General features: G+C 63.7%; 41 protein-coding genes and 1 tRNA gene. 24 read left to right on the top strand and 18 right to left on the bottom strand.

The features are described 5' to 3' along the window. Positions 1-63: 63 nt before the first annotated feature. On the bottom strand, positions 64-2,427 hold the full coding sequence (locus RA21_RS17955; protein ID WP_193748091.1) for a methyl-accepting chemotaxis protein: 2,364 nt from the start codon (positions 2,425-2,427) through the stop codon (positions 64-66). A gap of 576 nt (positions 2,428-3,003) precedes the next feature. Between RA21_RS17955 and RA21_RS17960 the strand changes: the two genes are divergently transcribed. Continuing rightward, entirely contained in the window at positions 3,004-3,717 is a 714-nt protein-coding gene (locus RA21_RS17960; protein WP_082008999.1) for a trypsin-like serine peptidase, read from the top strand. Between the two features lie 62 nt (positions 3,718-3,779). On the opposite strand, the gene RA21_RS17965 is transcribed toward RA21_RS17960, so the two are convergent. The 4 genes from RA21_RS17965 to RA21_RS17980 form a co-directional block, all read right to left on the bottom strand. Continuing rightward, positions 3,780-4,958 carry an HlyD family type I secretion periplasmic adaptor subunit gene (locus tag RA21_RS17965; protein WP_039151513.1) on the bottom strand — a complete coding sequence of 393 codons (1,179 nt, stop codon included), beginning with the start codon at positions 4,956-4,958 and terminating at the stop codon, positions 3,780-3,782. Then, complete coding sequence (locus RA21_RS17970) at positions 4,955-7,252, bottom strand: type I secretion system permease/ATPase (RefSeq protein WP_152610588.1); 2,298 nt, start codon at positions 7,250-7,252, stop codon at positions 4,955-4,957. The genes RA21_RS17965 and RA21_RS17970 overlap by 4 nt, the downstream gene beginning before the upstream one ends. Before the next feature lie 29 nt (positions 7,253-7,281). Further along, on the bottom strand, positions 7,282-8,571 hold the full coding sequence (locus RA21_RS17975; RefSeq protein WP_039151519.1) for a TolC family protein: 1,290 nt from the start codon (positions 8,569-8,571) through the stop codon (positions 7,282-7,284). A 76-nt stretch (positions 8,572-8,647) separates the two neighbouring features. Further along, the gene (locus RA21_RS17980; RefSeq protein ID WP_039151523.1) at positions 8,648-11,203 is read right to left on the bottom strand and encodes an Ig-like domain-containing protein; all 2,556 of its coding nucleotides are present in this window, start codon (positions 11,201-11,203) and stop codon (positions 8,648-8,650) included. 730 nt (positions 11,204-11,933) lie between these two features. Here RA21_RS17980 and RA21_RS17985 point away from each other — a divergent pair. The 3 genes from RA21_RS17985 to RA21_RS17995 are packed head-to-tail and all read left to right on the top strand — an operon-like array spanning position 11,934 to position 16,725. Continuing rightward, positions 11,934-13,868 (top strand): PrkA family serine protein kinase, encoded by a 1,935-nt coding sequence (locus RA21_RS17985; protein WP_019294937.1) that lies wholly within the window; start codon positions 11,934-11,936, stop codon positions 13,866-13,868. Between the two features lie 18 nt (positions 13,869-13,886). Beyond that, on the top strand, positions 13,887-15,224 hold the full coding sequence (locus RA21_RS17990) for a YeaH/YhbH family protein (RefSeq protein ID WP_039151526.1): 1,338 nt from the start codon (positions 13,887-13,889) through the stop codon (positions 15,222-15,224). Continuing rightward, on the top strand, positions 15,211-16,725 hold the full coding sequence (locus RA21_RS17995; protein ID WP_039151528.1) for a SpoVR family protein: 1,515 nt from the start codon (positions 15,211-15,213) through the stop codon (positions 16,723-16,725). The genes RA21_RS17990 and RA21_RS17995 overlap by 14 nt, the downstream gene beginning before the upstream one ends. A gap of 75 nt (positions 16,726-16,800) precedes the next feature. On the opposite strand, the gene RA21_RS18000 is transcribed toward RA21_RS17995, so the two are convergent. Beyond that, positions 16,801-17,913 (bottom strand): S-(hydroxymethyl)glutathione dehydrogenase/class III alcohol dehydrogenase, encoded by a 1,113-nt coding sequence (locus RA21_RS18000; protein WP_029204687.1) that lies wholly within the window; start codon positions 17,911-17,913, stop codon positions 16,801-16,803. Positions 17,914-18,269: 356 nt separating this feature from the next. On the opposite strand from RA21_RS18000, the gene RA21_RS18005 reads away from it, so the two are divergent. Then, on the top strand, positions 18,270-20,777 hold the full coding sequence (locus RA21_RS18005) for a heavy metal translocating P-type ATPase (RefSeq protein WP_039151531.1): 2,508 nt from the start codon (positions 18,270-18,272) through the stop codon (positions 20,775-20,777). Further along, the gene (cueR, locus tag RA21_RS18010; protein WP_019294942.1) at positions 20,774-21,163 is read left to right on the top strand and encodes a Cu(I)-responsive transcriptional regulator; all 390 of its coding nucleotides are present in this window, start codon (positions 20,774-20,776) and stop codon (positions 21,161-21,163) included. Before RA21_RS18005 ends, cueR begins: the two co-directional genes overlap by 4 nt. 99 nt (positions 21,164-21,262) lie before the next feature. Here cueR and RA21_RS18015 read toward each other — a convergent pair whose 3' ends face one another. The 4 genes from RA21_RS18015 to pcaC are packed head-to-tail and all read right to left on the bottom strand — an operon-like array spanning position 21,263 to position 23,854. Continuing rightward, the gene (locus RA21_RS18015; RefSeq protein WP_019294943.1) at positions 21,263-22,093 is read right to left on the bottom strand and encodes a 3-keto-5-aminohexanoate cleavage protein; all 831 of its coding nucleotides are present in this window, start codon (positions 22,091-22,093) and stop codon (positions 21,263-21,265) included. A gap of 11 nt (positions 22,094-22,104) precedes the next feature. Next, a complete protein-coding gene (gene pcaG, locus RA21_RS18020; protein ID WP_039151533.1) occupies positions 22,105-22,725 on the bottom strand; it encodes a protocatechuate 3,4-dioxygenase subunit alpha in 621 nt (206 codons plus the stop codon). After that, a complete protein-coding gene (gene pcaH / locus RA21_RS18025; protein ID WP_019294945.1) occupies positions 22,725-23,462 on the bottom strand; it encodes a protocatechuate 3,4-dioxygenase subunit beta in 738 nt (245 codons plus the stop codon). The genes pcaG and pcaH overlap by 1 nt, the downstream gene beginning before the upstream one ends. After that, the gene (pcaC, locus tag RA21_RS18030) at positions 23,459-23,854 is read right to left on the bottom strand and encodes a 4-carboxymuconolactone decarboxylase (protein ID WP_241483524.1); all 396 of its coding nucleotides are present in this window, start codon (positions 23,852-23,854) and stop codon (positions 23,459-23,461) included. The genes pcaH and pcaC overlap by 4 nt, the downstream gene beginning before the upstream one ends. An 86-nt stretch (positions 23,855-23,940) precedes the next feature. Between pcaC and pcaQ the strand changes: the two genes are divergently transcribed. The 3 genes from pcaQ to RA21_RS18045 all read left to right on the top strand — a co-directional run bounded on the left by pcaQ (position 23,941) and on the right by RA21_RS18045 (position 29,699). Then, positions 23,941-24,867, top strand: a complete 927-nt coding sequence (gene pcaQ, locus RA21_RS18035; RefSeq protein WP_039151536.1) for a pca operon transcription factor PcaQ — start codon at positions 23,941-23,943, stop codon at positions 24,865-24,867. 304 nt (positions 24,868-25,171) lie between these two features. Next, complete coding sequence (locus RA21_RS18040; protein WP_019294948.1) at positions 25,172-26,830, top strand: transcriptional regulator; 1,659 nt, start codon at positions 25,172-25,174, stop codon at positions 26,828-26,830. 214 nt (positions 26,831-27,044) lie between these two features. Then, positions 27,045-29,699, top strand: coding sequence for a methyl-accepting chemotaxis protein (locus RA21_RS18045; protein WP_039151539.1), 2,655 nt, complete (start codon positions 27,045-27,047; stop codon positions 29,697-29,699). Between the two features lie 140 nt (positions 29,700-29,839). Here the strand turns inward: RA21_RS18045 and RA21_RS18050 are convergent. After that, positions 29,840-29,915, bottom strand: a tRNA-Ala gene (locus RA21_RS18050). Between the two features lie 185 nt (positions 29,916-30,100). After that, positions 30,101-30,427, bottom strand: coding sequence for a TIGR02300 family protein (locus RA21_RS18055; protein ID WP_039151541.1), 327 nt, complete (start codon positions 30,425-30,427; stop codon positions 30,101-30,103). Positions 30,428-30,527: 100 nt separating this feature from the next. On the opposite strand from RA21_RS18055, the gene RA21_RS18060 reads away from it, so the two are divergent. The 4 genes from RA21_RS18060 (at position 30,528) to RA21_RS18075 (ending at position 36,158) form a co-directional block, all read left to right on the top strand. Further along, positions 30,528-31,214, top strand: a complete 687-nt coding sequence (locus tag RA21_RS18060) for a M48 family metallopeptidase (protein WP_039151542.1) — start codon at positions 30,528-30,530, stop codon at positions 31,212-31,214. 84 nt (positions 31,215-31,298) lie between these two features. After that, the gene (locus RA21_RS18065) at positions 31,299-33,155 is read left to right on the top strand and encodes an adenylate/guanylate cyclase domain-containing protein (protein WP_039151544.1); all 1,857 of its coding nucleotides are present in this window, start codon (positions 31,299-31,301) and stop codon (positions 33,153-33,155) included. A 53-nt stretch (positions 33,156-33,208) separates the two neighbouring features. Continuing rightward, the gene (locus RA21_RS18070) at positions 33,209-33,865 is read left to right on the top strand and encodes a GntR family transcriptional regulator (RefSeq protein ID WP_019294953.1); all 657 of its coding nucleotides are present in this window, start codon (positions 33,209-33,211) and stop codon (positions 33,863-33,865) included. 55 nt (positions 33,866-33,920) lie between these two features. Next, a complete protein-coding gene (locus tag RA21_RS18075) occupies positions 33,921-36,158 on the top strand; it encodes a tetratricopeptide repeat protein (RefSeq protein WP_039151546.1) in 2,238 nt (745 codons plus the stop codon). A 31-nt stretch (positions 36,159-36,189) separates the two neighbouring features. Here the strand turns inward: RA21_RS18075 and RA21_RS18080 are convergent, their stop codons facing one another. After that, complete coding sequence (locus RA21_RS18080; RefSeq protein ID WP_039151548.1) at positions 36,190-36,951, bottom strand: YdhR family protein; 762 nt, start codon at positions 36,949-36,951, stop codon at positions 36,190-36,192. Between the two features lie 89 nt (positions 36,952-37,040). On the opposite strand from RA21_RS18080, the gene RA21_RS18085 reads away from it, so the two are divergent. Continuing rightward, positions 37,041-37,454, top strand: a complete 414-nt coding sequence (locus RA21_RS18085) for a winged helix-turn-helix transcriptional regulator (RefSeq protein WP_019294956.1) — start codon at positions 37,041-37,043, stop codon at positions 37,452-37,454. 87 nt (positions 37,455-37,541) lie between these two features. Further along, positions 37,542-38,747 carry a tetracycline resistance MFS efflux pump gene (locus RA21_RS18090; protein WP_039151550.1) on the top strand — a complete coding sequence of 402 codons (1,206 nt, stop codon included), beginning with the start codon at positions 37,542-37,544 and terminating at the stop codon, positions 38,745-38,747. Positions 38,748-38,854: 107 nt separating this feature from the next. Here the strand turns inward: RA21_RS18090 and RA21_RS18095 are convergent, their stop codons facing one another. Next, a complete protein-coding gene (locus RA21_RS18095) occupies positions 38,855-39,817 on the bottom strand; it encodes an acetyl-CoA carboxylase carboxyltransferase subunit alpha (protein WP_019294958.1) in 963 nt (320 codons plus the stop codon). Between the two features lie 126 nt (positions 39,818-39,943). On the opposite strand from RA21_RS18095, the gene RA21_RS18100 reads away from it, so the two are divergent. Beyond that, complete coding sequence (locus RA21_RS18100) at positions 39,944-40,777, top strand: AraC family transcriptional regulator (protein WP_039151552.1); 834 nt, start codon at positions 39,944-39,946, stop codon at positions 40,775-40,777. 88 nt (positions 40,778-40,865) lie between these two features. Here the strand turns inward: RA21_RS18100 and RA21_RS18105 are convergent, their stop codons facing one another. Then, complete coding sequence (locus RA21_RS18105) at positions 40,866-41,462, bottom strand: LysE family translocator (protein WP_029204689.1); 597 nt, start codon at positions 41,460-41,462, stop codon at positions 40,866-40,868. 73 nt (positions 41,463-41,535) lie between these two features. Here RA21_RS18105 and RA21_RS18110 point away from each other — a divergent pair, with 73 nt between their 5' ends. Beyond that, positions 41,536-41,988: an Lrp/AsnC family transcriptional regulator gene (locus RA21_RS18110; protein ID WP_039151554.1), complete on the top strand. Its 453-nt coding sequence runs from the start codon at positions 41,536-41,538 to the stop codon at positions 41,986-41,988. 437 nt (positions 41,989-42,425) lie between these two features. Here the strand turns inward: RA21_RS18110 and RA21_RS18115 are convergent, their stop codons facing one another. After that, complete coding sequence (locus RA21_RS18115) at positions 42,426-43,040, bottom strand: hypothetical protein (protein WP_039151573.1); 615 nt, start codon at positions 43,038-43,040, stop codon at positions 42,426-42,428. A 67-nt stretch (positions 43,041-43,107) separates the two neighbouring features. Further along, on the bottom strand, positions 43,108-44,067 hold the full coding sequence (locus RA21_RS18120; protein ID WP_039151556.1) for an L-malyl-CoA/beta-methylmalyl-CoA lyase: 960 nt from the start codon (positions 44,065-44,067) through the stop codon (positions 43,108-43,110). Positions 44,068-44,241: 174 nt separating this feature from the next. Here RA21_RS18120 and RA21_RS18125 point away from each other — a divergent pair, with 174 nt between their 5' ends. The 6 genes from RA21_RS18125 (at position 44,242) to RA21_RS18150 (ending at position 50,182) form a co-directional block, all read left to right on the top strand. Then, a complete protein-coding gene (locus tag RA21_RS18125) occupies positions 44,242-45,513 on the top strand; it encodes an MFS transporter (RefSeq protein WP_039151575.1) in 1,272 nt (423 codons plus the stop codon). A 110-nt stretch (positions 45,514-45,623) separates the two neighbouring features. Continuing rightward, positions 45,624-46,625, top strand: coding sequence for an N-acetyltransferase DgcN (gene dgcN, locus RA21_RS18130; protein ID WP_039151558.1), 1,002 nt, complete (start codon positions 45,624-45,626; stop codon positions 46,623-46,625). 153 nt (positions 46,626-46,778) lie between these two features. After that, positions 46,779-47,744, top strand: a complete 966-nt coding sequence (gene dgcA, locus RA21_RS18135) for an N-acetyl-D-Glu racemase DgcA (RefSeq protein ID WP_039151560.1) — start codon at positions 46,779-46,781, stop codon at positions 47,742-47,744. A 10-nt stretch (positions 47,745-47,754) separates the two neighbouring features. Continuing rightward, complete coding sequence (locus tag RA21_RS18140) at positions 47,755-48,615, top strand: D-amino-acid transaminase (protein WP_039151562.1); 861 nt, start codon at positions 47,755-47,757, stop codon at positions 48,613-48,615. Positions 48,616-48,938: 323 nt separating this feature from the next. Next, complete coding sequence (locus RA21_RS18145; protein WP_019294968.1) at positions 48,939-49,175, top strand: hypothetical protein; 237 nt, start codon at positions 48,939-48,941, stop codon at positions 49,173-49,175. A 170-nt stretch (positions 49,176-49,345) separates the two neighbouring features. Continuing rightward, positions 49,346-50,182, top strand: coding sequence for an alpha/beta hydrolase family esterase (locus RA21_RS18150; RefSeq protein ID WP_019294969.1), 837 nt, complete (start codon positions 49,346-49,348; stop codon positions 50,180-50,182). A gap of 34 nt (positions 50,183-50,216) precedes the next feature. Here RA21_RS18150 and RA21_RS18155 read toward each other — a convergent pair whose 3' ends face one another. After that, the gene (locus tag RA21_RS18155; protein WP_039151564.1) at positions 50,217-51,044 is read right to left on the bottom strand and encodes a dienelactone hydrolase family protein; all 828 of its coding nucleotides are present in this window, start codon (positions 51,042-51,044) and stop codon (positions 50,217-50,219) included. Positions 51,045-51,117: 73 nt separating this feature from the next. On the opposite strand from RA21_RS18155, the gene RA21_RS18160 reads away from it, so the two are divergent. After that, the gene (locus tag RA21_RS18160; RefSeq protein WP_241483525.1) at positions 51,118-51,606 is read left to right on the top strand and encodes a winged helix-turn-helix transcriptional regulator; all 489 of its coding nucleotides are present in this window, start codon (positions 51,118-51,120) and stop codon (positions 51,604-51,606) included. Positions 51,607-51,658 lie beyond the last annotated feature (52 nt).

The following is a 51,658-nucleotide window of genomic DNA, read 5'->3' on the forward strand; positions in this document are numbered from 1 at the left end:
CAGGCACAGGTTGCCATAGTCTGAAGGCGCCGCGGTTTTTTTAGCGGCGCCTCCGGTGAGTTTTCAGAAGTCCTGCCAGAGATCGCGGGCAGCGCTGCCGTTGGAAGCTGCCGCTGCGGGTGCCGGGCTGGCCTCGATGTCCCAGTCGTCCTCGCCATGCGCCGAGGGCGCAGGCTTGGCGGCCGGGACGGCGGCCGGGGCCGCTGCAGGCGCCGGGCGGGCGGGGGCCGCGCCGCCGGAGACCCGGAAATGCGCCACCAGCTCGGCCAGTTTGCCGGCATCGGTGTTCAGCATGTGGCCGGCTGCTGTGGCCTCCTCCACCATCGCCGCGTTCTGCTGCGTCACCTGGTCCAGCTGGGTGACACCGGTGTTGATCTCGTTGAGGCCGGTGGACTGCTCCGCCGCGCCTTCGGCAATGCCGGAGACCAGCTGCGAGATATGGGTGACCTGCTCTACGATGCTCTGCAGCGCCTCGCCGGCCTTGCCGACCAGATCGACGCCGCGCTCCACCTGCTTGGAGCTGTCGGAGATCAGCGTCTTGATCTCCATCGCCGCATCCGAGGAGCGCTGCGCCAGAGCGCGCACTTCGCTGGCGACCACTGCAAAGCCCTTGCCGGCCTCGCCCGCCCGCGCCGCCTCGACGCCGGCATTGAGCGCCAGCAGGTTGGTCTGGAAGGCGATGTCGTCGATCACGCTGATGATCTGGCTGATGTGGTTCGAGGACTGCTCGATCTCGGTCATCGCCGACACCGCGCTTTGCACCACTTCGCGGTTATTTTCCGCTTCGGTGCGGGCCTCCGCCATGGTCGCCTCGACGCTGCGGGCGCCGTCGGCGGCGGATTTGACGGACGCGGTCAGCTCATCCAGCGCCGCGGCGGTTTCCTCCAGGGTGGCCGCCTGGCTCTCGGTGCGGTGCGACAGGTCGTCGGAGGCCTGGCTGATCTCGGCGGCGCCGTTGCGGATGCTGCCGGAGGCCTCGATCACCTGCTGCACGGTGGCGCTGAGGTTGCTGACGGTGCTGTTGAAATTCTGCCGCAGCTGCTCGTATTCCTCCGGGAAGGCGCTGCTGATCGGCTGCGAGAAATCGCCGTCTGCCAGCTGCACCAGGCCGCTGCTCAGCTTCTCAACCACCTGCTGCTGCTGGCGCTGCATCTCGGCGCGCTCCTCCTCGGCGGCGCGGGCCAGCTTCAGGTCGTCCTGCATGGACACCAGCGTCTTGCCGATCTTGCCGATCTCGTCGCCGCGGCTGGCCGCCGCAACTTCGGTGTCGAGATCACCGGAGGACACCGCTTCCATATCGCTGCAGATCCGGTCGATCGGCCGGGTGATCGACCGGGCAAACAGCCAGCCGAAGAAGGACACCAGGGTTGCGCAGGCCAGGGAGATCAGGAGCATGATCCGCTGCTGGGCGGTTGCCGGAGCCAGGACCTCTGTCCGGTCAAGCTCTGCGACCAAAGCCCATTGCAAATTGCGGAAACTGACAGGTGCAGAAGCTGCGGTGACCTCACGCCCGTTGTCCCTGATGACGGACGGGTAGAAGGAGGCATCAGTGTTCGCCGGCGCCTCACCTGACGAGGCCGAAGTAAATGCAAAGGCCTCTTGGATGTGCGGCAGTGCCGGCAAGTCTTCGAGCAGCTCATGGCCACCTTTGAGACGCGAGGGCGTGCGGGCCTTGAGGTCCGCCCCGGCCAGGTACACGTCAAGCGTCTTCAGATCTCCTTCGAAGCTGGAAGTGATCGCAGCGATTTCGTCGATAGCAACCTGCAGTGCAAAGACGCCGATGTAACGGCCGCCGCTGTCCAGGATACGGGTCGCCGCAAAGGCCGCAGGAGCGTCTGCACTAGGTGCGTAAGGGGCGATGTCAGAAAAATAGACCTGTTCTCTTTCTCCCTCAGCGGCCAGACGGAAGGCTTGCGCCAAGCCGCTTTCGGTGTAGGGGCCGGAAGTCAGGTTGGTGGCATAGTCAGCTTCTTTCGCAACAGAGAAGATCACGTCACCCTCAGGATTGACCAGAAAGATGTCATAGTAGCCAAGCCGTTCCATCATTCCTGCGAATGCAGGGTGGTTGCGCTCAAAATGAATATCATACGGCGATGAGGCCGAGGCAAACATCGACAGGTTGCTGACTTCCTCCTGGCCGCTGCCGCCACGGCTGCTCCAGGTTATGCCCATGTCCTTCATCGCCTTTGCGGTGGAGGGTACGGCTGAGACTGTCAGAATTGCCGCTTCAATGGATGCCAGGTAGGATTGCAGCCCGGCTTCTCGGTCGCGGACCAAGGATTTCAGGACAATCTCTGCATCGTGGACGACGCTGCGCCGGAAGTAGCTGCTGGAGAAGGCAATCAGGACTACTGTTACCGTTAGTGCGGTTCCGACGATCAGCAGGGGAAGCTTTTGGGAAAGTTTAAAATTCTGCAACATCTTCAACATAAAACCTCCGGCAGGTATCCCTCGGCTTGCCGCCGGGGATAAGGGACTGAGACTGGGGCTGATACAACGACAGATTGATTTTCGATCCGTTAATGCTCCAAAAAAAAGGCGGAAAAAATTTTCAAAATGATTGCATCCTGCAGGCGGCGCTGGCCTGCCTTGGCGTCTATTGACCGAACCGGCGTTAAGGAATTGGCCTGATAGTGTGCGTTTGACCGGTTAACGGCTGATGGCGGGCACCCGGCCGGGCGGATTGGATTCGTTAACCTTTTGCGGCTCGGATGGTGTCGAATCGCGCCGGGCCGGGGGCCCCTCACCCGGCTTACGTCCGGAATTGACCGCTGAGTTCTCTTTTGTTGTTCGCGGGTTGGAAAAAATATTTACGCTTTGTTTACTTTTCCTAGCCAAGCCGCAGGCTTTTTTGCCATGGTTAAGCATCAATAACCGGGGGGGTTAGGGAATTGTTAACGCTGCCGCATTCTGTCCACCTTTTGGTCTCAGCCCGGCAACTTTGGGTCTCATTCCAGCCGCACGCCTGAATGACGATGCCCATGTGGGAAGCTGGAGTGGGTTATGAGACTGACTATTGCTGCAATTGCGGCATGCCTGTCCCTGGGCATGCCAATAGGCACGGCTGCGGATGAACTGCAGCCACGCGACGAAACGATACAGGGACTGGAGGCCGTCGGACGGCTGAATATCGCCAACCGCAACATGTGCACCGGAGCGCTTGTTGCGCCAAATCTGGTGCTGACCGCAGCGCATTGCCTGTTCGATCCCAGAACCGGTGCCAGGGTCGATCCGCAAAGCATCTGGTTTGAGGCCGGACTGTCAGGGCGCCGGGCCGTTGCCTTGCGGCAGGTGGTGAAGGCGGTTGTGCACCCGCAGTACCGGTACCGGCCGTCCGGAGCGCATCAGATCGGCAGTGATCTGGCGGTTCTGCGCTTGGACCGGCCAATCAGCAGTCGTCAGGCTGCGCCGCTCGCCATGGCAGGTGATGCCCAGCTAGGTGATACGCTGGATGTTCTGTCCTATACCCGGGCGCATGCGACTCGGCCCCGGCTGAAACGCTCGTGCAGTGTTCTCGCCCGCAAAAGCCGCACGCTGGTGATGTCCTGTCTGGTTGATTTCGGGGCGTCCGGGTCGCCGGTTCTGGAATTGCGGCCGGGCCGGGCACCGCGGCTGGTTTCGGTGATTTCGGCCAAAGCCGCCATGGGCAGCAGGAGGGTGTCGATCGGCACCGCCTTGGACGCCACGCTCAGCGATCTGATCCGCCGCGCCGGCTGACAGGTGCTTCCCGCACGTCAAAAGGCAGGGGCTGCTTCGATCTGGGGCTGCCCCTTTCTGTATTAGGGTTCGCGCAATGCTTCGCGGGATTTGTAAAGCGGTTTCAGCAGGTATTGCAGCACGGTTTTGGCGCCAGTCTGCAGTTCCGCGATGGCGCGCATGCCCGGGCGGATCTCTATGGATTGCTGACGTTCGCTAAAGCCGGATTTGTCGACCCGAACCGTTACCCTGTAATAGGGCTCGGCGCGCGGATTGCGCTCATCCTCGAAGGTGTCGGCGGACACGAAGTCCACCTTGCCGCGGAGCGCGCCGTAAATGGTATAGTCATAGGCCGACAGTTTGATGGTAGCGTCCTGGCCGGGCTGCACGCTGGCGATGTCTTCGGGCTTGACCCGTGCCTCCACAAACAGTTCCTCACCCAGCGGGATGATCTCCAGGATCTCCTCACCCGGACGGATCACGCCGCCGATAGTGGTCACCGCCAGGCTATTGACGATGCCTGCCATGGGGGAGGTGATGATGGTGCGGTTCAACTGATCGACAGCGAGCCGCTGCTCCTGCCGCAAAGTAGTAATCTCGCGCAGGGTCTGGGCATATTCCTCGGCCTGCTCCAGTTCCGCCTGGGTTCCGATTTCGTTATATTTCGCGCGGGCGTCGGTGGCCGCCTTGCGGGCCTTGTTTACCTCGATCAGCGCCACGATCTTCTGCTTGAAGAGCTTCTCCATATTGGCAAGCTCCGCATTCAGCTGATCCATGACCTGCCGGGCGCTGTCGCGGCGGCTTGCAAAGTCCGTTTGCCGCGCGGTAAGCAAGCCGCGCTCGGAAGCCAGGATGCCGGGGGAGCGCTGTGCCAGCATGTCCGGCACGGCGAATTCAAAGGCGCCCTTCATTTGCGCTTCCAACCGGTGGCGCCGGATCTCCAGCGCATCGATCTGGTTTTGCAACTCATCCGCAGCAGTGCGGAACTTGGTGTCCTGCAGCTTGGCCAGCACCTGGCCAGCCGTCACGATGTCGCCCTGGCGGACATGCAGCTCTGCCAGGATGCCGCCCTCCAGGTTCTGCACGATCTGGGCGCGGGAGGAGGAAACCACCTGACCCTCGCCGCGCACGATCTCGTCGATAGAGGCAAAGGCGGCCCAGATCAGGAAGGTGAGCACGGCGGCCAGCGCCAGATAGATGATACGGCTGGCGCTGCGCGGCGTCTGCGCATCACCGTAGGGATCGTGAAGCGCCATGCTCATTTGCCCTCTCCTGCGGCCAGATGCGCCAGAACCTGATCTCGCGGGCCGTCCACCACCATTCGGCCTGACTGCAGGATCAGGGTACGGTTGGTCAGCGACAGGATCGGCATCCGGTGCGTGGCGATCACCGCGGTCCGTCCCTCCAGCCAGCTTTCCAGGCGGCTGACCAGGGTGCGTTCCAGCGTCTGGTCCAGCGCCGCGGTGGGTTCATCCAGCAACACGACAGAGGGGTTCTGCAGCCACAGCCGCGCCCAGCCAATCGACTGGCGCTGGCCGATCGACAGGCCATGGCCGCCGTCGCTGATCTCCAGATCCAGCCCCTTGTGGTGGTTGCGCACATGGGCGCCGAGGCCTGCGAACTCCAGCGCTTCCATCAGCCGGTCGTCGTCGCGCTCCAACTGGTTGAGGTTCAGGTTGTCGCGCAGGGAGCCTGCAAACAGCCGCACGTCCTGGCTGAGGTAGCCGATGTTGGCCCGCAAGTCGCGCGGGTCGATCTGGGCCATGTCGGTGCCGTCCAGCAGGATGCGGCCCCGGTCAGGTGCATATAGGCCCGACAATAGTTTGAGCAGGGTGGACTTGCCTGAGCCGTTGACCCCCAGCACCGCAACACGCTGGCCCGGTGTGACCGCCACAGCCTGCACGTCCAGCGTCGGGGCGGCGTCATCCTCATAGCGGAACATGATCTCGCGCAGCTCAAACCGGCCTTCAATTTTCTGGCGGCGCAGATAGGTGCGTTCTTGTTCTTTCTCCTGCGGCGCCTGGGCGATTGCATCCAGCCCTTCCAGCGCTGCCTTGACGTTGCTCCAGCGTGCCAGGGTTGCGGCGAACTGCGTAAGCGGCGCAAGCGTGCGGCTGGTCAGGATGCCGGTCGCGATAATGGTGCCGACGGTGAACTCACCGGCAAAGACCAGCAGCGTGCCCAGCACCACAGCAGTGATATAGGTTGCCTGCTGCACCCCTTGCGACCAGTAGGTGAGGGCGCTGGACAGCTTGCGCTGCTCGGTGGCGGAGTGCGACGACAGCGTGTTCAGTTCATCCCACAGCCGCAGCACCCGTTCCTCGCCGCGCTGGGTCTTCACGGTGTCGAGTTCCGTCACCACCTCATGCAGCAGGCGGCCCGCCTTGGCATTCGCACCTTGGGTCTGCCGGGTATAGGCGATCATCTTCTTCTGCATGAAATAGGCAGGCAGCAGCATCAGGACGCCGCCCGCGATGATCACCCAGACCACCGGCCCGGCGATGGAGGCCACCAGCAGCAGGAACACCGCGATAAAGGGGATGTCCGCCAGAGTTGAGATGGTGGAGGACGTGAAGAACTCCCGCACCGAACCAAAGTCCCGCATCGCAGCAAACAGGCCGGAGGGCGGCAGCGGCTTCTTGTCGGACCGCATTCCGATCAGGCGGCGCATCAGGTTGTGCTGCACCGACAGCTCGATCTGGCGGCCGGCCGCATCGGTCAGCCGCGCGCGTGCCAGTTTCAGCATTGCTTCCAGCGCGATTGCCAGAAAGGCGCCCACCGCCAGCACCCATAGGGTTGCGTGCGACTGGTGCGGCACCACACGGTCGTAAACCTGCAAGCTGAACAGCGCGACCGACACCGCCAGTATATTGGCCACCAGCGACCCCAGCATGATCTCGCCCACCTGCCGGCGGTACTTGGGGAACTCGCTCCAGAACCAATGGCCCGGGTCGATCTGCGGCGTGTGCTTGGCTGCCATCTGCTTGAGCGAGGGGCGGGCCGACAGCACGGTGCCGGTGAAATAGGGGCTGAACTCCGCCAGCGGCACTTCGGTGCGGTTATCCGGGCAGGCAGTGTCATAGATGGTCAGCGCATCTTCGGCCTGTCCCAGCACCAGCACGCATTGGCCGCCGGACATGATCGCCAGAGCGGGCCACAGGGCGGGGGCAAGGCTCTGTTTTTCCAGCACCTTGGGCTGCAGCCCGGCGGATTGCACTGCCTTTGCAAGCGTGTGCAGCGACAGATCGCCCGGCGTTTCCTGCCAAAGGAAGGCGGCGACGTCGCTGACCGGCACCTCGCTGCCCTTCAGGGCGGCAAGGGTGGCAATCAGGCTGGCCCGGTGCTGGATGCGCGCGGCTGCCCCTTCCAGCAGCGAGCCGACCTCAGGTTGGGCGTCCTGCGGCTTGGGCCGGTTGTCGGTCTTGGGTTTCACCTGCGCATTGGGGCCAGCGGCTGGGGCAGAGATGTTGGCGGGCTGCAGCCCGTCCTGCGCCGCGGTCCTGGGAGCGGCAGCAGGGACCGACCGCAGAACCGGCTTCTGGCCAGGGGCGGGCATGCGGCGGGGCGGCTTTTGCGTGGTATCGGTCAAATCTTGTCCCCATCAGCCAAAAGCCCCAGGTCGCGCGCCAGCGCCAGCTGGATCAGCACCACCTCGTATTTTGCGTCGATATAGGCTTGCTCACGGCGTACCAGTTCCTCGTAGACCTGGATCACTTCCATCACCGGGCGCTGGCCCGCCTCAAACTGCTTCTGGAACAGCTCGTAGGTCTCACGGCTGCGGCGCACTAGCACCGCGGTCTCGCCTTCTTGCCGCTGGTAAGAGGCGATTTGCTGCACCTGGCGGCTGTAGGCGCGCCGGGCGGTTTCCTCGGCCTCGCCCACCTGGCGCATTGCGGCCTCCTTGGAGGCTTCCAGCGCCTGGATTGCGGCTGGAGTACCCAGTCCCAGCGGCTGGCCGACCCCCAGGGTGATGCCGGCGCCAGAGCCGTCCGTGGTGACGTTACCGGCTGCGGAAATCTGCGGCAGCAGCCCGGCGCGTCCGGATTTGGCCTGTGCAATGGTGCGTTCTGCTTCGGCGCCGGCTTTTAGCACAGACAGGAACTGTCCCTGTTCCGGCGGTGTGCCTATGGCTAGGTGCGACGGCTTCTGATCGAAACTCTGGCCTGTCATCGCCTGCAACTCGGCGCGAGCGGTGGTTGCAGCATCGCGGGCGGTGGCAGTGGCGGTGCGGATGCCGCTGATCTTGCTGTCTACCACGTTGAGATCTGCGCGGTCCGAGACCCCGCCATCGACCCGTCCCTGAACAATTCGGCGGAACTCCTCCATTCGGCGCAGGGCGCGGTCGCCATAGGCCGCCTTTTCGTCGCCGCGCAGGGCGGCGGCATAAAGCCCGACAGCGGTCTCTACCCGGCCGTTCATGTCCTCTGACAGGCTGACGGCGGCGACCTCAACATCGGCGGCGGCAAATTCGCGTTCCGCCTTGCGGCGGCCATTGTCGAACAGCACCTGCTCGATCAGCAGCCCGGCCACCAAGTCGCCCAGATCGGTCAGGCTGACCGAGGGTCCCAGGGTTGGAAACCAATTTTTTGAGGCGGCTTCGGCCCGCAGTTTGGCACTGATCAATTCTGCCTCGGCGGCGCGGGAAGAGGCGGCGATGGCAGCTGACGCGACCTGACCGTAGGCGCTGTCTTCCGCCAGCAGCGAACGCCGGTTCATCAGGGCGCTGATGACCGCGGAGGAAGTCTCCCCCGTTTGAGTGAAATTGCTGTGCGGGGCTCCGTCCGCTGCCTCGTTCGTGCCGCCAAACGGGGCCGTTGCGCAGCCAGACAGGCTGCACATCACTGCGATGGCGCAAAGAAAGCGTCCCGGTTGCATCCTGCCCTTTTGCCCTTTTGTTCAAGGCTTTTGATGATTTGGGTCTGGCAGCAGGTGCCGCTGCCAGACCAGAAAATCAGATCACGGTGTTGACGTCTTCATCAACAAGGATCGTGGTGCCGTCGTCGCCCAAAGTATAGACATCGTAAGTCTCGCCATCGATGGTCTGAGACCCGTCTGCGGTTGCACCGGTGATGGTCAGCGTGTCATCGGAGCCGCCGTGCACCGTCAATGTGTCGCCGTTGCCGGACAGCGCGTTAATGTCCGCTTCGGTCAGGGTCAGGTCGACGTTGTCTGCATGGACAAGGTTCAGTTCGTCAATGTTGAACTGCGACAGGCCCGAGTGATCCAGAACGGTGGCGTCGGCACTGTCTTCAAAAACAACCATGGTGCCAGAGCTGTTGCCGGCTTCGTCCACGCGGTTGACCACCAGGTTTGACCCGTCCGGCACGGTTTCGTCGAAGCTGAACAGGGTGCTGCCGCCAATGTCTGTCTCGGTGCCGGAAACATCCTCCACCGCGCCGCCGCTTGTCAGCTCATGCGTGGTGTCGCCGTCTTCATAGTCGTCGCTGAAGAAGCCTGTGACGCCGGAGCCGGTGCTGACAACGCTGCCCACATTCGGTGCATCGTATTCGGTATCGACTTCAAAGGTCTCTGTCAGGGTTGCGGTGTTGCCTGCGGGGTCGGTCGCAGTGATTTCTGCGCGGCTGGTGTAGGTGCCCTCCGGCAGATCGTCCGCGTCAAACTCCACGCTCCAGTTGCCATCGGCATCGACGGATGCGGCCCGGGTTACACCTTCGATGGTGACGTCGACCGTGGAGCCAGCCTCCACCGTGCCAGTCAGAGTCAGCCCCGCGGCGCGTTCGGCGATGTTGACGATGTCATCATCGGCGATGCTGTCGGCCTCGAAGGGCACAACTTCGGTGTCGATGGTAAGGGTGTCTGTGATTTCCGCCGTGTTGCCGGCAGCGTCCGTGGCTGTGACGGTGACATCGGCTTCATAGCTGCCGTCAGGGATGTCGGAGGCTGCAAAATCCACGCTCCAGTTGCCGTCGCCATCCACTGTTGCAGTTTCGGTAGCATCACCCAACTGCACCACCACGGTTGAGCCCGGCTCCACCGTGCCAGTTAAAGTGATCCCGTCGATGTGCTCGTCCTCATTGACGACGCCATCCCCCTCAACAGTTGCTGTCTCAACGGTGAGCGGTTCGACCAGGGTGTCCACATGCAGGTCAGCTGTTGCAGTTGCGCTATTGCCCGCTGCGTCGGTCGAAGTGACGCTGATCATTGTGTCATATTCACCGGCAGGCAGGGAGCCCGCCTCGAACTCTGCAGCCCAGTTGCCATCGGAATCCACTGTCGCAGTCCGGGTCACGCCTTCGACGGTCACGCTGACCGAAGCGCCGGACTCGCCGGTCCCGGTCAGGGTGAGCCCTGCTGCGGCTTCGGCGTTATTGACGAGGTCGTCACCGCCCGCCTGGCCGCTGTCAATTGCCACGTCAGTGGTGGTGTCCACACGGATCGTGCCGGTGGTCGTCTCGGTGTTGCCATAGGCATCGGTCGCGGTGGCCGTTACCTCCGCGTCGTATTCGCCGGACAGGATTTCGGACGCGGCGAAATCGGCGCTCCAAGTGCCCTCATCGGTGGCCGTCACCGTGCGTGTCACCCCCTGAAAGGTCACGTTCACGGTTGCCCCGGCTTCGGCGGTGCCGGTCAGGGTCACCCCGTCCGCGGCCTCCGCGCCATTGATCATGTCATCACCACCGGCCTGGCCGTCATCAAGAGCGACGGAGGTTTCGGTGTCGATGCGGATTGTGGAGGTGGCGGTTGCCGTAGCTCCGGAGGTGTTTGTCGATGTGGCCGTTACCTCCGCGTCGTACTCGCCGCCGGTGATTTCGGAGGAAGCGAAATCAGCGCTCCAGGTGCCTTCATCGGTAGCGGTCACTGTGCGGGTCACCCCCTGAAAGGTGACTTCCACAGTGGATCCAGCCTCCGCGGTGCCAGTCAGCGTAACGCCGTCTGCAGCTTCAGCTGCGCTGATCGTGTCGTCCCCTCCGGCAAGGCCGCTGTCGACAGTCACAAACGTGTCACCGTTATTGCCGCCAACGCCACCGCCGCCACCGCCGCCTCCATCACCGCCGCCGCCGCCGCTTGCGATCGCTGCGACGCCAACAGCGCCCGCAGCGGCTCCAGCCGCGCCTAGGCCGCCGAACAGCGGTGCCGCCAGCGGTGCCACAACAGGTTCAATCCGGTCGACGTCCAGGAACACCATCTCATCATAGGCGCTCCACTTGCCGGCCAGGTCAAGCGGCTCGTAGGTGGCAAACAGCATCCCGCTGGACTTGTCCTCCAGCACCACTTCGATGAATTGGCCTTCTTGGCTGAGGAACAGGTTCTTGCCGCCGGTTGCACCGAAGGAATAATAGTTCTCCAGCACCAGCTCCTGGCCGTTCGCCAGGGTCACATGCAGGTTGCTGCCCTGCCGGGAGTAGCTTTCGACGTCAGCAGGGCTGAGGTTCAGCGAAATGTCCTTGGCCTGGCTGGCATCAATGCGCGCCGGGGTGCCTTCAGAGAAATTTCCATGCTGCGTGGTGCCCGCCATATCGCGGGTGATAAATGCGACCGTGCTCATAAACTTACCGCCCATCTGAATGCGCCGCGGCCCGGAAATTGGCCATCGGCTTATGGTTAAGTTGCCTGTATTTTTGCCCAGCGGCCGTCTTTTGCGGCCATTTTGAGGCCACAATGTGACAATTTTTTCTGTCCTGTCCAGTATATGCAGGGCGTGTGTGAGGTTATTTTGCCGCCAACCGTGTCCTGGCTGCCGCAGATTTTCTAAGTTTTTTAACGCGACTGTGATGCTGCACCGGGCGCAAATGCCCCCTGCGCACGCACTGAAACCGGCTGGCAAAGCCCGCTGGGTGCGGTGTTCCCGGAGGCGCTGCGCCGAAAGGGAAAAGTTGCCGTGAAGCTCGGGTTTGACGGTCAGATTGCTGCAGAAGCCTTTGAAATGCCGCGACGCAGAAGGTCCGTGCAGCAGCGGTGATCGCCGTGATGTGAAGAAAATTTCCCGCAAAAGTTTCTGGCAATTAATTAAAAGTACACCACTTTCAGATAGTAAGAAGTTCGTAATTGGTGTAAGCTCGGAAGTAACTAACACGACGCCGCCAGCCTGGACTCCGGGCGCAGGCCGCCGCCAAGAGCGGCCAGCCGGACGTATGACGCCAGAAGCGGCGCCGAGCAGAAATCAGAACTCAACACTGACGCGGACACCTATGCCCACGTGCTGGGCACTCTCTGTCCGTGCGCGATCTTAAACGCCAGGAGGAACGGCGCGAGTTAACCAGGAGGCTTGATCCAAGATGAAAGACATTGCCGAACTTTTTGCAGAGCAGTACGGCGAAACGCGCGAGCAGGAAATGCCGCTGCAGGAGTATTTGAACGCCTGCCGTGACGATCCGAGCCTGTACGCAAACGTCGCCGAGAGGATGCTGAAGGCAATTGGCGAAGAGGAGCTTGTGGATACGTCCAAGGACGCACGGCTCGGGCCGATCTTTCAGAACCGCACGATCAAGCGCTACAGCGCCTTTCACGACTTCTACGGCATGGAAGATACGATCGAGCGCATCGTCGGCTACTTCCGCCACGCCGCGCAAGGGTTGGAGGAGCGCAAGCAGATCCTTTACCTGCTGGGCCCGGTCGGTGGCGGTAAATCCTCGCTGGCGGAGCGCTTGAAACGCCTGGTCGAAGATCAGCCAATTTATGTTCTCAAGGCCGGTGACCAGATTTCGCCGATCTTCGAAAGCCCGCTGGGCCTCTTTGACCCGGTCCGCATGGGCAAGGTGCTGGAAGAGGAATACGGCATTGCCCAGCACCGGCTGCCGGGGCTGATGTCGCCCTGGGCCGTGCAGCGGCTGGATGAATTCGATGGCGATATCAACAAGTTCTCGGTTGTCCGCATGTATCCGTCTAGGCTGCGCCGGATCTGTGTTGCCAAGGTGGAGCCTGGCGATGAAAACAACCAGGACATCTCTACCCTGGTCGGCAAAGTGGACATCCGACAGCTGGAGCATTTCAGCCAGGATAATCCGGATGCCTACAGCTTCTCCGGAGGCCTGAACCGATCAACCCAGGGCGTCTTGGAATTTGTTGAGATGTTTAAGGCGCCGATCAAAATGCTGCACCCGCTGCTGACGGCGACCCAGGAAGGCAACTACATGGGCACCGAAAGCTTTGGTGCCATTCCCTTCAACGGACTGATCCTGGCGCATTCAAATGAGTCCGAATGGCAGTCCTTCAAGAACAACAAGAACAACGAGGCCTTCATTGACCGGGTGTCGATCGTCAAGGTGCCCTATTGCCTGCGGGTCTCGGATGAAACCTCGATCTATGAAAAGCTGATCGAGTTCAGCGAACTGCGTGACGCGCCCTGTGCGCCGGAGACGCTGAAAATCCTCAGTCGCTTCTCGGTGCTGACACGCCTGAAGCCGCATGAGAACTCGAACCTCTACTCCAAGATGCGGGTCTATGATGGCGAAAGCCTGAAAGACACCGATCCCAAGGCGAAGACGGTGCAGGAATATCAGGACCGCGCCGGCGTCGACGAAGGAATGAACGGCATCTCCACCCGTTTTGCTTTCAAGGTGCTTTCGACCACATTCAACTTCGACACCAACGAAGTTGCGGCGGACCCGGTGCATCTGATGTACGTGCTGGAGCAGATGATCAAGCGTGAGCAGTTCCCGCAGGAGACGGAACAGAAGTATCTTGAGTTCATCAAGACCGAACTGGCACCGCGCTATGAGGAATTCATCGGTAACGAGATCCAGAAGGCGTACCTCGAAAGTTATACCGAATACGGTCAAAACGTCTTTGACCGGTATATCTCCTATGCTGACGCATGGATCGAGGAGCAGGACTACAAGGATCCTGACACCGGCCAGCTCTACAACCGCGAGGTTCTGGATGCGGAGCTCAGCAAGATCGAGAAGCCGGTCGGCATTGCTAACCCCAAGGATTTCCGCAACGAGGTGGTCAAGTTTGCGCTGCGCCACCGCGCCAACACTGGCAAGAACCCGGCCTGGAACTCCTACGAGAAGCTGCGCGATGTGATCGAGAAGCACATGTTCAGCCAGGTCGAGGAACTGCTGCCAGTGATTTCCTTCGGGTCCAAGAAGGACAGCAAGACCGAAGGCAAGCATCAGGAGTTCGTCGAGCGGATGCGCGGCCACGGTTACACCGACCGCCAGGTGCGGCGCCTGGTCGAATGGTACATGCGGGTCAACAAGGCGGGCTAAAGAGGAGCGCTGTGCAACATGCATCATTTCATCGACAGGCGCGCCAATCCAAAGGGCAAGAGCCTCGGGAACCGCCAACGGTTCCTGCGGCGGGCCCGGGAGAATATTAAGGAGCGCGTCGATCAGTCGGTCCGGGGGAAGTCGATCCAAAGCGGAAGCGGTGTCCCGGACGAAGGCGAAAAGGTCACTATTCCCACACGGGGGCTGAAGGAGCCGCGGTTCTTCCATTCCTCCAAGGGCGGCATGCGCCGCCATGTGCTGCCCGGCAACAAGGATTTTGTTGTCGGCGACACCATCAAGCGGCCGCAGGGCGGTGCCGGACAGGGCGGCCGCCAGGCATCGGAGGACGGGGATGGTGAGGACGAGTTTTCCTTCACCCTGACCCAGGAAGAATACCTGGAAATTCTGTTTGAGGGGCTGGAACTGCCGGACCTCGTGGAAAAGGCCACGGTGGAAACCGAAACTATCGGCACCCGCCGGGCTGGTCTGACAACAGCGGGCACCCCGAACAACCTGAACTTGGTGCGCACCATGCGCAACTCGCTGGGCCGCCGCATTGCATTGCAGCGACCCACCACCAAATCCCAGCGTGAGCTTGAGGAGCAGATCGCTGAGCTGGAAGCGCTGGATGAGCGCACCCCGCCGCAGGAGGAATTCCTGGCGACGCTGAAAATGCGGCTGGAAGGTATCATTCGCAAGCGCAAGGTGGTCGGATACATCGACCCGCTGGACCTGCGCTATGACACCTTTGTGCCGGAAAAAATCCGCAACTCCCGTGCCGTGGTGTTCTGCCTGATGGATGTCTCCGGCTCCATGCAGGAACGCGAGAAGGATCTGGCGAAACGCTTCTTCCTGCTGCTGCACCTGTTCCTGGAGCGCTGCTATGAACACACCGAGCTGGTGTTCGTGCGCCATACCCACCACGCCCAGGAAGTGGATGAGGAAACCTTCTTCTATGCGCGCGAAACCGGCGGCACCATCGTGTCGACCGCGCTGGAAAAGATGAAGGAGATCATCGAGGAACGCTATCCGCCGGACGAGTGGAACATCTACGGCGCCCAGGCCTCGGACGGCGAAAACTTCGGCAATGATTCAGTGCGCTGCAAGAATCTGCTGCTGAATGATCTGCTGCCGGTCAGCCAGTTCTACGCCTATGTGGAAATTGTAGACGAGGCGGCGGAGATGCTGCTGAACAACCCCGAAGCAGGCGAAGACCTGTGGCAGAACTACCGCGAGGTGAAGGCGCAGGCGCAGCATTTCGAGATGCAGCGGGTTTCGCAGCCCGGCCACATCTATCCGATTTTCCGGGAATTCTTCCTCCCCAAGGTGAAAGGGATGCAGCATGCAGGCAGCTGAAAAGGCGTGCGAGCCGCTGTTTGACGGGCCGGAATGGACCTTCGAACTGATGGAAAAGGCGCGCGACGCGATCGAGAAGATCGCGCTCGAAGACCTCGGGCTGGACGTCTATCCCAATCAGATCGAGATCATCTCGGCGGAGCAGATGCTGGACGCCTATTCCTGCGTCGGCCTGCCGCTGATGTACCAGCACTGGTCTTTCGGAAAACACTTCGCCCGCGACGAGGCGCTCTACCGCACCGGCCGCCAGGGCCTGGCCTATGAGATCGTCATCAACTCCAACCCCTGCATCAGCTATAACATGGAAGAAAATACCATGGCGATGCAGACACTGGTGATGGCGCATGCAGCTTTCGGGCATAACCATTTCTTCAAGAACAACTACTTGTTCCAGCAATGGACCGATGCGGCCGGCATCCATGACTACCTGGCGTTCGCCAAGAACTACATCGCCGCCTGCGAGGAACGCTATGGCCCGATGGCGGTGGAAGAGGTGCTGGACGCCGCCCATGCGATGCAGTCTCAGGGGGTGTTCCGCTACGGGCGCCCGCCCAAACCCACCAACGAGGAACTGGTGGCGATGCAGAAAGTGCGCGAAGGGTATGAAAGCGGCCAGAGCGTGCTTGATATCTGGACCGACTCAACCCTTGGCCGGGACAAGCTGGAACTGATCGAGGATGCCGACTTCAGCGCGCGCCGCAAGATGATGAACCTGCCGCAGGAGAACATCCTGTATTTCCTGGAGAAACACAGCCCGGTTCTGGAACCCTGGCAATGCGAGATCCTGCGTATCGTGCGGATGCTGGCGCAGTATCTGTATCCGCAGAAACAGACCAAGGTCATGAACGAGGGCTGTGCAACCTTCGTGCATTACTACATCATCAACAAGCTCCATGAGCAGGGTCAGATCACGCAAGGAGCCTATATGGAAATGCTGCACAGCCATACCAATGTGGTGATGCAGCCTGAATATGACGATCCGCGTTATTCCGGCATTAACCCTTATGCGCTGGGCTTTGCGATGATGCAGGACATCCGCCGCATCTGCCAGGATCCGACTGACGAGGATCGCGAGTGGTTTCCGGACTTTGCCGGCAACCCGGACTGGCGCGGGGTGCTGCGGGATGCCTGGGCGAATTACCGGGATGAAAGCTTCATCCAGCAGTTCCTGTCGCCCAACCTGATCCGCAAGTTCAAGCTGTTCACGCTTACGAATGACGCGGAGCTGCCCAATCTGGTGGTCAGCCAGATCCACAACCGGGCCGGATACAAGGCCATCCGGCGCGATTTGGCGAAACAGTATGACCTCGCCTATCTGGAGCCTGATATCCAGGTGACAGACGCTGATCTGCGCGGCGACCGGGAACTGAAGCTGACCCACAACGTGCGCGATGGCATCCATCTGGATGAGGACGACCAGGAGGAAGTACTGAAGCACTTGCGCCGGCTCTGGGGCTATGGCGTCAGACTCGATGCGGTGGAGGCCACCACGGAAAGCTGACGGCAGGACCCGCGATGCCAAAAGAAAACGCAGGCCCTCGGGCCTGCGTTTTGGTGTTTCACATGAATCCCGGGATCAGAATTCCACTACCGCGCGGATCGACTTGCCTTCATGCATCAGCTCGAAGCCCTCGTTGATCTGGTCCAGCGTCAGCTTGTGGGTGATCATCGGGTCAATTTCGATCTTGCCGTCCATGTACCAGTCAACGATCTTCGGCACATCGGTGCGGCCCGACGCACCGCCAAAGGCGGTGCCGCGCCAGCTGCGGCCGGTGACCAGCTGGAACGGGCGGGTGGAAATCTCGGCCCCCGCAGGCGCAACACCGATGATGATTGATTCACCCCAGCCCTTGTGCGCGCATTCCAGCGCGGTACGCATCACGTTGACGTTGCCGGTTGCGTCAAAGGTATAATCCGCGCCGCCGCCGGTCAGTTCCACCAGATGCGCCACCAGGTCGCCTTCGACCTCGGCCGGGTTCACGAAATCGGTCATGCCGAATTTCTCAGCCATCTCCACCTTGCCCGGGTTCAGGTCGACACCGACGATCTGGTCGGCGCCGGCCATCCGCAGGCCCTGGATCACGTTGAGGCCGATACCGCCGAGGCCAAAGACCACCGCGCGGGAGCCGATTTCCACCTTGGCGGTGTTGATCACAGCACCAATGCCGGTGGTAACGCCGCAGCCGATGTAGCAGACCTTGTCAAACGGCGCGTCCTCGCGGATTTTCGCCAGCGCGATTTCCGGCACCACGGTGTGGTTGGCGAAGGTCGAGCAGCCCATGTAGTGGTGGATCGGGGTGCCGTCCAGCATCGAGAACCGGGTGCTGCCATCGGGCAGCAGGCCCTGGCCTTGGGTGGAGCGGATCGCCTGGCACAGGTTGGTCTTGGGGTTGAGGCAGTACTCGCACTCACGGCACTCCGGGGTGTAGAGCGGGATCACGTGGTCGCCCGGCTTCAGGCTGGTCACGCCTTCGCCGACCTCAATCACGATGCCTGCGCCCTCATGGCCCAGGATCGCCGGGAAGATGCCTTCCGGGTCGTCGCCGGAGCGGGTGAATTCGTCGGTGTGGCACAGGCCGGTTGCCTTGATTTCCACCAGAACCTCGCCCGCCTTGGGGCCTTCCAGGTTCACTTCCATGATTTCCAGCGGTTTGCCGGGGGCAACCGCAACGGCAGCGCGGGTCTTGATCATGTGACTGGTCCTTCGTTCTTTTCTTCGGGACCGGGCCGCCGACAGGCGGGTCCGGGGTGAATGCGGTGCCGGCGGCTGCGCCGCGGGCCGGAATGACCCAGCGTTACATTTGCGAACCGGCACGCGCAAGCATTGCCTCGGCACCCTAACAGGGGAGGCACCCTGGGCTTTGCCCCGAAAGCGACAGCTGAGCCGCGGTCCGCGCCATCCAGGCGCAATGAAAAATCCCCGGTTTCCAGCAGTTTGCCTGCAGGCTTCCAGTTTTGGGAAGGAATTATGCTGCCACCCCTTGACCTTCCCCTGACTGGAACCCTCATATCCACTGTCAATGGTATAGAACCGGCGGATTTCCGATGTCAGACACGACCCAAATATCCTTGCATATCACAGGCCTCAGCTGTGCGGGCTGCGCTGGCCGGGCGGAGCGCGCGCTGGCGGCAGTGGAGGGGGTTCAGTCGGCCTCCGTAAACCTCGCCAATGCCACCGGCCAAGTGGAGGCCGCCCAGGATGTGGCGCTGACGGATTTGACCGGCGCCCTGACCGATGCCGGCTATCCGGCCGCGGAATCGCAGGCTGTATTGGTGATCAGCGGCATGAACTGTGCTTCCTGCGTGGGTCGCGTGGAAAAGGCGCTGCTGGCGGTGCCGGGGGTGCTGTCGGCCAGCGTCAACCTGGCAAACGAGACCGCGCAGATCCGCTATCTGACCGGTGCCGCCCGCGCTGCGGATCTGGCCCGCAAGGTGACGGAGGCCGGCTATCCGGCCCGTCTCAGCGGTGCGGTGGAGGATGAGGCGGAACAGGCCAGCCAGCGCAAGGCGGATGAAATTTCCGCACTGGGCCGCCAGGTGCTGATCGCCGCGCTGCTGACCCTGCCGGTGTTCCTGATCGAGATGGGCGGCCATATGGTTCCGGCGCTGCATCACTGGGTGGCGGCAAATATCGGCATGCAGAACAGTTACTTGCTGCAATTCGCCCTGACCACCCTGGTGCTGGCGGGGCCGGGACGGCAGTTCTATGCCAAGGGCTTCCCGGCGCTTCTCCGGGGCGCACCCGACATGAACGCGCTGGTGGCTTTGGGCACTGCCGCGGCATACGGGTTCTCGGTTATTTCCACCTTCGCACCCCGGCTGCTGCCCGCAGGCACCGCCAATGTCTATTACGAGGCCGCAGCGGTCATTGTCGTTCTGATCTTGACAGGCCGCTTCCTGGAAGCCCGCGCCAAGGGCCGCACCGGCGCCGCGATCCGCAAGCTGGCGGGACTGCAGCCCAAGACTGCCATGGTGGTTGCGGGCGGTGATGCCGTGGAAACCCCGGTGGAGGAGATCGGGGCAGGGGATCTGATCCGGGTCCGTCCGGGTGAACGGATTGCGGTGGATGGCGAGATTGTCTCGGGCAGCTCCTATATCGACGAGAGCATGATTTCGGGCGAGCCGGTGCCGGTAGCCAAGTCCCGCGGCGATGAGGTCACGGCGGGCACAATCAACGGCAACAGCGCGCTGGAGTTCCGCGCGACACGGGTGGGGCGCGACACTGTGCTGGCGCAGATCATCCGCATGGTGGAGCAGGCGCAGGGCGCCAAGCTGCAGGTGCAGGGACTGGTCGACCGGATCACTCTGTGGTTCGTGCCTGCCGTCATTGCGGTGGCGGCGCTGACCGTGCTGGCCTGGTCCGTGTTCGGCCCGGCGCCGTCGCTGCCGCTGGCCTTGGTGGCTGGCGTCTCCGTGCTGATCATTGCTTGCCCCTGCGCCATGGGGCTGGCAACCCCGACCTCGATCATGGTGGGCATCGGCCGTGCTGCCCAGATGGGGGTGCTGTTCCGCAAGGGTGACGCGCTGCAGCGGCTGCAGGAAGTCAAGGTGGTGGCGCTCGACAAGACAGGCACATTGACCGAGGGCCGTCCGGCGCTGACCGAATTGATCTGCGCCGAGGGCTGCACCCGAGAGGAGGTGCTGCGCCTGACTGGCGCTGCTGAAGCACAGTCCGAACACCCGATTGCCCGCGCCATTACGGCCGCGGCGGGCAAGGGGCTGCCCAAGGCATCAGGTTTTGAGGCTATCCCGGGCTACGGCCTGCGGGCAGAGGTCGAAGGCCGCGTGGTGCTGGCCGGTGCTGCCCGTCTGATGGCGCGTGAAGGCATTGCCTTTGGCGCGCTGCAAGCGGAAGGCGAGAGATTGGCTGAGCGTGGCGAAACCCCGCTCTATGCTGCCGTTGACGGCCGGCTTGCGGCGGTGATTGCGGTGGCGGACCCGATCAAGCCAGGCACCCCGGCAGCGATCAAGGCGTTCCACGAGCAGGGGCTGAAGGTGGCCATGATCACCGGCGATGCGGCCGCGACGGCGCAGGCGATTGCCAGGCGGCTGGGCATTGACGCGGTGAAGGCCGAATGCCTGCCTGCGGACAAGGTAAAGGCGCTGCAGGAACTGCAGGCGGAACACGGCACGCTGGCCTTCGTCGGCGATGGCATCAATGACGCTCCGGCGCTGGCAGCAGCAGATGCGGGCATCGCCATCGGCACCGGCACCGACGTGGCGATCGAGGCGGCGGATGTGGTGCTGGTCTCCGGCGATCTGCGCGGCGTGGTCAACGCGCTGACCGTCAGCCGCGCCACCATGCGCAACATCCGCCAGAACCTGGGCTGGGCCTTCGGCTATAACGTGCTGCTGATCCCGGTGGCGGCGGGCCTGCTCTACCCCTTCGGCGGGCCGCTGCTGTCGCCTGCGCTGGCGGCAGGCGCCATGGCGCTGTCGAGTGTTTTTGTGCTGTCGAACGCGCTGCGCTTGCGCCGCCTGAAACCGGCCATAGATGAGGATCAGGCCGCACCGGCACCCAAGGCGGACACCAAACAGGAGGCGCGCGCATGAATATCGGGGATGTTTCCAGCCGCTCAGGGCTTCCGGCCAAGACGATCCGCTATTACGAGGACATCGGCCTGATCAAGCCGCACCGCAGCGCCAACGGCTACCGCTGCTTTGCCGAGACCGACCTGCACAAGCTGGCCTTTCTAGGCCGCGCCCGGGCGCTGGGCTTCACCATCGAGGACTGCCGCACCCTGATGGCGCTTTACGAAGACGAAAGCCGCGCCAGCGCTGATGTGAAACAGCTGGCGCAGGAACATCTGGCCAAGATCGAGGAAAAGATCGCGGATTTGCAGGCGATGCATGACACGCTGGGCGAGCTGGTCAACTGCTGTGCAGGCGACAGCCGCCCGGACTGCCCGATCCTCAAGGACTTGTCCGGCGAAGGATGACCCGCGGGGAGCAAGGGCTCCCGCGCCTACGGTTGCCCGGCCGAGCAGCCTGGCGGATAAGGTCAAGGCTTCGGGTCTCGTGGCCCGAAGCAGGCAGTCTCAGCCGGGGCGCAGCTCCAGGATCTCGCGGGCCTGCTGCCAGGTGGCAACAGGGCGCTCGTATTTTTCACACAGCTCTGCCGCCCGTTTCACCAGCGCGGCGTTGGAGGGCGCCAGCGTTTCGCGGTCCAGCCGCATGTTGTCCTCCAGCCCAGTGCGGGTATGGCCGCCCGCGGCGATCGACCATTCGTTGACCAGGATCTGCCCCGGCCCGACACCGGCGCCGCACCACTGGGCCTCGGGCGCCAGCCGCTGCATGGTCTTGACGTAGTAGTCGAACACATCCTTGTCGACCGGCATCGCGTTCTTCACCCCCATCACGAACTGCACATAAAGCGTGCCGGGAATGCGTCCCTCGCGGTTCATCTTCACCGCCTGGTGGATATGCGACAGGTCAAAGGCCTCGATCTCCGGCTTCACGCCGTAGGTGCGCATCTCCGATGCCAGCCAGTCCACCAGATCCGGGGAGTTCTCATAGACCCTGGTGGGGAAATTGTTGGACCCCACCGACAGCGACGCCATGTCGGGCCTGAGCGGCAGCATGCCGCCGCGTTCGTGGCCCGCGCCGGAGCGGCCGCCGGTTGACAGCTGGATGATCATGCCGGGGCAGTGTTTCTGCAGATCTTCCATCAGCCGCGCGAACCTTTCCGGGTCCGAGGTCGGAGTCTGGTCGTCGTTCCGCACATGGCAATGGGCGATTGAGGCCCCAGCCTCAAACGCCTCATGCGTGCTTTCGATCTGTTCCGCGATGGTGACCGGCACCGCCGGGTTGTTTTCCTTGGTCGGGACTGAGCCGGTAATGGCAACGCAGATGATGCAGGGTTTGCTCATGGATTTCCCCTTCAGATGTCGAAAAACACAGTTTCATCTTCGCCCTGCAGGCGGATGTCGAACCGGTAGACGGCCAGACCGTCCCGCAGCGCGCGCCTGGCGATCAGGGTGGCGCGGCGGCGCTCCCACTCTATCACATTCAGCACCGGGTCGGCAGCGTTGGCCGCAGCCTCATCTTCGAAGTAGATCCGCGTATTCAGCCCCACGTTGATGCCGCGCGCCACGATCCACAGGTTTATATGCGGTGCCATCATCTGTCCGTTGCGACCCGTCACTGGCCCGGGCTTCACCGTCTCAAATCCCCATTCTCCGGTCTCGAAATCGGTGATCACCCGGCCCCAGCCGCGAAAACCGTCCTCCACCTCGCCCGGATGCTCCGGGTGGGCATAGATGCCGTCTGCATTGGCCTGCCAGGCCTCCAGCAGCACGTCCTTGACCGGCGAACCGGTGCCGTCCACCACCAGGCCCTCCACCCGGATGCGCTCACCCTTGGCGTTGGGTCCGGCAATGTCCCAGCCAAGCTCCTGACCGTAGATCTCAAACCCCGCCGTGCCGGGGGCCAGGCCGATATGGACATAGGGGCCAGCGGTCTGCGAGGGGGTTTCCTTCAGATAGTCCAGCTTTTGGCGCATCAGTTCCCCTCCAGCCGGTTCTCAAACAGGGTGGACCGCCGCCCGCGCAGCACGATGTCGAACTTGTAGGCGATAGTGTCCAGCGGAATGGTGGCGTTCATGTCGAGGCGCGCAATCAGCATATCAACGGCCTCCGGGTCCGGGATGGTGTTCACGATCGGGCAGCGCGCAATCAGCGGGTCGCCTTCAAAATACAACTGGGTGATCAGCCGCTGCGCAAACCCGGTGCCAAAGACCGAGACATGGATATGCGCCGGCCGCCAGTCGTTCACCCAGTTGCGCCAAGGATAAGCGCCGGGCTTCACGGTGCGGAAGTGGTAGCAGCCGTTCTCATCCGTCAGCGTCCGGCCGCAGCCGCCGAAATTCGGGTCCAGCGCGCCAAGGTAGGTATCCTTCTTGTGCCGGTATCGGCCGGAGGCATTGGCCTGCCAGATTTCCACCAGCGTATTCGGCACCGGGCGCGCGTTTTCATCCAGCACCCGGCCGTGCACGATGATGCGTTCGCCGATCGGGCTCTGGCCGGGCTGGGCAAAATTCGACAGCAGGTCATTGTCGGCGGCATTGATGTCGTTATGGCCGAACACCGGCCCGGTGATCTCGCTGGCGGTGTTTTCCAGGCTGATCAGGGGGAACTTCGGCGAGCGGGTGACCGAGGTCTTGTAATCCTGCGACAGGGCAGGGGGGTGCCAGTGGCGGTCCCTCTGGTAGAACTCCCCGGGCTGCGGCGGCTTGGTCATGCGGTGTCCTCTCCCTCGCTCTCCATTTCGGCATAGGTCTGTTTGGCCAGTTTCAGCGCGCGGTTGGCCCGCGGCACCCCGGCATAGATCGCCACATATTGGAAGGCCTCCAGCACATCCTCCCGGCTGGCGCCGGTGCGGGTGGTGGCGCGAATGTGCATCGGGATTTCGTCAAAGTTGCCAGTCGCCGCCAGCAGCGCCAGCGTTAGCATTGAGCGTTCCCGCAGGCTGATCCTGTCCGAGGCCCAGACTGTGCCCCAGGCGCCTTCGGTAATCAGCTCCTGAAACGGCTGGTCCAGCGCGGTCTTGGCGGCCTCCGCGCGGTCCACATGGGCGTCGCCCAGAACCCTGCGCCGCACCTGCATACCGCGGTCGTAACGGTCTTGCATCATTCCAGTCTCCCTTTGCTCAGGAGTATCGCATACCGCAAGTGATCTGTATAATCTTCAAAAAGGCATAAACAAATAACCTGTGTGATATGCGTCTATCGTCATCCTTGAAGCTGCGCCATCTGGAGGTCTTCGTCGAAGTCGCCCGCAAGATGAGCGTCACCCAGGCGGCGGAGGCGCTGGGGATGTCCCAGCCCGCTGTCACCCGGGCTCTGCGAGAGCTGGAAGCGGTCTGCGGCAAGCCTCTGGTGGAGAAACATGGCCGCGGCATCCGGCTCAGCAGCTATGGCGAGCTGTTCCGTGATCATGCAGGCCGCAGCCTGGCGCTGGCCCGCGACGGTGTGGCGCTGCTGCGCGGCCTGGATGAAGCCGATGGGCCGCTGGTTGCCATCGGCGCCCTGCCCACGGCGGCGGCAGATCTGGTTCCGGACACGCTGGCAGAGCTGCGCAGCAGCGGCGCACCGGGCCGGTTCGTGGTGGTGTCCGGGGACAACCGCTATCTGATCGACCAGCTGCGCCGGGGCAGGCTGGATGTGGTGGTTGGGCGGATGCCGGCGCCGGAGACCATGGCTGGGATCGGTTTCGATCCGCTTTACCGCGAGCGTGTGGCCGCAGTTGTGGCCCGGGACCACCCGCTGGCCAGTGCCGGCCGCCTGCTGCCTTCTGCCTTTGAGGACTATCCGGTGCTGATGCCGTCAGAAGGGGCGGTGATCCGGCCGCTGGTGGAACGGATGTTTCTGGAGCAAGGGCTGGCGATGCCCCGGTTCCCGGTTGAAACCGTTTCGTCCAGTTTCGGGCGGCGCTTTGTGCTGGCACATCAGGCAATCTGGATCATAAGCCAGGGCGTGGTGCGGCCGGACCTTGACGCGGGCACGATGACGGCTTTGCCGTTTGACACCAGCACCACCCTTGGGCCGGTCGGCCTGTGTGCCCGTCTGGAGCACCAGCTGTCACCCGCTGCGGCGCGGTTCTGCAATGCCTTGCGCAGCACTTGTAAGGAACGGGGACTGGGGTAGCCTGCAATTGCCAATGTGAGCGGTTGCTTTTTATAGCATTAAATGCACCTTTTGCGAGCATTTACCCATCTCTTGAGTCTGGGGCAGCGGTGCAGGGCTGTTTCTGCGCGTCATTTATGTCGCAACTTTCCTTACTTTATACCACTGAATTTAAATACATTATACAGCTCGCCTTCTCTCTTCTGGCAGGCTGCTGAAGGTGAATTTTCCGGATAATGCAATCAGTAATTGCAAAACAACCTAAAGGTGTGCACCATAACGGTACTTTAATATTGAATGTATCACGCGTGGAGTGGGGTGGCAGATGACTGTTCTTCTGAAAATTCGCCGGTTCGGAGCTTTTGGTGTTTTCCATGCGGACGGGGCGGGCGTGCAGCTTGGCGCCAAGCATCAGGCTCTGATGGCTTTGCTGTCCACTGCTGAGGGCGGTATCCGCACCAGGGCCTTTCTGGAGAAGACATTGTGGTGCCTGGCGCAGCCGGAGCAGGCCAAGGCCAGTTTGCGCACGGCCCTGTCGACGCTGCGGCGGCACCTTGGACCGGAGGCGGCCAGGCTGCTCTATGCCAACCGGGAGCGGGTCATTCTGGACCTGACCCGGGTGGAGCTGGACAGCCGCGCGGGCGGGGCAGACTTCATGGAAGGCTTCGAGCTGCCGCATGAAGCTGTGTTCAATACCTGGCTGGATGAGGCCCGGACAGAGCTTTCCCGCAGGCCCGCGGTTCCGGCTGCCCAAGGGGGCACGTCGCCGGGCCGGGTGATCCTGGATGGGCTGCTGCCTTCCATTGCAGTACTGCCCTTTGTGCACCGGTCCCCGGGGGAAGCAACCGCGCCGCTCGGCTCGCTGATCTCAGAAGAACTGTCGCGCTACCTGTCGCGCAGCTGGGCATTCTCGGTCACCTCCTATTTGGCCTCCCGCCAGTTCGACCCGGCAACCGTGCGCCCGGCGGAGGTTTCCTCGGTGGCTGGCGCAGACTATCTGGTGTCGGGCGCAGTCACTTGCAGCAGGGGCCGTTTCCATGCCGAAATCGACCTGCATGATGCGGTGCGGGAAAAGGTGATCTGGTCACGCAGGTTCGAAGGCTCGCTGGACAATCTGATGGAGGGCCGCAGCTCTGTACTGCGCAACGCCACCTTGCAGATCGGCCAGACCGCCGCGGGCGAGGCGGTGCGGCTGGCCGATTTCAAGCCGCTGGCGGGGTTGGAAAGCCACACCCTGCTGATGGCCGCCATATCCTTGATGCAGGAAATGGATGTGCAGAAATTCCAGCAGGCCTACGGTATCCTGTCGCATTTGCTGGAGCGTGAGCCTGGCCACGCGCTGCCGCTGACCTGGATGGGATTCTGGCATGTGATGCGGGTCGAACGCGGGCTGTCCCGCAACCGCGAGGAAGACAGCCGGCTGGCTTGCCAGATGGCTGATGCCGCGACTGAGGCCGCGCCGGGGTTTTCCTTGGCCCATACTCTCAAGGGGTTGATTTCCAGCCACCTGACCTTCCGCTTCGATCAGGCCCTGGACGCATATGATCTCGCGCTGCGCGATAACCCGAACGAGGCGCTGGCGCTGCTGCTCAAGGGCGCAACGCTGGCCTATCAGGATATGGCGGACGAAGCCGTGCAGATGACCGATGCCGCCCGGCGCCTGACGCCGCTGGGGCCGCAATGCTACTATTTCGATGCGTTGTCGGCACTGGCAAACCTGTCGGCGCGCAATTACGGCCGCGCCATCGAACTGGCGGACCGCTCGCTTGAGGCCAAGCAGGCCTTCCCGGTGCCGTTGCGGTCCAAGGCGATTGCGCTGCAGATGTCGGGCCAGGACGCGGAGGCGCGCAGCACCGTCCAAAAGCTGCTGGAGGCAGCGCCGGAATTCTGCCTGTCGCAATTCCAGCGCGATAACCCGGCTGCCATGAGCCCGGCTGGCCAGGAATGGGCCAGCGCCCTGCGGCAGGCCGGCGTTCCGGATTAACCGTTCCAGAGCTGCCCTGGCCGGAGGCGGCGGCTGCGCGAATGTTGGCGGCCTGCGCAAGCGGGTCGTTAAAATACGCGGTAATATCCGCCGCATTCTCACCCTTTCTTTACGTCTTGCGGCCCTTCTTTAGGGAAATGCAGGCCCCTGCACTTCAGCGGGGCCAGCGCTGCTAGAAGTGCCCGGGGTGCGGGCTGAAGACTTGGGTGATAGAATGAGTTCGAAGAAAGACCTCCCGGCGAAACGCAGGTTCCGGCTGTTTTCCAGCATCGGTGCTAAGATCACGCTGATCCTGATGGCAATGGGCGCGACGGCGGCAGTCGGCGGTGTTCTTGTCACCCTTGTGTTTGCCCAGACCGGCCGCCAGATGGAGGTCCTGACCGGCGAGAAAGTACCGCAACTGGAACTCAGCAGCCGCATGGTTAATGCTGCAAGCCAGGCCAAGAATGCGATGATTGGCGTGCTGCAGGCCGCCTCGGTGGAGGAGCTGGCAGCAGCAGAGGAGGCCGCCGCTGCCGCGGTTTCCACCCTTGAGGGCAGTGTTGCGGAGCTTCCTGCGGAAGAGCAGGCTCAATTCGCCCCTGAGGCGGCAGCGTCCTCGGAGCGGCTCAGCAACCTGCTTGCTGCGCGCCAGGCAGCGTTCCGCAATCAGGCCTGGATCGACACCCAGACTGCTGACCTTCAGACCCTCAGCCAGGGGGTGCAGGAAAAACTGGTTCAAGTGGCGGCTGAGGCGCGCGACAGCCTGATGGATGGCGGTGAGGAGACCATTATCCAGGTCGACGAGGTCCTGAACAATCTGGTGGACCAGCAGTTTGGCAGCTTGCAGACCCTGCTGGAAGCGCGTGCTGACATCAGTATTCTGTCCGGTGCTGCGCTGGCGCTGGGCCATGTCCGCGATGTGCCAACCAAGCGCGCGCTCAAGAAGATGGCGACTGATGCCCTGAAACGGCTGGAACCTGTTTTGGGCCGCCTTGAAGAGCTGGGCCTCGATGCGTTCCGCGCCAAAAAGGTGACGGAGGGGGTTGAACTGTTCCGCTACACTCTGACAGCCAGCCGCAAGGAATTGAAGGAAAGCCGCAAACAGGTGCTGAGCGCCCGGAATGCCAGCGTCCGGCCGCTGACCCAGGCGATGGAGCGGATGGTGTTCACCCTGTCGGTCGCCGCCACCCAGGCCAGCGCCGACAACCGCACTGCCATTCAGGGGCTGCTGGACAATCAGGTTGATGTGCTTTTGCGCCTGCTGGAGATCAACGGCTGGACCAGCGCTTTCCAGGTTGCGGCGCTGGATATGGCGGCCGCGCATGGTATCGAAGCCGCCAATGCTGCCGCTGTCCCGCTGCAGGAGGCAGCTGCGGCGCTGCAAGGCTATACCGGATTCGGCGGCGGCGTTTTTGCAGCGGAGCTGGAAGGCATGATAGGGCTGGCGGACCCTTCCCAGGGGCTGCCGGCATTCAAAGTCGCCTCGCTGGAGGCCGCGGCGGAAGCGGACGCAGCTTCTGAGGCCACGGTCGAGGCGGTTCTGCAATTTGCCCGCCGTGCAACCGCGCTGGGCAATGAAAGCCAGCTTGAGATCGCCGCAATAGCTAACGGTCTTGCAGCCGATGTAACGGGGGCGCAGCACCAATTGCAGGTCCTGGCTGCAGTCTCCGCCGGAGTGTTCGTGGCCGCTTTGATCCTGACCCGGATCCTGATCCTGCGCCCATTGGCGGACATCAGCGGCACGACAGAGCGCCTGGCGGCAGGCAACCTGCGCCCGGTGAAAGGGTACGAGCGGTCCAGTGATGAAATCCGCCGCATTGCCATGGCTCTTGCGGTGTTCCGTGACGGTCTGGTGGAAAAGGCTGAGGTCGAAGCCGCGTCCAATGAGGAGCGCAATGCCCGTCTGGCGGAACAGACCGTTGCCGTAACCGCAATCGGCAACGGGCTGGAGCGGCTGTCGCAAGGCGACCTGACCTTCCGCATCCGCGAAGAAATGGGCGAGGGCTACGCCAAGCTGCGGGACGATTTTAACGCGGCACTGGAAAAGCTCGAAGCTTCGGTGCGCAGCCTCAGCGCCAACGGTCAGTCCATTGCCGGTGTCAGTACCGAAATTTCTGCCGCCTCCCACGACTTGTCGGAACGGTCTGAGCGCACCGCGCAAACCCTGGCGGGCACTGCTGCCGCGGTGAATCAGCTGTCGGTGTCGATCGCCGGCACCGCTCAGGCTTCGGGTGAGGCCTCCGCTTCTGTCGAAGCGGCCCGCCGCAACGCGACCGGCAGCATTGATGTGGTGAAGCGCACCTATGGCGCCATGGAGGCGATCAAGGAAAGCTCCGAAAAGATCTCCCGCATCATCGGCATGATCGAAGCGATTGCCCAGCAGACCAACCTGCTGGCGCTGAATGCCGGCGTTGAGGCCGCCCGCGCAGGCTCCGTCGGCAAGGGGTTTGCCGTTGTCGCCTCCGAGGTCCGCACCCTGGCACACCGGTCCAAGGAGGCTGCGACCGAAATCGCCGCCCTTGTCGATGAGGCCAGCCAGAATGTCGAACTGGGTGCTGACCTGGTCGAGCAGACCCGCGCCGCCATCGGTGAAATCTCGGAATCCGTCGCCAGTGCTGCCGACCTTATGAAAACAATCTCCCAGGCCTCCTCGGAACAGTCCGGAAGCCTGCAGGAGATCAACTCGGCGATGGCCAATCTCGACGATGCCACCACGCGCAATGCGGGGCTGTTTGAAGAAGTTACATCCTCCAGCCAAGGGCTCTCGAAAGAGGCCCAGGCCATGGCTGGCGCCCTTGGCGCCTTCCGCACCAACACGGCTGCGGCGGAACCGGCCTGGGAGGAGGAGGCGCTGTCAGGGGAAGACAGCTGGCGGCTTCAAGCCTGATGGCAATATGGCCTGGCTGCCTCACGGGGCGGCCGGCGCAGTCGCGCGCAATGGGGCTGTTGCCAAGCGTCCGGAGCCGTGGATTGCAGCGCGGCACAAGTGCAATGCTCGGTCTTCGCAGGTGTTCAAAAGAGAAGATTTGGTGGAGCCTAGCGGGATCGAACCGCTGACCTCCTGCATGCCATGCAGGCGCTCTCCCAGCTGAGCTAAGGCCCCAAACCTGTCCGCTTTCAGTGTCCGTTCCGTCTCCGGTGCGGTCCGTCTTGCGGTGTGAGCGTCGTTTACGGGACGGCGGCGCGGGCTGCAAGCGGAAAAATGCACCGGGTCCGAAATTTTTTGCCACCGGTCAAAGCGGACGGTCCGGGGACAGCAGGCCGCGCCCCCGAACCGCTTGAAACGCCTTAGGAATCGTCGTCCGGCGACGACATGTCGGCGATGTCGTCCAGCGAGACGTTGTCATCATCATCGTCATCATCCAGGACATCATCTCCCAGATCGACATCGACGTCTTCGTCATCATCCAGGACCACGTCATCCGCGTCCATGTTCTCTTTGGCCTTCAGGGTGGCCGCATCTTCGGCATCTGCTTCGATCATCCGGGTCTTGCCGGTATCCAGCTCGACGACCTCGCCCGTGTAGGGGCTGACGATCGGGTCCTTGTTCAGGTCATAAAAGCGCTTGCCAGTGGTGGGGCAGACGCGCTTTACACCCCATTCTTCCTTGGGCATGTGGATCCCCTTGATTTACTGGTGAGTCGTATCGACGATTCCGGTGCCTTGCCATATGAGGGGGGCACTGTCAAAGCCAAAGCCTGGAAAGGGCGCGCGCATGGCCGACTATCATCTCTCCGGGAACCCGCCAGTGCCGCTGACTCTGCGCCGTTCTGCTCGGGCGCGGCGGATCAGCCTGCGGATTTCCTCGCTGGACGGGCGGGTGACGCTGACCCTTCCTAAGGGGCTGCCGGAGCGCACCGCGCTGGCCTTTGCCGAGGAAAAAGCCGACTGGATCCGGGCCAACCTGGAAAAACACCCTGACGCGGTGGAGGCAGTCTATGGCGCGGTGCTGCCCATCGACGGACAGGACCGGGTAATCGAGCCCGCACCAGGCCGCCGCATCCAGCTGGATGCCGGCCGAATCGCAGTACCGGGATCCAATCCGGGCCGGCCCTTGCAGCGGTACCTCAAGGAACTGGCGCGCAACCGGCTGGCCGAGGCTTCCGATTTCTACGCTGCCCGGCTGGGCCGGGGCTACAGCCGCCTGACCCTGCGCGACACCCGCTCCCGCTGGGGGTCCTGCACTGCGGACGGTGGGCTGATGTATTCCTGGCGGCTGATCCTGGCACCGCCCGCGGTGCTGCGCTATGTCGCCGCCCATGAGGTGGCGCATCTGGCGGAAATGAACCACTCGCAGGCCTTCTGGGACACGGTGGAGCGCATCCACGGCCGCTGGCAGGAACCGCGCGCCTGGCTGCGCGAAAACGGCGCCAGCCTGCACCGCTTCCGTTTCGGCGAATAGAATCAGGGCTTTGAGCCGGCGGGTGCGCGGGCTAAGCTGACACCAGTTGCAGTTGCCAGTTCCCGGTCAAAAGGCCCGTGTCCCGTGTCAGACAAGCCGCAAAGACGCCTTGCCGCCATCTTCATGCTGGATGTCTCCGGCTTCAGCCGGATGATGGCCCAGGACGAGGCCGGCACCCTGAACCAGGTGCTGGCACAGCAGCAGACATTGATTGCGCCCGCCATCCGCAGCCATGGCGGCCGCATCGTCAAGCTGATGGGCGACGGGGTGCTGGCGCTGTTTCCCAGCGTGATCTCGGCTGTGGAGGCCGCAGCGCAGATCCAGTCGGATGCGGCGCGCACCCGGCATCTGCAGCTGCGCATCGGCATCAATCTGGGCGAGGTGCTAATCGCCCAGGGCGACGTTTTCGGCGACGAGGTGAACATCGCTGCCCGGCTCGAAAGCCTGGCGCAGCCCGGCGGGGTGGCGCTGTCGGCCGCCGCCTATGACCAAGTCCGCAACCGCATTCCCTACGACTTCGAGGATTTCGGTCTGCATGAGGTTAAGAATATTCCCGATCCGGTGCAGGTCTTTGTCCTTGGAGAAGAACTGACCTCGCTGCCGTCCTTGCGCCGCAGCACCCAGCCGCCCAGGCCGCCCGCGCCTGCGCAGCGCGCCGGCATGCGCCCCGCGGTGCTGCTGCTGGCAGGCTGCCTGGGGGCGGCCACAGCTGTGGCCGGGATCTGGGGCTGGCAGCAAGCGGGCCGCCAGGGCAGCGCCGCACCCGTGCCCGGTCAGCCCGCTGCCGCGGCATTTGAGGGCCGCCCGGTGATTGCGGTGCTGCCTTTCACAGCCGAGACGTTGCAGCCGGAAACCGCGCGGATGCTGTCGCAGGACGTGACCCGCAGCCTGGCTGCCGCCAGCGATGTCCGCATTATTGCGCCGTCCAGCAGCCGTGCCGCTGCAGGTCTGCTGCCGGGCGAGGCTGCGGCGCTCTTGGGGGCGGATTTCGTGGTCACGGGCCATTTGCCCGGCACCCTCCATGACGGGGTGCGATTAGAGATCCTGCAGGCAGCGGCTGGCAGCGGCGGCGAGGCCGGGGCAAAACCGCTCAGCATTCTGCCGCCGCAGCGGCTGGCAGCTGCGGCGCCACTGGCCCCGCAGCTTGCGGCAAACATTGTCCGTTACTTCGGAAAACCCTTGCCGGAGCCTGTCCGCCCGGAAGTGCCTGACGACGCGGTGGTGCAGCTGCTGGCCGCCCGCAGCCTGAGGGAGCAAGGCAGTCGCAGCGGGGCGGAGCTGGCCCTGCGCAGGGCGCTGCAGATGGCTCCGGATTGGCCGGAAGCACAGGCGCTGGCGGCGCTTTGGCACCTCGATATGCTGACCGGCCCGGTGGCCGCACTGCCGCAGCGCGCGGCAGAGGCGGCGCAGATCGCGGCCGGATTGCCGCCACAGGCTGGCGTCCTGCAACTGCGGGCGCTGGCGGCGCAGTTTGCCGGTGAACCCGACGCAGCCTTGCGGCTGGCCGAACAATCGGCTGAGGCCTACCCCAACGACGCTCAAGGTCAGCTGCTGCGTGCCTGGCTGCTTCATCTGACCGGACAAGGGAGCGGCGCTCAAAAAGTTCTCGGCCTTGTCCGCCAACTGGATCCGCTGTCGCAGCCAATGGCCCTGACACTGCAGTCCTCGATGCACCTTGCGGCCGGGCAGGACGCGGAAGCCGCAGCGGCGGCGGCCGAGGCCCTGGCGCTGGAGCCTGCGGCGCAGCAGGCGCGGGTGCTGCTCTGCGCCAGCCTGGCTGCACTGGGCAGTTTTGACGAGGCCGCCGCCGCCTGCGCCGGGCTCAAAGGCGCGCCGCTGACGCTGGATCAGGCGGCAGCAGCCTTTCCCTATTCTGCCGCGGCCCCGCGGCGGGCGCTGCGCACCGGTCTCAGCCTGGCCGGACTTGCGGGCCGCCCCTGACGCGCGCAATTTGCGCGGTTGACCGCAGCGGGATTTGTGATCACATGAATGGTATGAACCAGACTGTCCGCCCCGCCCAGGAAGCCGCCTCAGCGCCCGCTCATGACCGTGTTTACCGCGCCCTGCGCACTCGCATCATGCATGGCGAGATCACCCCCGGCGCCGCGCTGACCCTGCGCGGAATCGGCGGTGAATTCGGCGTTTCGATGACACCCGCCCGCGAAGCGGTGCGACGCCTGGCTGCCGAGGGTGCACTGTTTCTGTCTTCCTCAGGCAGGGTGACGACGCCGGAGCTGACAAACGAACGGATCGAGGAACTGGCTGCCCTGCGCGCATTGCTGGAGGTGGAACTGGCCAGCCGCGCCCTGCCGCGCGCGCACATGGCGCTGATCGACCGGCTGCAGACGATCAATTCCAACGTCGCTGAGATGGTCTCGAAACGCGATGCGGTCGGTTACATCCGCACCAATCTGGAGTTTCACCGCACACTCTACCTGCGCGCCCAGGCGCCCGCGATGCTTGCGATGGCGGAAACCGTCTGGCTGCAGCTGGGGCCCACGATGCGTGCTCTCTATGGCCGGTTGCGCCGCACCGATCCGCCGCAGAACCACCGTCTGATCATCGCCGCACTCAAGGCGGGGGATGAGCCTGGCCTGCGGCTGGCGGTGCGCTCCGACGTCACCCAGGGCCTGCGGCTGCTGGCAAGCTAAGCCGGTCTGTGAAACCGGTTCCCAGGCTGCGGGTGAACTGGTACACTCCAAGCCTATGAAAAGCCCTTCAAATCGCCGCCTGGCAGCGATCCTGGCTGCTGATGTGGCGGGCTATTCCCGGCTGACCGCCGCGGATGAAGAAGGCACGGTTGCCGCCCTTCGCGCCATCCGCAGCGAGGTGGTCGAGCCGCTGACAGAGCAGCACGGCGGCCGTATCGCCAATACCGCGGGTGACAGTTTCCTGATCGAGTTCCGCAGCGCCGTTGATGCCCTGCGCGCGGCTCTCAGCATCCAGGACAGGCTGCAGGCCCGCAATGCCGGCGTGGCAGCGGACCGCGCCATCCTGCTGCGCATCGGCCTCAACGTGGGCGACGTCATCTCCAACGGCGGGGACATCCTGGGCGACGGCGTCAATGTGGCGGCCCGGCTGGAAGCCCTGGCAGAGCCGGGTGGCATCACCGCCTCGCAGGCTGTGGCCAGCTATGCCCGCAAAAGCATCGCTGCGGACTACATCCCGATGGGCCCGCAAAAGGTCAAGAATATACCGGAGCCGGTGGAGGCTTACCGGGTCCAAAAGGCCGGGCAGGCGCCGCGGCCGGCATCCGGGCCCAAGGCCTCTCGCTCCCGGCTGGCCGCAGGGGCCGGCCTTCTCGCCGCCGCTGCAGCAGTAGCGGTATTGTGGATTGCACCCTGGCAGCCCAACCCGGACCAGGCGGTGGCGGCGCGGATGGCCTTCCCGCTGCCGGACCTGCCCTCCATTGCGGTGCTGCCGCTTGCCGACACCACCGGTGACAGCGGCAACGCGATGCTGGCGGATGGTTTTTCTGAGGACCTGATCACCGACCTGTCGCGGATTTCCGGCCTGTTCGTGATCTCCGGCAACAGCTCCTTTGCCTATCAGGATCAGCAGATCAGTCCCGCCCAGTTCGCCGAGGAGCTGGGCGTGCGCTATGTGGTCGACGGCAGTCTGCGCCGCACCGGCGCGGCGTTCCGGGCCACTGTGCGTCTGACCGACACGGCCAGCGGCCAGCTGGTCTGGGCAGAGCGGTTCGATGGCCCGCTGGAGGATGTCTTCGCGCTCCAGGACCGCATCGCTCTGGCCATCGCCCAGGCGCTTGGCCTGTCCTTGGACGCTGAAGAGCGCAGCGGCATCGAACAGCAGGACACCGCCACTATCGCCGCGCGCGAAGCCTTCCAGCAGGGCTGGGAACTGTACGCGCGGTTCAACGAGCAGGACAATCTGGCCGCAATCCCGCATTTCGAACAGGCGGTGGTGCTGGATCCGGGCTATGGCCGCGCCTGGGCTGTCCTGGCAATGGCGCATCTGCGCCCGCATATCCTGCACCACTGGCGGGGCTACACCCCGGCCACCGGCCAGACGCACATCGGCCAGTTCTACAAACACCTGCGCGAAGCTGTCCGGCACGACACGCCGCTCCGGCACGTGATCCGGGCGATGGTGCTCTTGAACCTGCCGGACTGGGAGGGGGTCTATGGCGGCAGCCGCGGCACCATCGAGGCCCGGCAGGAAGCGGCCAAAGCGATTGCCCTCCAGCCCAGCGATCCTGAGGCTCATCTGACAATGGGCTGGGCGCTGATTGCCGCGGGTGAGCCGGAACAGGGGCTGGCCTTTGTCCGCGCCGCCATGCGGCTTGATCCCAAGCATCCCAGCCACTACGCGCTGTTCGAGGCGGCAGCCCTTTTTGCAATGGATGATCTGCTGCAGGCCGCCGACGTGCTGCAGGCGGAGTTGGACCGCAACCCGCATGCCAGCGAGCTGATGCCGGTTGCGGCCTCTGTGCTGGCGTTGCAGGGGGATCTTCGGGCTGCGCGTGAAATGGTGGAGCGCTGGCACAGCGGCGGCAGCACCGCCTCGCTGCCGGCCGCGGTGCAGGACTATTTCTTCATCCTGCGCTGGACCGGCGCCAGCCAGCACTTGAACCGGCGGCTGTCAGACGGGCTGCGGCTGGCGGCGCTGCCGCCGGGCACAACAGTCGCCAGCCTGAGGGCGGAACTGTCGCTGTCCGATGCCAGCACCCAGCGCCAGGCGGCGCGGGCGCTGGGCTTGTTCGGCGCTGCGGCAGCCCCGGCGGTGCCGGAGCTGACCGCGCTTCTGGACAGCCCCTCCGCCTTTGTGCGCAAGGAGGCCGCCAATGCCCTCGGCAGTATTGGCGCAGCGGCTGAGCCGGCCTTGGCGGCTCTGGACTCCCTCGCTGGCACGGGTCTGGCCGGTAAACGTGCGGCCCTGGCTGCGGAACGAATCCGCAGCAGCCTTGCTGAGAAGGACCTCTGACAGGGGCGGCTGTTGTGAACCCGGCCGGGCGTCAGGCGGCCGGGCTGTAGTAGGGTGAATTCATCGCCCGGCTGGCGGTCTCCGTCAGCGCCGCGTCAAACACCCGTGTATAGAAGGCACAGCCCAGCTCTGCGGCCGTTTCCGGGAACATTTTCACCGCAAAATCCAGCGCCTGATCCAGCGTGGCGAAGGCATCGAACCCGCCTAGCGTCTGTGTCTGCAGCCCGCTCAGCCAGACCTTGTTCTGCAGCCCCGGCAGCATCTTCAGCGCCTTGTTGCGGGCCTGCCAGGGCGCGTCTTCAAACGGGACCGACAGTTGCAGCTCGGTATAGACAAAGGCGCCGGGGGCTGCTGCCGGGCCGCCGTAATGCACCGCGCCCATGTCGCGGCTGGCGGCTTCGGTCACCTCTGCATCAAACACCCGAGTGTTATGCGCGACGCCAAAGACGCGCGGCTCTGACGGGAAATAACCGGTCACGAATTCGCGTGCGTTTTCAATGCTGTCAAAACCATAGAAACCGCCCAGCGAGTTGTTGCCGTGGCCCGACAGCCAGGTCTTGTTCAGGAACCCCGGCTGCTGCCGGATCTGCTCGTTGATCTGCTGCCAGGGCGCCTGGCCAAACGGCACGGAGATGGCAACTTCGGTATAGACAAAGGCTTTGGGGGTCATGGCAGTTTCCTGTGCTTTGGGAAGGGAGGGCAGCAGCAGCGCGCCCGCTGAGGCGGCCAGCAACTGGCGGCGGGACAGCTGCGATCGTTCGCGGGATTCCGCGTTCGTTGGTGTCTTATTCATGGTCACTCCTGATTGCTTGCGTTTTGCAAGTGATTCAATGGCTCGCATGAGTGCTTGCACTTTGCAAGTGAAAACTTTAGGCAGGCTGTATGACCCAATCGCGCAGCAAATACGACTCCGGCTGTCCCGTCGCCTATGCGCTGGACATTTTCGGGGACCGCTGGAGCCTTCTGGTGATCCGCGACATGGCGGTGAAGGGCGCGCGCACCTATGGCGAGTTGCTGGCAGGGTGGGAGGGGATCTCCACCAACATCCTGGCGCAGCGGCTGAAGCAGCTGGAAGAGGCGGGCATCGTCACCAAGGCCAAGGATCCGGACAATGGCCGCAGTTACGTTTATGCGCTGACAGAAAAGGGCCGCGGCCTAGCGCCGGTGCTGATCGAGATTGCCCTGTGGAGCGGTCGCCACAACCCCGCCGCCCACGCCATGACCGGTTTCCTGGACAAGATCGAGGCCGACCGGCCCGGAACTGAGGCCAGGATGCGGGCAGGGGAGCTGCCCTGAGGCTGGTCTCCTGGTTTCGGCAACAGGGCCGCTGGCCGCAGCTTTCACAAGACTTGCTTTTGCCCGGTCCCCGTCCGATAGGGCAGTATGTTCAAGAACCGTGCCATTACCTTCATTCTGATCACGCTGATGATTGATGCCATCGGCATCGGCATTGTGTTCCCGATCATGCCGGACCTGATGAACCGGGTCGGAGCGGGCGGAACCGGGCAGGGGGCGTTTTGGGGCGGGCTGCTGATGGCCGCCTATTCAGGTGCGCTGTTTCTGTGCGGCCCCGTTGTCGGCAGCATCTCTGACTCGGCCGGGCGCAGGCCGGTGCTGATTGCTGCGCTTGCCATGCTGGCACTGGATTATGTGATCATGGCGCTTGCCGGCAGCTTCTGGCTGCTGCTGCTCGGGCGCACGCTCGCGGGGCTCGCCGGTGCAACCTACATCACCGCAACCGCCTATATTGCCGACATTTCCTCACCCCAGGAAAAGGCGGCGAACTTCGGCCTCATCGGCGCGGCTTTCGGGATCGGCTTCGTGCTGGGTCCGGCAATCGGCGGTCTCGCCGCGGAGATCAGCCTCGCGGCGCCGTTCTGGATCGCGGCAGGCTTGTCGGCGGCCAACGCACTGTTCGGGATACTCGTGCTGCCCGAAAGCCTGGCACCGGACAAGCGCCGCCCCTTCGGCAAGCGCGACCTCAATCCCTTCAAGTCGATCTTCGATGCCTTCCGCCTGCCGGGCCTTGCAGTGCCGCTGCTGTGCATCTTCATGTTCGAGTTTGCCAATATGGTCTACCCGACGATCTGGGCCTTCTGGACCCGCGAAGTGTTCGGCTGGCCGACTCTCTACATCGGCCTGTCACTGGCAGCCTACGGCGTGCTACTGGCGCTGGTTCAGGGCGGGCTGCTGCCCAACCTCATCAGGTGGTTCGGGGATTTCCCCACCCTGATGCTCGGGATGGCGTCTGCCCTGATTGGCATGATCGGCTTTGGCTTCACCGGATCTATTGCAGGATTGACGGTGTTCCTTGTGCTTGCTGCTCTTTCGGACCTGGTGCCGGCCCTGATGACGGCCATGGCTTCCAACCAGACAGATGAGGACCGTCAGGGCGTGGTGCAGGGCGTGATTGCGTCGCTGTCTTCGGTGGCTGCAATCCTGTCGCCGCTTGCGATGACCTCTCTGTTTCAGGCCTCCGTCGATGCGGATGGCCGCTATCTACCGGGCGCGCCCTTCCTGTTCGCGGCGGTTCTGGTCATCGCGATGATGCCCTTGGCGGTCCGCTTGAAAGGCCATGCCTCCACCTGACAGGGCCGTGACCAACCTGTTGGTTCAGCCCGCACGCACAACTCTCGGGCACAACAAAAAAACCCGGCCTCTCAGCCGGGTTATCTGTCTTTCGCTGATACCGGCGCTTACGCGGCCAGCCCCTTGGAGCCGATGGCGAGGAACTTCTGGCGCCGGTCCTTGACCAGCGCGGCAGAGTCCATGTCCTTCAGCTCATCCAGCATCTCCTGGATTGCGCCGCTAACGGATTTGATCGCCGCCTTCGGGTCACGGTGGGCGCCGCCCAGCGGTTCCGGGATGATCCGGTCGTTGACGCCCAGCTTGTTCAGGTCTTGTGCGGTCAGGCGCAGCGCCTCGGCGGCTTCGCGCATCTTCTCGGCGTCTTTCCACAGGATCGAGGCACAGCCTTCGGGCGAGATCACCGAATAGATCGAATGCTCCAGCATCGCCACACGGTTTGCCGTGGCAAAGGCCACCGCACCGCCGGATCCGCCTTCGCCGATGATGACTGAGATCAGCGGCACGCCGATCTTCAGGCACATCTCGGTCGAACGCGCAATCGCCTCGGACTGGCCGCGCTCCTCGGCGCCTTTGCCGGGGTAGGCGCCGGCAGTGTCCACCAGGGTGATCACCGGCAGCTTGAAGCGGCTGGCCATCTCCATCAGCCGGATCGCCTTGCGGTAGCCCTCAGGCCGCGCCATGCCGAAGTTGCGCTCGATGCGCGATTTGGTGTCGGACCCCTTCTCGTGGCCGATCACCACCACCGGCTGGTCGTTGAAGCGCGCAAGGCCTCCCATCACCGCCAGATCATCGGCAAAGTTCCGGTCGCCGGCCAGCGGCGTGTACTCAGTGAACAGCGCCTCGATGTAATCCTTGCAATGCGGGCGCTCCGGATGGCGCGCCACCTGGCACTTCCGCCAGGGCGTCAGATTCTTGTAGAGGTCCTGCAGCAGCTGGGCGGCCTTGGCGTCCAGCGCCTTGGCCTCATCCGCCACATCCATTTCCTCATTCGCGCGCGCCAGCGCCCGCAGCTCCTCCGCCTTGCCCTCGATTTCGGCCAGCGGTTTTTCGAATTCCAGATACTGGGTCATGTTGCCTCTGCTCTGCAGGTTTGCAGCTATATGGCCTTAGCTGCGCCAAGATGCAACTCAGCAAGATTTGTGATCTAGGCTTATGCCATCACCTGAGAGCAGAGAGACACGAAGGAGACGCCGCAAATGGCCGCCAGCTACGAAGACCGGATCCTGCGGGTTCTGGCCCATATCCATGATAACACGGATGGAGACCTGTCGCTGGACAGGCTGGCGGACGTGGCGGCGATGTCGCGGTTCCACTGGCACCGGGTGTTCCGCGCCCTGACGGGCGAAACCTGCGCCCAGGCGGTGCGCCGGATCCGGCTGCATAGGGCCGCGGTTTGGCTGGCGAAGGACGACATGCCTATCGCGCAGGTGGCCGCCCGCGCTGGCTACCCGAACCAGAACAGCTTCTCCCGCGCGTTCTCTGAGTCTTACGGCAGCAGCCCGGCAGCCTTTCGCCGCGACGGCCAGGTGCGGCTGCCCAACCCAGCCCTCAGAACAGGAAGCTATCCCATGTATGATGTGATCACCCGCACCGACCCCGCCCGCCGCCTGGCTGGCCTGCCGCACAAGGGCGCCTACCATGAAATCGGCAAAAGCTTCGAGGCCTTTGGCGCCATTTGCGAAACCCGCCAGCTGTGGCCGCATCTGGGCGCGGTGCTGGGGGTCTATTTCGACAGCCCCGACGAGGTGGCGGAGGCGGACCTGCGCAGCTTTGCCGGGGGAGAGTTCACCGGCGATGCGCTGCCGGAAGGCATGGAGGAAGTAAGCCTGCCCGGCGGCCGCGTCGCGGTGCTCACCTACAAGGGGCCGTATTCCGGCATCCACGCCGCCTATCACAGTCTGTTTGGCAACTGGCTGCCCGCCTCGAACGAAGAGCCGGCTGACCAGCCCTGCTACGAGGTCTATCTCAACAACCCCCGCGACACCGCGCCGGAGGATCTTCTGACCGAGATCTGCCTGCCCCTGAAATGACGTCCCGCCCGGCATCAGGCCGGGCAGCGCCCGTCCTCTTGTGCGGGGGCGGGCGCTCCTTCCCTTCAGGCTGGGAGTGCTGCTTGCGTTATTGCGGCCAGATCACCGGATAAAGCGAGGCCACCAGCAGCGCCGCCATGGTCCAGTTGAACAGCACCAGGCGGCGCGGGCTGGTCAGGAACCGCGCCATCTGCTGGCCCAGCACCGTCCAGGAGCCGACCGAGGGCAGGTTGATCGCGCCGAAAATCGCCCCCACCAGCAGGATTGCCGCCAGCGTCTGATCCGGCGTGTAGGCGCTGATGGCGGTCAGGGCCATCGCCCAGGCCTTGGGGTTCACCCATTGAAACGCCGCCGCCTGCAAAAACGTCATCGGACGGCCTTCCGCGCCTTTGGCCTGCACCGGTGCCGCATTGGCGATCTTCCACGCCAGCCACAGCAGATACACAACCGAAACCGCCTTCAGAACTGTGTAGCTGACCGGGAAGGCATCAAACACCTGCACCAGCCCGGCGCCGACCAGCAGCACCATGAACACGAACCCCAGCGCCACCCCCAGCATATGCGGGATGGTGCGGCGGAAGCCGAAATTGGCGCCCGAGGCCATCAGCATCAGGTTGTTTGGCCCCGGAGTGATCGAGGAGACAAAGGCGAAGAGCGCAAGCGCGGTGAGGAGTTCATAGGTCATGCGCAAAATCATTGCGCCAAACGCGCCAAATGAAATTGCGTTCTGCCATTACTTGCGCGTAATTTCACAACTAATGGCGAAAAATGACAAGATAAACCAGCAGATATTGCAGGAGCTCACCCGCGACGGCCGCATCAGCAATCTGGAACTGGCTGAGCGGGTGGGCCTGTCGCCCTCGGCCTGCCTGCGCCGGGTGCAGGAGCTGGAGCGCGCAGGCGTCATCACCGGCTACCGCGCGGTTCTGGACCGGCAGAAGCTGGGGGTGGGTTTTGCCACCTATATCGGCGTCGGTCTGGGCGAGCACACCAAGGAGGCGCAAGAGGCGTTTGAGCGTGCCATGGAGACGGCACCGGAGGTGGTGGAGTGCCACAATATCACCGGCACAATCGAATACCTGCTGCGAGTCGAATGCGCCGATCTGCCAAGCTACAAGAAGTTCCACACCGATATCCTCGGCACTTCACCTTATGTCACCGCGATCACCACCTATGTGGTGATGGGCTCGCCCAAGGACCTGCGGGCGTGAACTTTGGCTGAGGCTGGATTTTGAGTATTTGGGGAAAGATGAAAGGCTGATGCGCTTCATCTTTCCCCAAATACTCACTGCACTACGGTATCCACCGGCGCGCGGCTGCAGGTGTTGCGCACCCTGCGTACGCTGCTCTCACCGGATCTTAAGCCGCTTTTGGCAGTCTTGCTCCCGGTCGCGATCACCCGCCGGGGCTTGGCTCCCCGGCATCTTTGGAACCGGACCCCTGCCTGGCAGCGGGGCCGTGCAGAGACAACGTTTAGCACGCGGGCGGATACGCCCGTCCATCTCCGCCATTCTGGCGGCGCCGCCAGTCCATAACGCCTTCGCTGAAGCAGATAATGGATACAGGCAAAAACGGATCAGGCACACCGGCGGGGCAGGGGCCTTGGCCGGGAAAACCGCATGCCATGCCGCTGCTCGCCTCTCCTAGGTCAGGCGCCTGCCTTATGCTCCGCGAGCAAAGCCCGCACTGCAATCTCCGGAGAGGCAAGCACCGGCACCCGTGTCTGCTCTCGCAGCAGCTCAGCCGCCCCGGCCATCGAGGCCTGCGCCAGCACCACACAGCCAAAATCCATTGCCGCCAGGGCCTCGGCCACATCCTCTGCGATGGCAGCTGCAAAACCCGCTCCTTCTCCGGCCTCGAACAGCGGCCAGTGCCGGCCCAGCTCAAGGCAGGTAAGCTCCGGGTCACGCGCCCCGAAGGCGCGGCGCAGCAACGCTTCCGAAGGTTCGGCAGTGCTCTCCAGGCAATAGGCCATCAGCACCGGTCCGCCGGTGCGCGCCGCCTCCTGCATCATCGGCCAGTCGATGCGGATGGCGCCCGCGTCCTCCGCCGCCGGGCCAAGGGTGGTGCAGGTGCACAAGACCGGCCCGTCCGCCGCCGCGACCGCCGCGGCAATCTCTGCCTTCAGGCCCGCATCAATCCCGCCCTGTGCCCGCTCCAGCCAGTCGGGGCGCACCTGCTGATCCAGCGCCGCTTCAGGCGCCAGCGCGCGAAAGGTTTCGACATGCACCTCAGCCGTATGCAGCAAGGTCAAATCCGGCATCTCTTCCTCCAACTAAAAAAGGGCGCCCCTTGGGGACGCCCTCGAAACCTTCAATCACGGACCGGCGTCAGCTGCCCGCGATCAGTTCGGCCTGCGCCACAATCACCTCTGCCTGCTTGATCGAGGCGATGTCGACCAGACGGCCCTTGTAAACCGTGGCGCCAGCACCGGAGGCCTTGGCCTCTTCCATCGCCGCCAGGATTTCGCGGGCTTCCGCCACAGCCTCATCCGACGGGGTGAACACCTGGTTGGCCAGCGCGATCTGGCTGGGGTGGATGGCCCATTTGCCGACCATCCCCAGCGTCGCGGAGCGTTTCGCCTGCGCAATATAGCCGTCCTCGTCGGAGAAGTCGCCAAACGGCCCGTCCACCGGCAGGATGCCATGGGTGCGGCAGGCCGCGACGATCGCTGCCTGCGCCCAGTGCCAGGGGTCGGACCAGTGCTTCTGGCCCTCGCGGATCATGTAGTAGTTCTCCTGGGTGCCGCCGATGCCGGTGGTCTGCATCCCCATCGAGGCGGCGAAATCCGCAGCCCCGAGGCTCATCGCCTGCAGGCGGGGGGAGGATTTGGCAATGTCTTCAGCATGGGCGATGCCTGCCGCGGATTCGATGATCACCTCAAAGGAGACCGGCTTGGTGCGGCCCTTGGCGCGCTCAATCGCAGTGACCAGCGCATCCACCGCATAGACATCCTCGGCGCAGCCCACCTTGGGGATCATGATCTGGTCCAGTCGGTCACCGGCCTGCTCCAGAATGTCCACCACGTCGCGGTACCAGTACGGCGTGTCGAGCCCGTTGATCCGCACCGACAGATATTTTTTGCCCCAGTCCACGCTGTTGATCGCCTCGATCACATTGGCGCGGGCCTGATCCTTGTCATCCGGCGCCACCGAATCCTCCAGGTCGAGGTTGATGACATCTGCCGCCGAGGCCGCCATCTTCTCGAACAGCTTCACTTTGGAGCCGGGGCCGAACAGCTGGCAACGGTTGGGGCGCGCCGGGGCGGCGGGCTGGATGCGGAAGCTCATGGGGCAATCCTCCGAGTAATGACGTTTCAATTCTGCTGGGGTGAAGTGTTAGAAAGTTGCGTGAGCGTGTGCAAGGAAATTTTGCACATGCAGAAAGTGCCGCTGCGATGCGGCGCCGGAAACATTGCCGCAAACAGACGCGCACCCGACGGGCACCCGTGCGAGCACCCGGGCATGAAACGTGCATTTATTGAAAACTGGGCCCTGTTTCTGGGCATGCTGATGCTGATGGTGGCCAACGGGCTTCTGGTCACTCTGCTGACAATCCGGGGCGCGGGGCTTGGCTTCTCCGACCTCACCATTTCGATCATGCAGGCGGCCTATCCGGCTGGCGCCCTGCTGGGCACGGTGATGGCGCCGGGGATGGTGGCCAAGGTGGGCCATATCCGGGCGTTTTCGGCGCTTGCCTCGCTGGTGTCGATCTCGGCGATCCTGCATCTGCTGACCTCCGACCCCTATTCCTGGTCGGCGATGCGGTTCCTGGCCGGGGTCTGTTATCCCGGCATGTATGTGATCACCGAAAGCTGGCTGCAGGCAAAATCGGAAAACAAGAACCGGGCGCAGATCCTGTCGATCTACTTCATGATCTGGATGGCAGGCCCGGCCATCGGCACCGCGCTGGTGGCTCTGCCGGACCCTGGCGGCAATTTGCTGTTCGGGGCGGTGTCGATCCTGATCTCGCTGTCGATCGTGCCGCTGCTGCTGTCGGGCATCAAAGCTCCGGAGTATCAAGTGCCGGACCGGATGCCGGTGCGCAGGCTGTATCAAGTGTCGCCGATGGCGGTGCTGGGAAACCTGGTCAGCGCGACCGCCGTGGCGGGCTGGTTCATCGCGCTGCCGCTGTATGCGCTGTCGCGCGGCATGAGCCCGGCAGAGGCCTCTGGTGCGCTGGTGGTGGCGATGGTCGTGGGGGCAGTGGTGCAGTACCCGGTCGGCTGGATCAGCGACAAGACCGACCGGCGGCTGGTGCTGATGGGGCTCGGCGTCATCGGCGCCGCGGCCTGCCTGTGGATGCTGGCGACCCCCACACCGCAGGCGCTGGTGATCGGCTTTGCGGTGCTCGCGGGCGCCAGCCTGCCGATGTACGCGGTCTGCTCTGCCCATGCCAACGACCAGCTGAAACCCTCCCAGATCGTGCCGGCCAGCGGCGCGATGGTGTTCCTTTTGAACGTCGGCCAGTTTGGCGGCACGCTGGCGGCCCCAAATATGGTCAGCATTGCTGACGGAAATGGATTGCTGATCCTGCTTGCAGCCCTGTGTTTTATGGTCGCGGGGGTTGCTGCGCTGCGGCGGACGCAGGCCGATGCGCCAGAGGAAACCGGCTCCCAGCAGGCCATAGCGGTGCTTGGAGCGCCCCAAACCGGGGTGCTTCAGGCCGAATCTTGGCTGGAGGAGGAAAATAATGTCAGCAATGGTGACATACCGCGGGAATCTTCGGCAAATTGACAAAAGTGACGGATAATCTTGCGCTCCAGGCGCGCTGCGCAGCGGATTAGGCATGAACTTGTGCGGGAATCTCCGCAAACTCACCGGCAAGAGTGAAGAGGAAACCCGCCATGATCGAAACCCCTTATCTGCTGTTCCTGGGCGACGTGCCCGATATGCTGGCTGCCAAGGTTGCCATCGGCATCCGTGACTGGCGCCCCGACCACGCCGTCGGCCAGATCTCCCTGCCGGGCTGCGGTGCCGACCTGGGCTTGAAGGAGATGACCCTGGCCGAGGCCAAGGAAGCCGGCGCCAAGACGCTGGTGATTGGTGTTGCCAACCGCGGCGGCGTGATTTCCGACGCTTGGAAGGCAGTTCTGATCGAAGCGCTGGAAATGGGCTATGACCTGGCCTCCGGCCTGCACAACCTGCTGCGCGACGAAGGCGACCTGGTGGCCGCGGCCCAGACCCACGGCGGCACCCTGCACGACGTGCGCGTGCCCACCGTCGGCTACCCGATTGCCAACGGCAAGCCGCGCAGCGGCAAGCGCTGCCTGGCGGTTGGCACCGACTGCTCGGTCGGCAAGATGTACACCGCAATGGCGATGGACAACGAGATGCGCGAGCGCGGCATGAAGTCGACTTTCCGCGCCACTGGCCAGACCGGCATCCTGATCACCGGCCACGGCGTGCCGCTGGACGCGGTCATCGCCGACTTCATGGCGGGCTCCATCGAGTATCTGACCCCGGACAACGACGACGACCACTGGGACCTGATCGAAGGCCAGGGCTCGCTGTTCCACGTCTCCTACTCGGGCGTGACCATGGCGCTGGTGCACGGCGGCCAGCCGGATGCGCTGATCCTGTGCCACGAGCCGACCCGCACCCATATGCGCGGCCTGCCGGAATATGACGTGCCGACCCTGGAAGAGTTGCGCGACGTCGCCCTGCCGCTGGCACAGCGCGCCAACCCGGCCTGCCAGATCGTGGGCATCTCGGTGAACACCCAGCACCTGTCCGAGGATGAGGCGGTGAAGTACCTGGCCGAGGTCGAAGAGCGCATGGGCCTGCCCGCCGTCGACCCCTACCGCCACGGCGCCGGACGCCTGGTGGACGCGCTGGCCGCGGTCTGATCTAACAGCCCCCGCCGGAGGTGCTCAGGCGCAGCCTGGGAAGCCTCCGGCGGGAGTATTTTTTGGCAAGATGAAAGAGCAGGTGCCCCGGATGAAGGGCATCGTGCCAAGGCCCGCCGCGGTGCGCGCAGGGCCGCAGGAAAGGGCAGTTTCATGAACATCACCGTCACCCCGGACGTCTTCAAACTGGCGCAGGTCTTCACCATCTCTCGCGGCTCGCGCACCGAGGCCAAGGTGCTGACCGTGCGGGTGGAAAAGGACGGCGTCACCGGCTGGGGCGAATGCGTACCCTATGCCCGCTATAACGAGACGCTGGAGAGCGTGACTGCAGAGATCGAAGGGCTGCCTGCCGATTTCACCCGCGAAGAACTGCAATCGCTGCTGCCCGCCGGTGCCGCCCGCAACGCGGTTGACTGCGCGCTGTGGGATCTGGAGGCGAAACAGGCCGGTAAGCGCGTCTGGGAACTGGCAGGCTTGCCAGCGCCGGGGCCTGAGATCACCGCTTACACCCTTTCGCTGGATACGCCCGAAAAGATGCAAGCGCAGGCGGCAGAGAACGCTCACCGGCCGCTGTTGAAGATCAAACTCGGCACCCCGGACGACATGCCCCGCCTGGAAGCGGTCCGCGCCGGTGCGCCGGACGCCAAGATCATCATTGACGCCAACGAGGGCTGGTCGGCAGAAGTCTATGCCGAACTGGCGCCGCATTTGGTGCGCCTCGGCGTGGAACTGGTAGAGCAGCCCTTGCCCGCGGGTGAGGACGAGGCGCTGATCGGAATGGAGCGCCCGGTGCCGGTCTGCGCCGACGAAAGCTGCCATGACCGCGAGAGCCTGCCCAAGCTCAAGGGCAAATATGACGTGGTCAATATCAAGCTGGACAAGACCGGCGGCCTGACCGAGGCGCTGAAACTGCGCGCGCAGGCCTTGGCCGAGGGCTACCAGGTGATGGTCGGCTGCATGGTCGGATCTTCGCTGGCGATGGCGCCTGCGACGCTTGTGGCGCAGGGTGCGGCGGTTACGGATCTTGACGGTCCGCTGCTTCTGGCCGAAGACCGCGAGGAACCATTGTTGTTTGATGCCGAGGGCGTGCACCCGCCGAAACCGGCACTTTGGGGTTGAGGAGACCAAGATGACCCGTACCGTTTATGTGAATGGCGAATACCTGCCCGAGGGTGAAGCCAAGGTATCGATCTTTGACCGCGGCTTCCTGTTTGCCGATGCGGTTTATGAGGTGACTTCGGTCCTCGACGGCAAGCTGATCGACTTTGAAGGCCACGCCGTGCGCCTGGACCGCTCGCTGAAAGAGCTGGACATGGCGTCGCCCTGCTCCAAGGAGGAGCTCTTGGAGATCCACCGCAAGCTGGTGGAGCTGAACGGCATCGAAGAAGGGCTGGTTTACCTGCAGGTTTCCCGCGGCTCTGATGGCGACCGCGACTTTGTGTTCCCGTCCGAAGACACTCCGCCGAGCCTCGTGCTGTTCACCCAGAACAAGCCGGGTCTGGCTGACAGCCCGGCGGCGCAAAAGGGCGCCAAGATCATCTCGATCGAGGACATCCGCTGGGGCCGCCGCGACATCAAGACCGTGCAGCTGCTGTACCCGTCGATGGGCAAGATGATGGCCAAGAAGGCAGGCTGCGATGATGCCTGGCTGATCGAGGACGGCTATGTGACCGAGGGAACCTCCAACAACGCCTATTACGTCAAGAACGGCAAGATCGTGACCCGGCCGCTGTCCAATGATATCCTGCACGGCATCACCCGCGCCGCGGTGCTGCGTCTGGCGGCAGAGGCTCAGATGGAGATCGAGGAGCGTCTGTTCACCATCGAGGAAGCCAAGGAGGCGGATGAGGCCTTCACCACCTCCGCCAGCGCCTTTGTGATGCCGGTGGTCGAGATCGACGGCGTGCAGCTCGGCGACGGCATCCCCGGTCCGATCGCCAAGCGTCTGCGCGAGATCTACCTGGAGGAAAGCCGCAAGAAAGCCGTCTGAGGCTGCTTGCCGCACTGTTACGAAAGGCCGCCCTTCGGGGCGGTCTTTTTGTTCAAAAGAGAATCAATTCGGCTGTTCCGGGCCGTATGGCTGGTCCGGAAAGCGAGGCCTTGAAAGCAGTGAGACTGCGTATTTTCCAGCCTCTGGCAACAATAGGCGGCTGGCCGAACGACTGTCCCGGAAAACCCCTGCTTCGGCTCAGGATTTTAACTAATTTTACACAAAATGGCCCCGTCGCGTCAGGAATGCGGTAACCTGATTTCAGGTGATAGGAGCCGGCCAGGGGGGCCGCCAGCCAGAGCCGCAGACCGTGGAGGTGCCAGATGCAACAGTGTTATCAGCCAGAGATCGGGGAAGCCGTGAACAGCCAGGCCGCAGAGCCGAGCGACGCGGAAATTCTGGCCGCTGTCCGTCAGGTGCTGACCGCGGAAGTGGTGGAGCATCCCGACTATGCCGAGGCGCCTGCCAGCCGGGGGTGGCTGGCTGGCAAGCTCCTGGCGCGGGAACGTCCGGCCTCTGGTGCACTGGCCTCCCGGCTTCTGGGCCGCTTCCGCGGCTAGGCGCGCCATCGGGGGTGCGCGCCCTGCTGCGGACCGGTGGTCCAGGGAATTTAAGTAAGACATTTTGCAGCGGCCGCCCAGAACGGGCGGCCTTTTTCTTGTTCCTGTCAGCTGCAGCGCCTGCGGATTGTGCTAGCCTCGGTTCTGTACCGTATGGGGGAGGGGCGCAGATGCTGAGCCGGATATGGATGCTGCTGATAGCGGGGCTGCTGGCCGCGCCAACAGGAGCAGCGGAAGAGGCCGCGCCGTGCGGCGGGGAGACGCCATGCCCGATAGATGGCGGTGACTACCACTTGGCTTTGCCGGAGGGCTGGCAGGGCGGGCCGGCAGTGATGTTCCTGCATGGCTACGGCAGCAGCGGTGCCAAGGTGATTGCCAATACCGGGCTGGTGGGGGCTTTCAGCCGTCGCGGCTATGCGGTGATTGCCCCCAGCGGGCTGCCTTGGGCAGAGGGCAAACCCGCCGACTGGTCGGTGCGTGACGGCTGGAACACCTATCCGCGCCGTGACCTGGTATTCCTGCGCGATGTACTGGCGGATGCCACGGAGCGTGCCGGGGTAGAGCCGGACCAGCTGCTGCTGAGCGGTTTTTCCCGCGGCGGCTCTATGGTCTGGGATGCGGCCTGCCAGATGCCGGAGTTCGCAGCCGCCTATGTTCCGGTTTCCGGCGGCTTCTGGCTGCCAATGGTACGGGACTGCAAGGGGCCGGTGAAGCTGCTGCACATTCACGGGTTTACCGACAAGGTGGTGCCGCTGGAAGGCCGGGTAATTCAGGGCTCGGTGGCCGAGATCATACAGGCTGACATCTGGGAAGGTCTGCAGCTGTGGCGGCGCGAAAACAGCTGCCGCAGAAATGCTGCTGACCATCAGATCGAAGATGGCATCTGGCGCAAGCGCTGGGACTGTGAAGCCGGCGGGCTTGAGCTGATCCTGCACAAGGGCGGCCATGGCCTGCCCAAGGGATGGAGCACTATGGCGCTGGACTGGTTTGAAAGCCTGGAGCGCTGAGGCGGCGGGCGAGGCAGCGCCGCCGCCCGTTAGATCAGCTGCCTGCTGTTAGCCGTTGCCTGAAGAATGCCAGGATCTCATCCCGTGCGGTCAGGGTCGGGCTGCCTGCCTCATCCACCAAATGCGCGGTGACCACGCTGTGCGGGGTGGGGACGTGTTTGGCAAAGAACGGCGGCACTTCGGCAGCGGCGGCGCTGTCGGGCAGGGTGCGGGCGTCAAAGCGGTCGCCTAAGGCCTCCGCATAGGCGGCAAAGCGCTGTGCCTGGCAGAAGTCGTCACCCTGAAACCGGTAGGCCAGCACCGTGAGGTCCTCGCGCTCCAGCCGCTCACGCACGGCGGCCAGTTCCTCTGGCGGGCTTTCGACACCCGCCGGGTTGTCCAGCGGCAGAGAGGGCTGCGCCAGAACCGGAGCAAGCATGGCGGGCTCCAGCATCATCGACAGCGCAAAGTTGCCGGTGAAGCACATGCCGATGGCACCGGTGCCGGGACCGCCGCATTCCTCATGCGCAAGCCGTGCCAGCGCCCGCAGCCACTGGGTGACCGGGCTGGCGCCATTGCCCGCAAAGGCGCGGAATTCGGCGCTGACGCAGGCGCGGCGGAACACCTCTGCGCCGTCCTCTGCGGTGGCCACGGCGCCGTCCTTGCCGAACAGCGAGGGCATGTAGACAGTGAAGCCTGCATCACGCACCCAGCGGGCAAAGCGGGCCACATGCGGGCTGATCCCGGGCATTTCCGCCATCACGATAACCGCCGGGCCGTTGCCGGACACATGCACGGTTTTCTCCGCATCGTTGAGGGTGATTCGGCGCGGCTCGAAGTCTTCGAGCGTATCGTCGCGGTCCACCGGGCGCTGCTGGGTCATCGGGGCTGTCCTTTCGAATGCGAATCTGAGTCTAAATTTTGAACTCAGGTAGAAATCCCCTATCTGGGTCCGCATGTCAAACCCAGCTTCTGATTCCCGTGAAACCCTGCCCGCCGTCCGCCGCCGCGCCCTGGTGCCCAAGGAGCAGTGCCCGATGGCGCTGGCCGCCGAAATCCTCGGCGACCGCTGGACGCTCTTGATCCTGCGGGAGGCGTTTTATGGGGTGTGCCGCTATGACGACATGCGCGAAGACCTGAAGGCGCCGCGCTCGACGCTGACGGACCGGCTGAACAGCCTGGTGGCGCGCGGGGTGCTGGAGAAGCAGCCCTATCAGGAGGCGGGCGACCGGGTGCGCCAGGCCTATGTGCTGACCGAAGCCGGGCGCGGATTGGCGCTGACCTTTCTGGCGCTGGCGCAATGGGGGGAGGCGCATGTCACCGGCAGCGCGGCACCGGTCGGGGTGGTGGACCGGGAGAGCGGTGCGCCGCTGCGGGTGGGGCTGATGGATGCGGATGGCGCGCCGGTTGATCCAGCGCGCGCGGCCCTGCGGCTGAGAGGCTGAGGCTGCGGCCGACCCGGCTCTTTCACCTTTGGGCAAATACTCCGGGGTGAAT

This window comes from Leisingera sp. ANG-DT, assembly GCF_000813785.1.
Taxonomy (GTDB): domain Bacteria; phylum Pseudomonadota; class Alphaproteobacteria; order Rhodobacterales; family Rhodobacteraceae; genus Leisingera.

Excerpts from the sequence above, each read along its gene's own strand:
- RA21_RS17960 (WP_082008999.1), top strand. The coding sequence starts at position 3,004 with ATGAGACTGACTATTGCTGCAATTGCGGCATGCCTGTCCCTGGGCATG.
- RA21_RS17965 (WP_039151513.1), bottom strand. The coding sequence starts at position 4,958 with ATGAGCATGGCGCTTCACGATCCCTACGGTGATGCGCAGACGCCGCGC.
- RA21_RS17970 (WP_152610588.1), bottom strand. The coding sequence starts at position 7,252 with ATGCCCGCCCCTGGCCAGAAGCCGGTTCTGCGGTCGGTCCCTGCTGCC.
- RA21_RS17975 (WP_039151519.1), bottom strand. The coding sequence starts at position 8,571 with ATGCAACCGGGACGCTTTCTTTGCGCCATCGCAGTGATGTGCAGCCTG.
- RA21_RS17980 (WP_039151523.1), bottom strand. The coding sequence starts at position 11,203 with ATGAGCACGGTCGCATTTATCACCCGCGATATGGCGGGCACCACGCAG.
- RA21_RS17985 (WP_019294937.1), top strand. The coding sequence starts at position 11,934 with ATGAAAGACATTGCCGAACTTTTTGCAGAGCAGTACGGCGAAACGCGC.
- RA21_RS17990 (WP_039151526.1), top strand. The coding sequence starts at position 13,887 with ATGCATCATTTCATCGACAGGCGCGCCAATCCAAAGGGCAAGAGCCTC.
- RA21_RS17995 (WP_039151528.1), top strand. The coding sequence starts at position 15,211 with ATGCAGGCAGCTGAAAAGGCGTGCGAGCCGCTGTTTGACGGGCCGGAA.
- RA21_RS18005 (WP_039151531.1), top strand. The coding sequence starts at position 18,270 with ATGTCAGACACGACCCAAATATCCTTGCATATCACAGGCCTCAGCTGT.
- cueR (WP_019294942.1), top strand. The coding sequence starts at position 20,774 with ATGAATATCGGGGATGTTTCCAGCCGCTCAGGGCTTCCGGCCAAGACG.
- RA21_RS18015 (WP_019294943.1), bottom strand. The coding sequence starts at position 22,093 with ATGAGCAAACCCTGCATCATCTGCGTTGCCATTACCGGCTCAGTCCCG.
- pcaG (WP_039151533.1), bottom strand. The coding sequence starts at position 22,725 with ATGCGCCAAAAGCTGGACTATCTGAAGGAAACCCCCTCGCAGACCGCT.
- pcaH (WP_019294945.1), bottom strand. The coding sequence starts at position 23,462 with ATGACCAAGCCGCCGCAGCCCGGGGAGTTCTACCAGAGGGACCGCCAC.
- pcaC (WP_241483524.1), bottom strand. The coding sequence starts at position 23,854 with ATGATGCAAGACCGTTACGACCGCGGTATGCAGGTGCGGCGCAGGGTT.
- pcaQ (WP_039151536.1), top strand. The coding sequence starts at position 23,941 with ATGCGTCTATCGTCATCCTTGAAGCTGCGCCATCTGGAGGTCTTCGTC.
- RA21_RS18040 (WP_019294948.1), top strand. The coding sequence starts at position 25,172 with ATGACTGTTCTTCTGAAAATTCGCCGGTTCGGAGCTTTTGGTGTTTTC.
- RA21_RS18045 (WP_039151539.1), top strand. The coding sequence starts at position 27,045 with ATGAGTTCGAAGAAAGACCTCCCGGCGAAACGCAGGTTCCGGCTGTTT.
- RA21_RS18055 (WP_039151541.1), bottom strand. The coding sequence starts at position 30,427 with ATGCCCAAGGAAGAATGGGGTGTAAAGCGCGTCTGCCCCACCACTGGC.
- RA21_RS18060 (WP_039151542.1), top strand. The coding sequence starts at position 30,528 with ATGGCCGACTATCATCTCTCCGGGAACCCGCCAGTGCCGCTGACTCTG.
- RA21_RS18070 (WP_019294953.1), top strand. The coding sequence starts at position 33,209 with ATGAACCAGACTGTCCGCCCCGCCCAGGAAGCCGCCTCAGCGCCCGCT.
- RA21_RS18075 (WP_039151546.1), top strand. The coding sequence starts at position 33,921 with ATGAAAAGCCCTTCAAATCGCCGCCTGGCAGCGATCCTGGCTGCTGAT.
- RA21_RS18080 (WP_039151548.1), bottom strand. The coding sequence starts at position 36,951 with ATGAATAAGACACCAACGAACGCGGAATCCCGCGAACGATCGCAGCTG.
- RA21_RS18085 (WP_019294956.1), top strand. The coding sequence starts at position 37,041 with ATGACCCAATCGCGCAGCAAATACGACTCCGGCTGTCCCGTCGCCTAT.
- RA21_RS18090 (WP_039151550.1), top strand. The coding sequence starts at position 37,542 with ATGTTCAAGAACCGTGCCATTACCTTCATTCTGATCACGCTGATGATT.
- RA21_RS18095 (WP_019294958.1), bottom strand. The coding sequence starts at position 39,817 with ATGACCCAGTATCTGGAATTCGAAAAACCGCTGGCCGAAATCGAGGGC.
- RA21_RS18100 (WP_039151552.1), top strand. The coding sequence starts at position 39,944 with ATGGCCGCCAGCTACGAAGACCGGATCCTGCGGGTTCTGGCCCATATC.
- RA21_RS18105 (WP_029204689.1), bottom strand. The coding sequence starts at position 41,462 with ATGACCTATGAACTCCTCACCGCGCTTGCGCTCTTCGCCTTTGTCTCC.
- RA21_RS18110 (WP_039151554.1), top strand. The coding sequence starts at position 41,536 with ATGGCGAAAAATGACAAGATAAACCAGCAGATATTGCAGGAGCTCACC.
- RA21_RS18115 (WP_039151573.1), bottom strand. The coding sequence starts at position 43,040 with ATGCCGGATTTGACCTTGCTGCATACGGCTGAGGTGCATGTCGAAACC.
- RA21_RS18120 (WP_039151556.1), bottom strand. The coding sequence starts at position 44,067 with ATGAGCTTCCGCATCCAGCCCGCCGCCCCGGCGCGCCCCAACCGTTGC.
- RA21_RS18125 (WP_039151575.1), top strand. The coding sequence starts at position 44,242 with ATGAAACGTGCATTTATTGAAAACTGGGCCCTGTTTCTGGGCATGCTG.
- dgcN (WP_039151558.1), top strand. The coding sequence starts at position 45,624 with ATGATCGAAACCCCTTATCTGCTGTTCCTGGGCGACGTGCCCGATATG.
- dgcA (WP_039151560.1), top strand. The coding sequence starts at position 46,779 with ATGAACATCACCGTCACCCCGGACGTCTTCAAACTGGCGCAGGTCTTC.
- RA21_RS18140 (WP_039151562.1), top strand. The coding sequence starts at position 47,755 with ATGACCCGTACCGTTTATGTGAATGGCGAATACCTGCCCGAGGGTGAA.
- RA21_RS18145 (WP_019294968.1), top strand. The coding sequence starts at position 48,939 with ATGCAACAGTGTTATCAGCCAGAGATCGGGGAAGCCGTGAACAGCCAG.
- RA21_RS18150 (WP_019294969.1), top strand. The coding sequence starts at position 49,346 with ATGCTGAGCCGGATATGGATGCTGCTGATAGCGGGGCTGCTGGCCGCG.
- RA21_RS18155 (WP_039151564.1), bottom strand. The coding sequence starts at position 51,044 with ATGACCCAGCAGCGCCCGGTGGACCGCGACGATACGCTCGAAGACTTC.
- RA21_RS18160 (WP_241483525.1), top strand. The coding sequence starts at position 51,118 with ATGTCAAACCCAGCTTCTGATTCCCGTGAAACCCTGCCCGCCGTCCGC.